The sequence below is a fragment of the Alkaliphilus hydrothermalis genome (genome assembly GCF_016908555.1).
Lineage (GTDB): Bacteria > Bacillota > Clostridia > Peptostreptococcales > Natronincolaceae > Alkaliphilus > Alkaliphilus hydrothermalis.
Map to the genome: position 1 here is coordinate 173,015 of NZ_JAFBEE010000002.1, position 57,671 is coordinate 230,685.

Below are 57,671 nucleotides of genomic sequence, written 5' to 3' on the forward strand. Positions count from 1 at the left end.
TAGGGGATTAATAGCTGTTGATGTGGTGGATTCCATAATTGTGGTGGATGATGGTTCGAAGGATGGTACTGTGGAGGAGGTTAAGAAGTTCAAGGAGGTTAATCTGCTTCAGCATGGAGTAAATCAAGGGAAGGGAACAGCCCTACAAACAGGGGTTAAGGAGGCCATGAAAATAGGAGATATCATTGTTTTTTTAGATGGAGACTTGGGAGAGTCCAGTAAAGAAGTCTATAAGTTGGTTCTACCTCTATTGAACAATGAAGCAGATGTAGTCATTGGGCGATTTCCCCCTGCAAAGAAAAAAGGAGGTTTTGGTCTAGTTAAGGGCTTGGTAAGACTAGGATTAAAACTTCATACGGGAAAGGTTGTGATATCTGCCCTATCAGGACAGAGGGCATTTAAGAAGGAGGTACTCCAGCAGGTGCCAGTAAAGGACCAAGGATATGGCATAGAGATTGGGATGACTATAGATTTACTTAGGAAGAATTTTAAGATCATAGAGGTGGAGGTTGATATGACCCACCATGAGACAGGACGGGATTTGGCTGGGTTTCGTCATCGAGGAAAACAGTTTTATCAAATCATGAAGGTGATTGTAAAGAAAGCCTTTGTAGAACCATAGGAGGGGAGGAAATGATTTTATTATTGTTGATTAGCAGTTTAGTTGTATCATCAATATCCCTCCCATTTGTTCGGGGGATGCTCTTGGAGGGGAAGATAAAGAAGGAAAATTTTAAAGGAGATTTAATACCAGTAGGGATGGGAATGACTCTAATCCCTGTACTTATTATTCATTTTGTGGTTTTGACATATTTCTATCCCCACCAAATGGGTGTACTATTAATTTATTTTGGAGGAATTATGACCATGGCATTTGTTGGTATGGTGGACGATTTAATGGGTAATAGAGATACTTTAGGCTTTAAAGGGCATATTGGTTCTCTTTTGAAAGGCAAACTTACCACTGGTGGGTTTAAGGCGGTAATGGGGGGAATGATTGCTCTGTTAATCAGTTTTTTAATCTCTAGCAATGTGCTTCAACTAATAGCTAACTTTCTAGTGATAGGTTTGATGACGAATCTCTTAAATCTAATGGATTTAAGACCTGGACGGGCGATTAAATCCTTTGGGGTTATTGCTTTAGTATTCTTGTTTGTGGGGCTCACTAGAGAATCAATCGAGATTTTAGCCATAGTCGCTGGATATAGTATTGCATATTTTCCCCAAGATTTAAAGTCACGGGCCATGATGGGGGATGTGGGATCAAATACCCTTGGCATTACATTAGGAATAGCTGTAGCTCTAAGTTTTACCACTACATATAAGGTGATTATTTTAATAGGGTTGATTGCAGTACATATTGTAGCAGAAAAATATTCTATTACGAAAATTATTGGAGGAAATAGAGTGTTAAGTTATTTAGATGAACTTGGAAGGAACTAAATGATGCTAAAGAATGCTTAAAGTAAAGGTATATTGATAATGCAGTATGATTGTAGGTATTAAAGAAGAGGTGATCCATTGATTAGTATAGAAAAAGGGACTGTAAAGGAAATAATTAAGAAACACAGTAAAAGAACGGATATTTTAGTGGAAGTAGATGGTAGGAAAGAGAAGGCCATTAACTATGATGAGATGACGGGAGAAGTACAAGTGGGGAATCCGGTCATTTTAAATACCACAGCAGTAAAACTTGGACTGGGTACTGGTGGTTATCATTTCGTTCTCCACAATCTAGCTCAAGAACAAAAGGAAATGCCAATGGGTGGACATATTATGAAGCTGCGGTATACGCCTCAGCAGATAAAAGTGTTTGCTGCAGAAGAGCAGGAAAGCCAATATCATAGGGCTTTTCTTGATTTTGAGTCTTTAGGGACAATGCCTGTATTGGTAGGGACATTACATAGCATGTTGATGCCCCTGGTGGCTACGTTGAAATACTTAAATCCCCAGATAAAAATAGCCTATATTATGACAGATGGAGCTGCATTGCCCATTGCCCTTAGTAATACGGTGGAATTATTAAAGAAAAATGGTATAATAGATACAACTATCACCATTGGTCATGCCTTTGGGGGTGACTTGGAATGTGTAAATGTGTATAATGGATTGATAGCTGCTAAGGAAATAGCTCTCTGTGATATTGCCATTGTTGTCATGGGACCTGGTATTGTGGGCACTGGAACCCCCTTTGGTTTTACAGGGATTGAACAAGGAATTAACCTCGATGCAGTTGAGGTTTTGGGGGGAATTCCCATCGCAGTACCTAGAATAAGTTTTGCTGATGGTAGAGAACGCCATAAGGGAATCAGTCATCATAGTCTAACTGTTTTAGATAAAATTTGCAGAGGAAAATCCCGAGTGGTACTTCCCCTTCTTGTGGGTCAGGAAAGAGAGCTGGTTCATCATCAAATAAAAAACTTGAAAATAGATGAGAAACACTATATTGTAGAAGAGAATGGTAACATTGTTTTTGATGCATTAGAACACTTTGATTTTACAGTAAGTACTATGGGAAGAGGTGTAAAGGAGGATGCTGCCTTCTTTTTAACCTGTGGAGCAGCCGCCAGCTATGGAATGACATTGATTTAGTTCGATTTTAAGTAATCCTTAAGGGTTATACTTTCTTTGTTTATTTCAGCTAATAGCTTTAGTAATTGATGGGCTTTTCCACAATAAAATAGCTTGTCTTCAGTTTTTTTAACCATAAATATCACCCCATTTTTAAGTAGTTCTATATTATATTGAGAGGGAGGGAGAATTATGACTATAAATGAAAAAACCGTAAAGAGCGAACGGATTTATGAAGGAAAGGTAATCAATCTTCGGGTAGATATGGTGGAACTACCAGACCGTAAATATTCAAAGCGGGAAATCGTAGAGCATGGAGGGGCTGTGGGAGTTGTTGCAGTAACCCCTGATGGGAAGCTTCTTTTTGTAAAACAGTTCCGTAAAGCAGTGGAGGGGGATTTGTTGGAAATTCCAGCTGGAAAAATCGAAAAAGATGAAGACCCAAAGGACTGTGCCCTGAGGGAGTTGGAGGAAGAAACGGGATATACTACATCGAAAATAACTAAAATGCTGGATTTTTATACTAGCCCTGGGTTTTCTAATGAAGTGATACATATTTATTTAGCGGAGGAATTAGAACAAGGAGAGGCTTGTCCAGATGAAGATGAATACATAGAAGTAATCAGCCTGACCCTTGAGGAAATGCTTGAATTGATTAAAAAAGGTGAAGTGAAGGATAGTAAAACCATCGTTGCTATCCTATACTATCAAAATGTTTTGTTGCAGGAACGATAAAAACGTAATAATCTGTAGACCTAATTTTGTCCAATATTATCAAGGACAAGGCATAAAACCTTCTGATCGGGCATATTGTTTTTATTAGTATAAGATTGCCCAACAAGGAGGTTTTTTTTGTGCCGAACAAAATGATGGAAATGTTAAAAAAACATATCAAAGAAAATCTAGCAGTATACTTTATAGTAGTGCTTTGCTTTTTAATCGGCGTTTCTGTAGGGGCCTTTACGGTAAAAGCAGTGGATCCCCATCAAAAGCAAGAATTGGTATCTTACCTAAAGGGATTTTTTCAACTATTTAACGAGGATCAATTAGAACCTATGGGTATTTTTAGGGAGTCAATAAAAAACAATACTCAGTTAATTGTTTTTAATTGGATCTTGGGATTAGTAGTTATAGCGGCTCCTGTGGTTTTAGTAGTAATAGGATTTAAAGGATTTGTAATTGGGTTTACAGTGGGATTGCTATTGGAGGAATTTAAGGTTTTTGGGGTATTATTATTCCTATTAGGGGTACTACCCCATAATATCATTATCATTCCCACCTTTATATTCGGAGCAGTCTTATCCGTAACCTTTGCGATGATGGTGCTGAAGGCAAAGATAAACAAAGTTCGGAATTTCAGCTATGGGAAGCAAATGATGATTTATAGTGGTATCCATATGGGAATATTGATGGTTTTATTAGTGGCATCGACTCTTGAATCCTTTGTTATTCCTTTTTTTATCAAAGTTGTTGTAAGATTTATGGGTTAAGTAAATAATGAAATTTAAACTACAGTAACTAAAAGTCGTATTGTAAAAAATCGATTTTTGGTTTTTTTTTGTTTGGACATGAAAAATTTGTGAGAAAAATATGTAATATATGGGCTAATACTACTAGTTATATTACAGTTTAAATAAAAAATTTATTTTTAGCAGGAATTTAAGAGGTTTCCACGAATTAGAGTATTATAATTGCATAGAGGGAGTTTTTTAAATGTATGAATTAATTATAGGTTTTAGTGATTTCCTAACAACAGAAAAGAAGTTATCCGCCAACACTCTTGAATCCTATAAGAGAGATATTAGGCAATATACTACTTACTTAGAAGAAAATAATATTAGTTGTCTTACTAATACCAATAAAACAACGGTTATTACTTATTTGATTTATTTGCAAAACAAAGGTAAGGCTGCGTCTACAATCTCCAGGAATATAGCTTCTATTCGGTGTTTTTATCAGTTTCTGCTGATAAATAATCTAGTAAATCAAGATCCCACCATCAATCTGGAGTCTCCAAAGGCTGAGAAAAAAGCCCCAAGCATATTGACTCTAAAGGAAATTGATATGCTGTTAAGTCAACCAGAAGTTTCTAACTTAAAAGGGGTAAGGGATAAGGCTATGCTGGAGCTTTTATATGCGACTGGTATTCGAGTGAGTGAATTAATCTCTTTAAATATAGATGATATTAATGTTGAGATGGGTTATATCAAGTGTTCTACAGGCACTAAGGAAAGGGTTATTCCTATTGGTTCTGTTGCCCTTGAGGTTCTACAAATATATATTGAGGAATATCGTAGCTCCTTTATCAGAGTAAAGGAGGAGGCGTCCTTATTTTTAAATTGTCATGGAAATCGCCTTACGAGACAAGGTTTTTGGAAAATCATAAAAGCCTACACAAAAAAGGCAAATATTGATAAGAGTATCACACCCCACACCTTAAGACATTCCTTTGCCACCCATTTGATACAAAATGGTGCAGATTTGAAGTCGGTACAGGAGATGCTGGGACATTCAGATATATCAACAACACAGGTTTATATGAATCTAACTAAGAATAAAATTAAAGATGTATATAAAAAAGCACACCCTAGGGCCTAGTAATAGGTCCTGTTTTTATACTAAATTATAATGGATACATACGATTTAATGCTGCCCCAAAGCAAAAATTATGCTATAATAGAATTTCTTACTAGTAGATGGCTATGAATAGTGTTTTTTACATATTCGCTTCGAAAAACTGTAATGATGGAAGTATAAGTTTAGTCATAAATAAATTAATAGAACTTGAATACACCTATAGTTATGGAGTTATGGGGTATAATAACAAAAAAATAGAGGAGGATTGCATATGGTTAATCGCGTGGTACTTTTTGTAATGGATAGTGTGGGGATTGGTGCATTACCTGATGCAGAGGCTTTTGGTGATGTGGGTGTTAACACACTTGGAAATATTGCATTGGCAACAGGTGGGTTAGACTTACCTAATTTACAAGGTCTAGGTTTGGGAAATATTGATGGAATCAAAGGCGTAACGGCTGTGGATGCTCCAAAGGGTGCCTATGGTCGTTCTGATGAAGTTTCTAATGGAAAGGATACCACAACTGGTCACTGGGAATTAGCTGGACTGCATGTGACGGAGCCCTTTAATACCTACCCCGAGGGATTTCCAGAGGAAATTATCTCTGCCTTTGAGGAAAAAGTCGGTAGAAAAGTATTAGGTAATAAACCAGCATCAGGTACGGTGATTTTAGATGAGCTGGGGGAGGAACATATGAAGACAGGGTATCCAATCGTATATACCTCTGCAGATAGCGTATTCCAAATCGCTGTCCATGAAGAGATTATTCCACTAGAAGAATTATATAAAATGTGTGAAATTGCTAGGGAAATTATGACGGGAGACCATGCAGTTGCTAGGGTGATTGCACGACCCTTCGTTGGAAACGTAGGAGCCTTTACCCGTACTCCAAATAGGAGAGATTATTCTTTAGATCCTTTTGGTGAGACGTTATTGGATATTGCCAAAACAGCTGGATTGGATGTAATTGCTGTAGGGAAAATAGAGGATATATACAACGGACATGGAGTGACTGAAGCGATACATACAAAGGATAATATGGCAGGAATAGATGCTACGATTGATTATTTGAAAAAAAATAATAGAGGAATTATCTTTACCAATCTTGTGGATTTCGACGCTAAATATGGCCATAGAAGGGATGCTGTAGGGTACAAAAAAGCATTAGAGGATATGGACCAAAGAATTCCTGAGATTCTAAATGCAATGGGGCCTAAGGATGTAATCATCTTTACGGCTGACCATGGTAATGACCCAACCTATAAAGGTACAGACCATACTAGAGAATACATCCCAATAGTTGTTTATGGTGATGCCATTAAGGGAAATGTAAACCTAGGAACAAGAAAATCCTTTGCAGATATTGCGGCTACTATATCTGACTTGCTAGAAATCGATAATACTGGTAAGGGTGAGAGTTTTAAGAATATGATTATTAAAGATTAATTAGTGCTAAAAATTACCTATTATATTTCCAATTCAATATCCTCCTTGTTGTATAAGGAACTTTCCACATGGAAAACCTAAACTCATACAAATAAAAAGGAGGATCAGAAGATGAAATTGACAAAAAAATTAATGAGGGCATTCTTGATCATAACTTTAATTATCAGCTTTTCCATGCCACAAGTAGATGCGTCGTCACAGCCCTTTAATATCAACGCAAAATCTGCAATACTGATTGACTCAGCCACAGGAACTGTACTGTACGAAAAAAACATACATGAAGCCCTACCACCAGCCAGCGTAACCAAAATCATGACTATGTTATTGACCATGGAGGCAATTGAAGAAGGAAAGATTACCCTAGAGGATAAGGTAGTTGTCAGTGAATTAGCATCTAGTATGGGGGGGACGCAACTTTACTTAGAACCAGGGGAAGTTAAAACTATTGAAGAGTTGATGAAGGGAATAGCTATCCGTTCTGCCAATGATGCTTGTGTTGCCATAGGGGAACATTTAGCAGGTTCTGAAGACCTATTTGTTCAGAGGATGAATGAAAGAGCAAAAGAATTGGGTATGAAGGATTCAAACTTTGTCAATACAAATGGATTGCCTGAAGATGGACATGTTACCAGTGCCTACGATATTTCTTTAATGTCAAAGGAATTATTAAAGCATAAGGAAATTCATAAATGGCTTACCACTTGGATGGATGAAGTCGTAGTTGGAAAAAGTCAATCGGTACAACAGTTAGTCAATACAAATAGATTAATCCGTTTCTATGATGGCGCCAATGGTATTAAGACAGGTTATACCAGTGCTGCAAAACATTGTTTGTCGGCGTCTGCCACTAGAGGGAACACAACTTTTATTGCAGTCATCATGGGTGCTCCAACTTCACCTATTCGTTTTAGTGAAGCAGCAAAGCTATTAGATTATGGATTTGCCAACTATAGTTCTGTGGATGTTGTCAAAAAGGATACTGCTGCTGGTAGTGTTCCTGTTGAAAAAGGGAAATTGTTACAAGTTGAAGCAATGCCTAAAGAAGATTTAAAGCTATTGGTTAAAAAAGGAGAAGAAGGTACTATAGATCATGATGTGATTTTGCCTCAATATGTTCAAGCACCTATAGCAAAAGGCGAAAAAATCGGCGAGGTCATTGTCACAGTAAATGGCAAGGAAAAGGCTCGGGTTGACCTTGTGGCTGCTGAGGATGTAGGAAAGGCTTCAATTATGGATATATTGAGTAGAATGGTAAGAAAATTTGTAGGGAGATAAAAAATTTTAAATGATGTAAAACCCAGTACAAAAATGCTACTGGGTTTTATTTTGCAATAATACCTTTCTGTCAGATACTTAGAATGCTATAATTAATATACACAATATCCGATAAATGCCGTTAAAAGCAATAGAGTTAGTTAGATTTTAAAGATAAGGGTGAGTTTATGGAAAAAATGATAAAAAACTTCCTAGCTTTATATGAAAGTAAGAATAAAAAAAGGTTTGATATCACCACTCTAGAAAGTTACGTCATAACAGGATGCAGGGGAGTTCAGAATTATGTAGACAAAGGTGGATATAATGAATTCTACAATCAAATCATGGACTTAAAAGAAAAAAAACATATAAAAGAAATAGGTGCTTCAGAGTATAATCGTATGAATCCTCCATTAAAAGCTAGGTGGCAGATTACATCAGAGGAAGTCAAACATAATTGGGATCCTTCAAAAATCCTCAAGTACTCTGACGTTTTGGATTTCGCCTATTATAAGAAAAATCCATCCCTTCAAAGTGATTTGGAATGGGAATATATTGAGAACATATATGGGTTTATAAAAAATAGAGATCAAAAGAAATGGGCAAGCATAGAAGAACGCTCTCTGGAACTTTTTTATGATGAAAAATTTTTAATCCAGAAGAAAGAGACTTTGAAAGGGAAATATGGAATTTTAAGTAGGCTTAAGTTAACCAATGAAGATTTGAAGATGAAACGATATGGGGAGATGTTTATCCATTGGAATAGAGGTGTACAAAATGTAAAAAACATCATAATCCTAGAAAATCATTCTACTTTTTTTACATATAAAAGGTTTGTTGAAAAATATGAAGAGATCTTTGGCTACACACCTGATGCTTTGATCTATGGTGAGGGGAAAAAAATTGAGGGTAGTTTGACATTTCTGGAGGAGATAGCAAATCTGTCAGAGGTTGAGATCTTGTATTTTGGGGATTTTGATTCAGAGGGACTAGGTATATATTACAGGCTTAAAGCCCGATATCCAATGCTCAATATCAAATTGCAATTTAGTGCCTATATTCATCTGCTTTCAGTATGTAACAGGGACTACTCTTTAGGTGGCCAACAGAAAAAACAACTATACCTAGACTTTTTTTTAACGGAAATTACTCAATATTTAGATGATGATATGCTTAATAAATTACTATACATCTGGGAGAATGACTTCAGAATCCCCCAAGAATTAATAAACTATGAATATTTAGTGAAGGTGAGAGAATGACCATAGAAAAAGGTTTTTTTAATCGAATGAAGAAACTGCAGCCTATCCGTATGTTGGGGACAGGAATGGATTTGGGTAATCTAAATGAATATGCTTATGAAATATGTTTTTTACTTATTCAAAATATTTTCCATAGGGAGCTTAGGGAAAATCATAATAGAACTAGAAATGATATGGTTTTCATTACTGAAAAAATCCTTAGGGATATGGATTTGGAAGGCAGTAGAGAAATAGTAGACAGAATTGTAGATGGAACTCTTTGGTATCGTGACCCTAACCGACAAGAAGCCTTTAGTACAGGGGTATTTGATGAGAGCACCAATCGTAAAGTAGACTATACCTTTAGATATTTGAAGGTGGATAGAGAACATAGTCACTGGGAACAAGGGGGCTCTACCGTATATATGTTGACGGAAGAAAGCCAAGAGATGATCTTTATTACGAGGGAAATTTTAGAGGAATTTGGATTTGACCTAGAGCAGTTCTATACCCTTCAATTAATTAAAACAGGTAATTTTTCTAAAGCACAAAATAGCATTGATCATTTAGTTGCAAGAGTAAGGGTACTGATTAATAGGGAGAAGGAATATAGGCGGGACATTATTAGAGATCCCCAAAATATTTTCTTTGATAGAAGTATCCGAGGCAAAAGGACTGAGGATGAAATCAAAGAACAGTTTAATGAAGAACAGCAGGTTTTTCAAAGTATGCTTTCTTGGAAAAATAGGTTCGATACCCTACCAGATGACAAAAAGAGGGAAGCTGAAGTCATGTTTGAAAATCTGGAGAGGGCTAGGAGCCTACACGATAGTTTAGCAAAGCATGTTATGGAAAATTTGGCTTTAGAACTTGAAATAAGAGTAAAGTACCCTGAGACTTTTTGGAATATTTCCAGCTATAGCTTTAAAAAAGACATTTGGCAAAATCATATTGTTAAAAATGGCCTAAATAGCATTGATGATTTGGAAAAGGTCGTTTCACCTCTATTTTCTCCAGAAACAGACTTTGTTTATCCTCTGGAATGGGCTTGGGCTGAGCAAATGGTAAGAACAAGAAGGAGAGAAAGGCAACCATCAGACCCTCAGATAGAAGAGGGATGGAAATTTAGAGAGACGGATTGGGACTTGTTGGTGGAACTCTATGAAGAAGTTTTTTCATCGCTAATAGATACGGGAAAGTTTTCTATTCAACAATTAAATGCAAAGAATGGGGAAGAAAAAGAAAAATGGTTAAGACAAAGGGAAAATATTGATATATTTATGATGTTTGTTATTTCTGAGGTTGTTTTGGACTTAGAGTATGTTGGAGAAGATGAAAGACTTAAATTGTTTAAAGTCTTATGTGAAAAGAATCCGATTTTTAGAGCCCTACAGGGTAAGCGAATTTTAACTGAGATTGAGGATACCGATGAAGGATTTAATTGGAATGAATTGTATATTTCCCCCTATCGGATCTATATTAAGGAGTGAGACAATGGGTTATACCAGTGAGGACATTAAAAAAGCCAGTGAATTATTTTTTCATTTACTTAACAAGAGAATCCTCCCAGCCAATGATCTATTAGCAAATCTATATTATGAAGATAACGGAGTTAAAGAAATTATCGAAAATATGGCAGAGGAAGGTGGGTTGAAGGTTTTAGGTACACGTCAGAACCTTCATTTAGTAGCTAAAGGAGAACATTCCATGTTTGCAACTACCTATAGCCAAATGAAGGAGAAATATAAAAAACTAGATAGGAAAAAACATTTCTATTTAGCCAATATGATAATATGTATATATTTAGCGGAGATAGATCGGGAAAACCGATTTACTTTTCGGATCGAAGATGCAGCGATATCCTACTATAAGTTAGAAGAAGTTATTACCAACACTTTGGATTCATGGAAGAAAAGAAATGAAACAGAGGATAGCTTTTCTGCGGATTTTGCCATTGCCATAGATGATATCCATCTTCTTTGGCATACGGAACTCTCCCATTCAAAAGAAGCAAAGGACGGTATTGGCTTCAGTTTGTCATCCCAGACTAGATTAGGATTTATTTATGAAGCTCTAAAACCTTTAGAACAGGAGAATTTAATTATTAATTTATATAGAGAGAATAGAATTATCCCAAAGGAAGAGCTTTACGAACGACTTGACCATCTTTACCACGGGGGAGATCGTTATGAGGAGATCATGGAATTGATTAAAGAAGAACGGGGGGAGAAAAAGGATGCCGAAATTATCGAAGATTAGATTAACTGGATGTAAATACGAAGGCATGAAAAAGGAACATGAAAATTCTATCTTTGATTTAACAAAGGGAGGACAACCTGACCATACTCTCTTTACCCTATTTAATGGCGGTGGAAAAGGTGTAATGATGCAATTAATTTTTCAGATTCTGCTACCAGAAACCAAATGGGGAAAAAATCACGGAAATAAAGTTATATCAATGTTTTATGATCAAAGAAACAATCTGCATCCCTTTACCTTTCACGTAGTATTAGAGTGGGTGTTAGATGCAGTCCCAGAGAGAAGATTAATCACTGGAATAGCTGTAAAGGCAATCATCAAAAACACCAGTGGAGAAGAAGAGGAAAAAACAGGACTATCCTATTTTCTATATACCCACGAGCATGAAAATAAGGGCTATTTTTCAGTAGAGAATTTACCTCTAGTAGACCAGCAAACTGGGAAGGCTGTGGATATTGAAAAACTAGAGGCATTTATTGATGAGCGTAAAAGAGATTTTATCAAATATAGTCAAGCAAGTGGAAGGAAAACAGATTCCCAATATTATAAATATCTAGCCAATAGAGGGATTTATCGAAGTGAATGGATTAACTTAAAATCCATCAACAAACTAGAAGGTGGAGCGGGGGATTATTTTATTGGAGCCAGTGATAATAAGGCCATTTTTGATAAAAAAATTATTCCTGTCATCAGTGAGAACATTAAAAATTACACCCATGATGAAGGTGACCATTTAATTGAAATGTTTAGGAGTAATTTATCTATTACTAAGGATTTGCCAGTACTAATGAAGCGGGAGGGGGGATATAAAGATCTTTTAGTGGAGATTAGACCCTTGATAGAAAATGCCGATAGCGGTTCGAGGTTTATTGATATGAAGGAAAGGCTCATAGATGAGGGCAATGACATCTATTTTATTTTATCGGAAGAACAGAGTCGGGTACTTCATGAAATCCACAAATGGGATCAATCAGAAAAAAAGGGAAAAGAAGAAGGAATTAATTTGGAGTTCAAAAAGAATAATCTCTATTACAATAAAGAAAAAAGAGACTTAGATGCTGTTGAGAAGGAAGCTCTAGAAGCAGAAGAGCAATTCAATGAAAAATCCCATGAACTTGAAGACAAGGAAAAAGAGCTGCTTCTATATCAGATAAATGAGAAGGTATTTCACAAAAAAGAAACAGAAGAGAAGATTAAAAGCAAGGTTGAAGAAAAAGAAAGACTGGTGGCAGCATTAGATATTACTGATTTGAAACAAAGGGCTGATGAGTTGGACGATGAAATAGAGATGGAATGGGATAAAACAAAAAATGATTGCAGCAATCATGAAAATCAGTATTTGGGTTTTAAAAACTATATCAAACAGCTTGTGGAGGAAAATGCTAGGAAGAAGAAGGTATATCAATCTAAGGTGGAAGAATTACAAAATAAGATTAACAAATTTGTCCTAAAAGAAGAAGCACTAGAAAAATATAAGGAAAAGCTGGGACAATATTATGATTTTATGAGATTAGCTTTTCCCGACAGGATTCTTGATGATTTAAACAAAGAAAACACGGAAATAACTAGTTGTATCAATCGACTATCCGATGGGATAAAGAATCACCAAGAAAAACTAGCCACCTTTAATAATGATTTAGTCAAGTTAAAATACAGCCTTGAGATGAAGGATGGCAGGGTTAAAGAACTGAAGTCAAAAATAGATCTTCAGCAACGACATGAGTTGGAAATCGCTAGAAAAGTTTCTAAACGATTATTTGTGAGCTATGAAGGTGGTTTGTTGAATCATGATTGGTTTGCTAAAAAACAAAGGGACCTAAAGGTACTTGAGTTAAATAAAAAGCAAAGCCTTGAAGAAACCCAAAGGACAATATGGGAGAAAAATATTGACAAATCCTTGAATAAAGAAGACTACTTTATCCCCAATAAAGATGTTATTTTAATTAAAGATGAAATAAAGAAATTAAATATCCATGTGGAAACTGGACCTGAATATTTAAGTGCCCTTAACCAGGAGGAGAAGATGAAGGTAGCCAATGAAACACCTGGTATCCTCTACTCAGTAATTATCGCTAGTCAAAGGGATTGGGAGATTATTGAGAAAAATATTAATAGGAATCTGTTTATGAATAATATGGTTCCTATCTATGTTCGTTCCCAAATGAAATCTAATGAAAATCGGTTGTTTAAGATGGTTGCTGGACTGGCTGATGGATTGGTGGAGGAAAGTAAATATCTAAATTGGAAAAAGTCAATGGAGCAGGAGATGGAGAACTTATCTTCCATAGAGAATAATCTCAAGAAGGACTTAGAGGATATTGGAGAAATCCTACAGGAGTTAAATATTATTGAGAAAAACGATACAGCATGGACTTTGAATCAAAATCTAAAGGAAGAAGAAGCCTCAATAGCTGATCTGGTAAATGTAATTGGATCAAAGGAAGAAGAAAGGACAATTACAGAAGGTAAGTTGAAACAATTAAATGGGGAATATGTTGAAAACGAAAGCAAATTAGAGGGATTAAAAAATTCTATCAAAGAGATTGAAGTATATATTGAAAAAATACAAGAAGTCAATCAGGATAGATTAGAGATTACATCTGTTAAAAGAGAGTTGCTTGATATTAAGCAATTAATCTCGGATATAGATATGGCAAACGAAGAGATTAAGGAGAAACTTGATACGATTACAGGGAGATATAATGAATGGAATGTGAGTATTAAAAATCTTTTCAACAGAGTAAAATCGGTTTATCCAGAAGCAACTTATAATACTTTAATTGATCAGACTTATTCAAATCACAGGCCGCCTAGCTTTTTTTTGGAGGAGGATAAATTATTAGCTCTGGTAACCGAGAGAAAAATCGTGGATGAAGATATCGCCCATAAAGATAGTCAGATTGCCACTATAGACGTGGATTTAAAATATCTTAACAAAGATCTTGGAAGATTTATTGATGAATTAGAGAAATTAGATAGTAACTGGGCTAACTTTCCCTACTTAAATCTGCCGTTAATAGAGATTGAAATGATTATAAAAATAATTGATAAGAAAATCAAGCAACTTGAAAACGAAAAGACCACACTAAAATCAATAGTAGATACTGCAAAAGGAAGTATTAAGAGTAGTAGAAAAACATTAGAAAATAAAGAAGAGCAAATAATGAAAAATCATAATAAAGCACCTATACTACTAGAAATAGAAATTGAGGATATTAAAAGTGAGATTAATAACGTAGAACGAGATATTGAGTCAAACAAAAAATATTTAAAACTATGTGATGATGAGTTACTAAAGCACAATCAAATGAAAACAAAGATAGTAATCAATCTTTCTAGAATAAAAACTGGATATCCATTGGAACCAAACAAAGGAAAAAGAGAACAGTTTTTAGCAGCTAAAGTCAAAGAATCTCCAGATACAGTTGTTGAGGAGTGGCTAAGGAAATGTGACAGTAATAAAAGGAAAATGGAGGCAACAATACTAGAGGGGGAACGATATAAATCTAAGTTTATTAAGGTAATCACTTCAAAACTAGAAGAGGATAAACTAAAGGAAAAGATTGTTAACACAATTAAGGAAGCAAATATTGATAAATTTAAAAGCAATCTCACATCTTTTAATAGTATGGAGAAACATTTTCAAGAGGAGCTTTTGAGGCTATCAAAAGATAAGAAAAAAGCAGAAGACGTGATGAAACAATGGACCCATAGAGCATCACTTCATATCATTAGAATGATAGAAGCCCTAAAGAGTATGGTTGCCAGTATGAATTATGTTAATGAACAGGGTTATGCATTCCCATTAGTCAAATTGAAGGGGGCGGAAGGGTTACCAAAGGAAGTATCTGAAATTGAATATCTATTAGAAGAATATTTTATTGAATCTATATCTAAGGTGCTTGAGAAAAATGAGGAAATTTCCAGCATTGATGATCGTACTCTGAGGGATATCATGGGGGATAAAACGATTTTCTCAAAAGGCCTCAAAGGTAGGTATCCAACCTTAATGGTATATAAGATGTCTGAGAAAAATGAATTTAGATATGCTAGGGCAAGGGAAGAGTATTATACCACTTGGGAGGCGATTAATAAGGGAGAGGGGGATTTGCCAGAAGGATCTGGTGGACAAACTCTTTCTGTAAATACATTTGTAATCATGATGCTTATGAGTTTTAAGAAGAAAACCGTTGGAAATGAAAATCCTTCCACAGTACTAATATTAGATAATCCTTTTGGCAAAGCCTCAGCTAAGCATGTTTTAGATCCAATATTTGAGATAGCAAGAAAGCTGAACTTTCAATTGATTTGCTTTGCAGCTCCTGAAATTATTAAAGTAGAGATTAGTGAAAGATTCCCAGTGTTTTGGGAGTTAAAGGTTCAGGACGGAAAGATTGTCCATGGAGGAAGGGTAATAAAATGAGTATGATATAATATAAAGTAGTTGTTTAAATGATTGTTAAAAAAAATATATATAAATGTTTGTGCATAAAACGCTTAAGTAAAGGGTGAAAAAATTGAAGGTTATTGTTAGTCACCAAAATACAGATTTTGATGCTTTAGCCAGTATGGTTGCCTGTTTAAAACTACATACGGATGCAACAATGTTTTTTACAGGAAAACTAAAGGAGGAAGTAAGGGAGTTTATTACTCTATACAAAAACGTATTACCTATTTCTCAAGCTGGAAAACTGAACCTCTCAGAGGTGGAAGAACTTTTTATAGTGGATGTCAATTCAGCTAAAAGGATTGGAAAATTTAAAGACCTATTGGAGTCGGATATTCCAATAACCGTTTATGATCATCATATGGTGGGGGACTATAGTATTCAAAAAGGACATCAGATTATTAAGAAATATGGAGCTTGTGTTACTATCCTGTTGGAGGAGATTATCCAAAGGGGTATTCCAATCACCTCCTTTGAAGCCACTTTATTTGCATTAGGAATCTATACGGATACAAACTGCCTTACATTTAGTCATACCACCCATCATGATGCTGAGGTGGTGGCTTTTTTATTAAAAAATGGGGCGAATTTAGGTGTAGTCAGTGAAGTCATGAGGAATACATTGGCGCCAGAACAGGACCAATTATTTTCTTCTATTATTAATAGCCTTGAAACTGTAGATATAAATGGGTATCAAATTATTCTTTCTACCTTGATAGTAGAGGACTTCATAGGTGATTTAGGAAGTATGGCAGAAAAACTGCTGGACATAAAAAAATGTGATGGAATATTCTTAGTAGTAAAAATGGAGGATCGATGCTATATCGTAGGTCGTTGTATTGTAGAGGATATTGACATTCCGTTGGTATTAAGCAAATTTGGAGGCGGTGGTCATCGAAAGGCGGCTTCAGCTTCAATAAAAGATGGAGACCCTCAAGGTATTAAAGAGTTGTTGTTACAATCCTTAAGGGTGAACACGAAGCCAAAAGTCACAGCAAAGGAAATCATGAGCTATCCTGTCAAGACGGTTTTTGAAGATATGTCGGTAAGGGAAGTTAATCGAGTCATGCTGAGATATGGACATACTGGGATGCCAGTGGTCAAAGAAGACCAGCTGATTGGAATTATCTCGAGAACCGATATAGACAAAGCCATCATTCATGGATTAGGACACGCTCCAGTAAAAGGCTTTATGACAAGGAATATCCTTTCTATTCCTAAGGATACCTCAATAACTGAAATCAATGAATTAATGCTCAAGCATAACATAGGTAGGCTTCCTGTAATTGATGAGGGTAGACTCATAGGAATTGTTACTAGAACTGATTTATTGAAGGTGTTGTATGGTAACAATCATCCAAATTGGTACAAGAAGATGTTCCATCAGGATGATGCCCTTGAGGAATTAGATTGCTATGCTTTAATAGAGAAACTACCAACAGATGTACGTCATATTCTTGATGTAGCTGGAAGGGTAGGGGATGAACTTAATAAGAATGTATATGTGGTGGGGGGATTTGTGCGGGACCTTGTACTACAGCAGCATAACTTTGATATTGATATTGTCATAGAAGGAGATGGTATTGCCTTTGCACAGGCAGTAAATGAAAAGCTGAGGGGTGAAATAACCCTCTACCATCAGTTTGGAACAGCTCTAATCTCATTAGATAATGGACAAGAGCTTGATATCGTATCTGCTAGAAGGGAGTATTATGAATATCCTGCCGCCCTACCAAAAGTAGAAAAGAGCACCATTTGGAGTGACTTATTTAGAAGGGACTTTACCATCAATTGTCTTGCTCTACAATTAAATAAGAAAAACAAAGGTCTATTGTTAGATTATTTTGCGGGGCTTGAAGATATAAAAGAAAAAAAGATTCGAGTTTTATACAATCTTAGCTTTGTAGAGGATCCTACTCGAATTTTCAGAGCTATACGATTTGCTTCTCGTCTTGGGTTTGAAATAGAAGGAGAAACCCATGGCTTTATCCAACAGGCGATTAAGGATCATATGATTGAGAAGCTCAGTGATGACCGCGTTCGGGAGGAGTTAAAACTGATATTGCAGGAGAAAAGTGTCTGCCGTAGCCTTTTACTTTTGGAGAATTACAAGGTGTTTCAGGTTCTTCATAAGGATTTACGGATAGATAATGATACATTAGAGAAAATCAGATGTTTAGATGATACTATTGAAAGATTTAATGAAATTTTTTATCAGCCAGTAAATCGCCTACAAATTGTACTGATGCAGCTTCTCACCAACTTTCCTACAGAAGGCTTGGAGGGGGTAATTAATAAATTTGCCACCCAATCCCTAGTGAAGCTGGTACAACCTTCGTTGACAAACAAGGGCAGTCTCTATAAACTTTTACAAGAAGAGGATTTGGATAAATTTGCATTGTATCAGGCATTAAAGCCTCTAAAATTAGAGGAAATGATCTTCTACTACAATGACTGTAATGACCCATATATTCAGCACTACCTAATGTTTTATACTTTGAAATTAAGAGATGTTAATTGTGAAATCTGTGGAGAAGACCTAAAGGCCATCGGGATAAAACCAGGACCCATATATAAAAAAATTCTAGATGAAGTATTGAGGGCGAAGGTGAAGGGGCTTGTCTATAGTCGAGATGATGAACTAAATTATGCTATGAAAGCATTGGAAAAATTAAGGGGGGAATAGGGTGAATCTGTTTAGTGGAGATTTTTTAGATTTGAGAACAATCATGTTGACGCTACCAGGTATTTTACTAGGGCTTACACTTCATGAGCTTGCCCACGGTTATTCGGCATATCTAATGGGGGATCCGACGGCTAAAAATGCGGGGCGTTTAACCTTAAACCCGATTGCTCATCTTGACCCCTTTGGATTCATTATGTTGTTGGTGGCAGGATTTGGATGGGCAAAGCCTGTCCCCTTCAACCCAAGGTATTTTAAAAAATATAAGCTGGGGACATTTGTTGTTTCAATTGCAGGAGTAGTCATGAATCTTTTTCTGGCTGTTCTTTTGACTATTGGTTTAGGTTTTTATATGAGGAATGGAGAGAATCAGTACATTGCTGATATACTATTAAATGGAATTGTTATTAATTTAGCTTTAGCGGTATTTAATCTTTTACCCATTCCACCTTTGGACGGCTCTAAAATTATACTAAGCTTTTTACCATTACACTGGGAGGAATACTATTATCGATACCAGAAATATTCCTATGTGATTCTGTTGGGGTTATTATATTTTGACGTGACAGATTATGTCCTTTTTCCTGCTGTAGAGTATTTGTTTAATCTACTGTTTAATAATATACTAATTTTCTTTGTCTAGGGGGTAACTATGGCCTATAATATTAAACTACAAGCTTTTGAAGGACCCTTTGATTTATTGTTTCATTTAATTGAAAAAAATGAGATTGACATTTACGACATACCCATCAATGAAGTAGCTGACCAATACATGGAGTATATTCGAGCTATGGAGACGCTGGATTTGGAAATCACCAGTGAATTTCTGGTAATGGCAGCGACTCTGTTGGAAATTAAATCTAAAATGCTCCTACCCGTTGAAGTAGTAGACCATGTACAGTTGGAATTTGAAGAATTAGATCCAAGACACGAGCTGGTAAGAAGATTACTGGAATATAAGAAATACAAGATGGCGGCGGAGGTCTTCAGGGAGAAGGAAGATGTGTCTAAAAAGTTATACTTTAAGCCCCGTGAAGAAATTATTTTCGAGGTGGAGGAAAATCACTGCAAGCTGTTGGAGAATCTTGAAATGTCAGATTTAATGACAGCTTTGGAGAAGATGTTGTCGGGAAAGCATATCAGAGATAAACGGGAAAATACTTTCCATCAGATGCAGAGGGATGCCTTTACCATCGATGAAAAAATTAATGAAATACTAGATTTACTTTCTCTAACTTCGACTTTGAAATTTAATAGCTTATTTGCAGAATTAGAAAGTAGGAATGAAATGATAACTACCTTTCTAGCCCTTTTGGAATTAATTAAATTAAAGAAAATCAGTGTGCGACAGGAAATGTCATTTACTGAAATTGAAGTCAATCTAAAAAATATATCATAAATAAATCTAGAGGTGTTGTATTGATGAACAGTGAGCAAATGAAGTCAATTATAGAATCCCTACTTTTTGCTTGGTCTGACCCCTTGCCCCTAAGGGAAATGGCGAAAGTACTAGAGGTGGAGGACAAAGTAGTAGCAGAAACCCTAAAGGAAATGATGGATGATTATTGTTATAATCGTAGGGGAATACAGATTATTAAAATGAATGAACATTATCAGATGGCAACTAAACCAGAGCATTATGAATATATTCAGAAGCTATTGGAGCCAAAGCAAAATAAAGGGCTTACCCAAGCCGCCCTTGAAACTTTAGCCATTATTGCCTACAAACAGCCCATACCTAAAGGTGAAATAGAGGGGATTCGGGGGGTGAAATGTGATAAGGCCATCTCAACCCTATTAGAAAAAGAAATGATAGAGGAAAAGGGGAGACTAGAAAAGACAGGTAGACCCATATTATATGGTACCAGCCTTAATTTCTTAAAGGCATTTGGACTAAACTCTTTAAAGGATTTACCACCCATCGGTGAATTTCAACTTCTGACTGAAGATGTGGAGGAGGAAGTACAGGATATTCTCTTTAAGAAGTAATACACCAATGTAAAGGAGACTTATAAATTTAAATATCTCAAAACACTTTTGATGTATTATAAAATGTTTTAAATATTTCAACAATTATATTTACAAAATTTTCATAATCAATTATAATAGATATTGTGGGTTAGTAAAATATAAATTTGAAGGAGGTTGGTACAATATGAAAACGACTGTTTTAGTGAGAGAAAAACAACTAGATAAATTGCACTGGACTTATCCTTCGGAGGCTGTTGAATAAAGTTAGTCTAAATTTTTTCATGTTTAGAGTCTAAAGATTAACTATGTATATTTAAACCGTAGGAGATATTGCTCCTATGGTTTTTTAATTCTATTTTGCTAATTCTGTTTAAATAGTAGAAAAGGACCATCTCATTAATAGATGGTCTTATTTTTTTAGAAGGGGGAGATGGCTAAGGTGATGACAATCTGAAGTGGCCTATATATGTTTAGAAAGAGTTTGGTCATAGCAAAAAAAGAAACAAGTTCCTAAAGAGGAGGAAAGATCATGACAGTGAAAGAAGTTAGAATTATAGAATATAACCCCGAGCTAGCGGCGGCAGTTGCAGATATGTGGAATAAAAGTGCTGACGGTTGGGGAGGAAGTGCCACCAATGTCACAGCAGAACATGTGGCTCAACAGGAGGCAAACTCAGATAATATAAACCTTTATTTAGCAATGATGGGGGATGAAGTTGTTGGATATTGTGGATTAAGCGAATATAGAGAGGATGAAGGTTCTTTATATATACCCTTACTAAATGTAAGGGGGGATTACCATGGAAAGAAACTAGGTAAAAAATTATTATTAAAAGCCTTAGAACGTAGCATTGAATTAGGTTGGCCCAGGTTAGACCTATACACATGGCCTGGGAATACAAAGGCAGTTCCGCTATATAAGAAGTGTGGCTTTTTCTGGGAAGAAAGGGATGAAACTACCCATCTGATGAATTTTATACCCAGTGTAATAAACAATGAAGTAGTAAAGGATTACTTTGAAGAAATAGATTGGTATCAAGACTCCCAACGTATTATTGAGCTAAAGCCCGATGGTAGAAAAGAAAATGGGTTTGACTATTATGAATACCAGTGGGAAAAAAATAATCGAAAACTTAGGATGGAATTTGAACGTAGGGGTAGAGGATTAAGATTAGTTGAGACTGATGATTATCTTATTGCTGCCACGGTTGAGGATTCAGAATTGGTATTTGGTAAGGATTACGAAATCTTCTATGACATCATCAACAAGTCAGGAAAGCCATTGGAGGTCATCTTGACAGGTGAAAACAATAAAAATATAGATTTTAATTTCAATGAAAAGATTTTACTAGACCAAGTAAGGGAAATGAGGATCGAAGCAAAATTTAAGGTGGGGGAAATAGAAGAAGAACAGAGTATCTGGAGGACACATCCAGCTGTCATCACCAATCTTTCAATCAATGGAAAAGAAACATCCTTTAGAGTAGGGATATTGCCTAAATTCCCTGTTAAAGTTTCAACTAAGGCCCATGGGAAAGTTAGTACCATAGGGGATGAGGGCTATTTCTATTTAAATATAGAAAACAATTTTGATGAAGAGGTTGAAGTGACCCTAGACTTTCCAAAGATTGACTTTGTTGAAGTACAGCAAAGGGTCAATTCTAAATTGGAGGGTAGAGGAAAAAAATCCATAACTATTCCTTATGTGTTAAAGGATTTTGGTTTCTATGGGGCGACTCTAGACGTTAACGTCAAGCCTAGGCAAGGAAGCCCAGTCTGTTTTAAGAAAAAGATCGGATTTGGACTTAAAGGTTTTGGAGAAAAATTTGCGGGAGAAGGAGAGGACTTCTGGCATATTTATAATGGTGCGTATGAGGCAGGACTCAGCAAATTTAATAACTCTCTATGGTTAGGAAAAGAAATTTTAGCCCTAGAGCCAACGAGGACAATGGCTCCAAAACTTGGTAAGCCCTATTCCAGTGAATTTAATAAAAAACGTCCTACTTTTGTAGAATCCTATGAGGAAAAAGGAGCTATTGTCTTAAAGGCAACCTATGACTCAACCTCCTTTGAAGAATTACAGCTTATTACATATATCAAGCTATTTGCGGAGGGATTATTAGAACAAACTTGGGAGGTAAAGAACGTATCAGATAGAGTCACACCCTTTGATATTTGGTTAAATCATCCCATATTTCAAAAGCTATATCGGTCTGTTCTGCCCTATGATGATGAAATCATTGAATTAGAGGATTCTATTGGTTCAGGCCTTTCTGAGTGGGACAGCAATCGAGTAACAGAAAACTGGCTTTTCTCAAGGGCTGACGATGAGCCTCGTGGAATCTGTTGGTCCACTAAATACAAGGTGAACTTTTCCAACTGGTTTATGTATTTTGAATATCCCCTCGGAAGAATAGAGGCTGGTGACTCTGTAAAGACTGACCCTTTGTATATCTCCCTAGGAGCATACCCAAAGTGGGATGATTTCAGGAAGTTTGCCCTAAAAAAATTAGAACCTAAACCAAAGACGATAAAGGCCCATTTAGAGTTTACGGTAAATAACCATAATCCGATAGTGAAGGATTGTTGTACTGCCACTGTTAAGAGTTATCGTTCAGAATATTTTAATGGGAGTCTGGAGATTGACCTACTGTCAGAAGAAACTCCACAGTTGAAAAGAATATTGAAGCAAGAGGATGAAATTAAAGAACTACAAATGGAGATTCGTCCTAATATTAATAAAAAAATTGATGTTGTAGGACTTCAGAGCAACGTATTCACTCAGGAGAGACGACTTCATACTTTACTGTTGAAGGAAGATGCTGTAGAAATCAATTGTGAAAAGACTATAGAAGAAGGGGTAGAAGTCTACTCTGTAGACAATGGTACAGTACGAGTAAAAGCAGCCCCAAATTATTTTCCTTCTATATTTTCTATGAATTACAATGGAGAAGAGTGGTTGGATCATTCTTTCCCAATGACAAAACCAAAATCTTGGTGGAATCCTTGGGGCGGAGGTAGTGGCCACTATTTTATGGGAATTAGTAACAATTCGTATTTAAAAGAAAATTCTAAGGCTGAATTTATCACCATGAAGGATCAACACCAAAATGAGTGGAGGGGTATCAAACTCCATACAAAAGTGGAGGAAAATAAGGAATATAAGGGGCTTAAATGGAATCAATATTTCTTAATGATCCCAGGTGTACCTGTAGTTTGTTCTGTAGTGGAGATTTTACAAGAGACAGGGAGCTATTTACCTCAGTTAAACTGGGAATATGCTGGATTCATGAAGTTAACTGATGGTGAAAAGACGGGGTGGGTCAAGTCCTTTGATCAAGGAGTCCCAACAAATTATGTTACTGGTAAAGGGGCTATAGAAATTAAAGCATCCTCTAGCTTAGTATGTGGAATGGAGGGACGGAGAGGAATGCTTCAAATTGTCAATGACCTACGTTCTTCTTCTTTGGAGTTGTACATGAATAAGGAAGTATCTTTAGTGGCATGTCTTAATAAACTAAACATGGAATCTGGAAAGAGCGTATTCGCTACTCCAGTTTTCTATGTTTTCACAGATGAGGTCATCCCTGAGGATGCACTAAGGGATTTAAGGAATATAAGATTTGAATAATTACTACTTTTCGTGCTTAGGATTCGGAAACAAAAATTAGTGGAAGAGGAGTTGTAGCGTTGAAGATTATTGATGCCCATATGCATTTTTCCAATATTGAAGAGTTTAAGAAGACATCAGATGAAATATCAGGGGTGGATTATTCAAGTGCTGGATTAGCTAAAGAATATGAGGATGCCAGTGTGGTATTAGGGATTGGAATGGGTTTGACAGAGGAATTAAAGGCAGGGTTCCCAGACCCTGCCACTTCCACTCCAATGGACTTAGACCTAGAGGATCAACAGCTTCCCTCGCTTGTCTATTGTGCTGGTGTTAATCCCTATCACTTGAACAAAGAGGATTTAGTTGCTCTAGAGTTAACCCTTCAACGTCCAGAGGTGGTGGGAATTAAAATATACTTGGGTTACTATCCTTTTTATGCCTACGATGAAGTTTATACTCCTGTATATCAGTTGGCAATGAAACACGGACTTCCAGTTGTGTTTCATACTGGGGACACCTATTCTGAGAGGGGATTGCTGAAATATTCCCATCCCCTAACTTTAGATGAGGTGGCTGTGAAATATCGAGATATCACTTTTGTGATGGCCCACTTTGGAGATCCATGGTGCCTTGATGGGGCAGAGGTGGTATATAAAAACAGAAATATGTATGCAGATTTATCTGGCTTGATTGCAGGGGATGAAGCAAAATGTAGACGGCTCACAGCCTGTAATATCTATTTTTCTCACCTAAGACACGCTTTGATTTATTGTGATACCTATGAGCGTTTTTTATTTGGTACTGATTGGCCATTGGCGCCTGTTGCTCCATATATTGATTTTGTTAAGGATTTGATACCAGAGGAATACCATGGGGATGTATTTTATAAGACGGCTTTAAAGGTGTTTCCCAAGATTAAAGGGTTTTTGTAGGGTAATTAGCCAATCATTAATCTTGTCTTGAGTAGGCAAATAAAATCTTGAATCTACTAATAGTAATAGCCACCCAGATGGGTGGCTATTACTATCTGTACATATCTATTATAAGATTAACATTACTTCTCGAAGAACTTTAGATGCAACAGCTGTGGATACTCCTGTTGGGTCGTAATCTGGAGCAAGCTCCACAACGTCTGCTCCTACGATATTTAAGTTAGATAGCTTCTTAAGAATTTCCATTAAGTCCTTGAAGGTAATTCCACCAGGCTCAGGTGTTCCTGTTCCCGGAAAAATTGATGGGTCAAGCACATCTAAATCTATTGTTAGATAGATTGGCTTATCTTTGATGATTTCTAAAGCTTCATTTAATCTGTCATAGCCAAATTTATTTAAGAAGGTATGTCCCTCATCTGCCCATTGGAATTCTTCCTTTAATCCAGAACGAATACCAAATTGGAAGATCCGTCCGTCACCTAGAAAGTCCCAACAATTTTTAATAACTGTCGCATGGGAGTATTTTTCACCCATATAGTCATTTCTCAAGTCTGTGTGGGCATCTAAATGTACAATTACCACATCAGGATACTTTTCATGGATTGCCTCTACAGTAGGCAAAGTAACTAAATGTTCTCCACCAATCATTAGAGGTTTTTTACCCTGTTGAACAATTTCTTGACTGTATTCCTTGATGGTATTTAAAACAAGATCACGATTACCAAAAGCGAAACTTAAATCTCCAGCATCATGAATCTTTTTATCTTCAAGATCTCTATCCAAGTAGGGACTGTAGGTTTCGATTCCATAGGAATCTATTCTAATACGACTAGACGCAAATCTAGAACCGGGTCTAAAGGAGCTAGTTCCATCATAGGGAGCTCCGAACAATACAATATCAGACTCTTCTAAACTAGCTTCACATCCGATAAACAAATATTGATTAAACAGTTCCATTGGCAATATACTCCTTTACGTAGCTTGGTAGAGCAAAGGCTCCTTTATGTAACTCAGTGTTGTAGTATTTAGTTTTAATCCCAAAGCTGTTCCAGGTGTCTGCTTGTAGATCATTAATTGGGTGCAGCTTCTTAGAGGCAAATCCAAATAGCCAGAATCCAGATGGATAAGTTGGAATGGCAGCAGAATAAACTTCAACGATTGGGAAAATTTTTCTTAATTTTGCATTAGCTCTGATGGCTTCTTTTGCAAATTGCTCATATACTGGGCTTTCGTTTTGATTTACTAAAATCCCGTTTTCTGTAAGGGCATTAAAGCAATCAGTATAAAATTCAGTCGTGAATAACCCTTCTCCAGGACCTACTGGGTCAGTAGAATCAATGATGATTAGGTCATACATATTTTCCTTACCCTTCATATAGGCAACACCATCTTCATAGGATAGATTTACTCTAGGGTTGTCCAAGTCTCCAGAAATAGTTGGGAAGTAATCTCTAGCAACATCACAAACCATTTGGTCGATTTCCACCATGTCTGCTCTTTCGATATGCTTATATCTCATGAGTTCACGAACAGTACCACCATCTCCACCACCGATTACTAATACATTTTTTATGGCTGGGTTTACAGCCATTGCAGTGTGGACAATCATGTCATGGTAGATGAACTCATCCTTTTCAGTGACCATGACAAGACCATCTAGCGTCATTAATCTTCCGTATTCAAAAGTTTCAAACACATCAACCTTTTGAAAATCACTTTGATCAGAAAATAAGTGGTTCTTAACCTTTAAAGATAATCGTACATTGTCTGTTTGTTCTTCAGTATACCATAGTTCCATTTGTAAAAACCTCCTATAATTATAATTTAAAATAACTATATATTAGTAATTCCATAAAAACCAGCAATTTAAACAGTAAAAAATCAAGAAGGATGAAACCCTCTTGATTAAATTGTAAGATTTCAAAAACTGAGGATGGTCCTAGAAGGATGGTGGACTGGACACCCAAAGGACAACCGCTTCTTTATTACTTGTGTTTTCTATGTAGTGGACTCGACTAGACTTGAAATAGAAGCTTTCCCCTTTTTTCACCTTTACTTTTTTCTTGCCTAGATAAAGGGTAATCATTCCTTTAAGAACATAACCAAACTCTTCTCCCTTGTGGGGTTCTTCGATGTTGCTGGTTCCATTAGGTTCTAGTTGAATCAAAATTGGTTCCATTGCATTTTTTTGAGCGTTGGGAATCAACCATGAAACAATATGGGAAAGTTCTTCATTGGAAGATTGGTAAATATCTTCACTAGTAAATACGATTTTATCTTGAGTATCTTCATTGAAAAACTTTGTGATATCAGTTCCTAATGCCTCTAGAATATCCATTAAGGTAGCGATGGAGGGTGAGGTGATATTACGTTCTATTTTAGAAATAAAGCCTTTTGTCAAATCACATCGTTGGGCTAATTCATCCTGAGTAAGCTCATTTAGGATTCGTAATCGTTTTATTTTTTCACCTATATCCAAGCTCTCAACTCCCTTAAATCATTGGTCTTTATCAGAATTTTTAACTAATGTTGTAAATTATAAATTTCCTTAGAGGAAACTTTATGTTTACATATATTAAATATAATGTTTTTTTAAAAAAAGTCAATAGAATTCTATAAAAATTTCAAGAGAAAATTCATCACCATTTATTAGCCTGTCCGAAAAATAGGTAAATCATTAATCATATGATATAATTATTGGGAAAATAATATTGCGTTACATGAAGTATATGTAATTAAAATTTATAATAAGGATGAGGATTATGAGGAATCATATACGTTTAGAAATTATAACAGAGGATCGTATGGGGATTACTCTTGAAGTATTGGAAAAAGTTTATTTGGAGAAAATAAACCTTATTTCTGTTGAGGTTTTTCCAGGAAGAATCAATCTCAAAATAAAAAATATTAATGATAAAAGGAAAGAAGAGTTGGTTAATAAGTTTTTTGCCATCAGAGGAGTATTAGCAATAAATAGTATAGAATTATTGGACTTTGAAAAGGAAAAACGAAAATTACTCACCATTATAGACTCAGTGGATGATGGCATAGTTGCTGTTAACAAAAACCAAGATATTGAAATGATTAATAGTAGCGGAGAAAAGATTCTTGGTTTAGGCAGGAAAGATGTGAAGGATACAAATATATTAAGTTACTTTTCAACTGAAGGAGCATTTTATGATTTTATGCAAAAAGGAGAAGAGTTTGACAACGTAGAGGTAAGTATAATTAACCATTCTTTAAAAAATCATTATCTTGCAACTGGTAGACCTGTTACCAATGACAATCATAAAACGATTGGAATGGTAGTGTCCTTTAGTAATTTTCAAAAAGCAGTTGAAATTGCCAATATCGTCACCAATACTACAGAAGGGGCCTTTTCTGAAATAGTAGGAAATAGCCCTAAAATAGAGAAAATAAAAAAAATCGTGGATACGATGGCAAAGAATGACTCAACAGCCCTTTTAAGAGGGGAAAGTGGAACGGGTAAGGATCTTTTTGCTAAAGCAATCCACAATCTTAGTGGACGAAGAGACAATAAATTTATTGCAGTAAACTGTGCAGCTCTTCCAAGTAGCCTGATGGAGAGTGAGCTTTTTGGTTATGAAAAAGGTAGTTTTACCGGTGCAATCAATAGTGGTAAAAGCGGACTTTTTCTAGAGGCAGATGGAGGTACAATATTTCTAGATGAGATAGCAGAGTTACCATTGGCACTACAGGCCAAACTTTTGAGGGTACTACAGGAGGGTGTGGTTAGAAAAATTGGTAGTAGTAAAGAAGAGAAGATTAATGTGAGAATCATCGCCGCAACTAATAAAAACTTGGAAGAAATGATCAAACAGGGGACCTTCAGAGAGGATTTATATTATCGACTAAATGTTATTCCTATTTTTCTACCACCTTTAAGGGAGCGATTGGAGGATTTACCAATATTGGTAAAGTTTATTATGGGAAAGCTCAATCGGAAGCTAAATCTCAATATTACAGGAGCAGATGCTGATTTTATCAATAGTCTGCTGCAATACCATTGGCCAGGAAATATCAGGGAGCTTCAAAATGTTATAGAAAGGGCTATGATTCTTTGTAGTGGAAATACTTTATCAACGAAGGAACTATATTTTGATTTACCTATCAGTAATCAAATGAAGCTGGGAACAACGGAATCATTTAAAGAAATGAAACTGAAGGATATTGTTGCTAGCTGTGAAAGAGAAGTAATTTTAAGGGAATTAGATAAAAATAAGAGTCTGAGAAGAACTGCAAAGGCGCTGGGAATCTCCCATACTGCACTTATAAACAAAGTCAAGAAATATGAAATAAAATGGCAGTAAAAGTTTCCATTTGGAATGTTTTGTTACCGCATAAAAGCAATTAATGTAAAGAAATATTTACAAACTGATTTAATATTCCAAATAGTACCCATGAGTCCCATTAGGGCTGTGGCACTAATTGTTAGTTTCTTAGCTTTTTAATAAACTTGTAAACCATTATGTTTGAATTAATATTAGATGATAGGAGTGATAAAAAGAAGAGCCTAAAAATCATAGAGAAAAATTTAATGAAAAATGGCATACTAATTGCAGGTAATAATAGAAAAATATTAGGGAGGTTGTTTCATGAATAAGGATAAATTAAGCAAAAAAGGATTCGGTACAATTGCAATTCATGGCGGACACCACAATGATGAGTTTGGTGCTTTAGCTACTCCAATTCACCAAACGGCGACATTTATTTTTGATTCTGCTGAGCAGGGAGGAAATAGATTTGCATTAGAAGAAGCTGGATATATCTACTCCAGATTAGGAAATCCAACTTGTACGCAATTAGAGGAAAAAATCGCTATGCTTGAGGGTGGAGAGGCGGCAATGGCTACAGCTTCTGGTATGGGAGCAGTATCTTCAGCCCTATGGACAGCGTTAAAGCAGGGAGATCATATCGTTGCATCTGAGACTCTTTATGGATGTACTTATGCTTATTTAAGCCATGGTCTAACTAGATTTGGGGTTGAGGTTACTTTTGTTGATGTAAGTAACCCTGAAAATGTAAGAAAGGCCATGAAGGAAAATACAAGAGTCGTATTTTTAGAAACACCTGCTAACCCAACTTTAAAATTAACTGATATAGAAGCAGTTGCAAAAATTGCCCATGAGAAGGAAAATTGTATCGTAATGGTGGACAATACCTTCTGTACGCCATATCTTCAAAAGCCATTAGAGCTAGGAGCAGATGTTATTATCCACTCAGCTACCAAGTTCTTAAATGGTCATGGTGACGTCATCGCAGGAATCGTTGTAGGTAGTCAAAAATTCATCAATGATGTTAGGTTATTTGGAGTTAAGGATATGACAGGAGCTTCTTTAAGCCCATTTGATGCCTTCCTGATTATCAGAGGTTTGAAGACTCTAGAAATAAGAATGGAAAGGCATTGTAAGAATGCTATGGAGGTTGCTAAGTTCTTAGAAACTCATCCTGCAGTTGATAAGGTGTACTACCCAGGGCTAGAGAATTTCCCGCAATTTGAATTGGCTCAGAAGCAAATGAAGCTTCCGGGTGCTGTAGTTGCTTTCGAGCTAAAGGGTGGCGTTGAAGAAGGTAAGAAGGTAATGAACAATATAGAATTAATGAAGTTGGCGGTAAGCTTAGGGGATGCTGAAACATTAATTCAACATCCAGCCTCTATGACTCACTCTCCATATAATCCTGAGGAAAGAAAAGCTGCTGGGATTGAAGACGGATTAGTAAGATTAGCTGTTGGTCTAGAAAATCCAGAAGATATCATTGCTGATTTAAAGCAAGCATTAGATTTAATCGTTTAGTAAGATAAATAACAATAAGATAACTTAATTAAATGCTTTTAAGGGGTCCCTTCTAATTAGATTTAGTTTCTAATTAGTGGGGATTTTTTTACTAAAAATTAATAAATAATAAAATAATGTCTATATAAATAAATTTTGGAAAAAATACAGATGTTAGAGGCTAAAGAAAAGTTAGGTGATTTATTTGATATTATTTTTTTACTATTTGTTTGCAGCACTTTTTCTTTTGTTCGTTCTATTACTTTTTTCTGAAATAAGTATAGGTATACTTGTATTAAAAAATAATCAGAGGGAAGAAATTGTCATTAATACAAGGGCTTTTTATGGATTATTAAAGTATAGGATGGAGCTACCTTTCCTTCAAATATTTAAAAAAGGCAATGCCCTTAATGACCTGCAGGTTAACTCCGATATTGAAGTAAGCAATCAAGAAATGATTAAAGATCAGAAAGAAAAGAATTTTAGTCTTGATGAGATTCAAAAAATATATAGGCGAGTTAGAATTATTTATAAAAGGTATAGAAGTATAATCATATACGTTCACCGAAGAACTGTTTTTGATGAAATAAAGTGGGAAACTGAAATTGGAACAGGTGATGCTGCAGCCACTGCCGTTACGACAGGTTTTTTCTGGATGTTAAAATCTAATGTAATTACTTTTATGGGACGTAAAGTTGAACTAAAAGAGGTGGCAGTAAATGTCGTTCCTTGTTATCAAGGAGAAAAATTCAATACCTCTTTTAACTGTATATTTACGTTAAAATTCGGCTATATTATTATTGCGGCTTTAAAAATGTTGTATAGGAAAATAAAAGGATGGTGATAACGTGAGTGAGCATCCAATAGAATCACTGATGAAGACCACAATGGAGAGTATTAAAGAAATGGTGGATGTTAATACAATCGTAGGAGATCCAGTAGAGACCCCCGACGGAACTGTCATAATCCCCATTTCAAAAGTTTCTTTTGGCTTTGCTTCAGGTGGTGGTGACTACACTGTAGAAAAAGAGAAGGGAAAAGAAGAAAAGGGTGAAGACAAGGGGGATGTAAAAAAGATTACTCCTTCTGGAAAATTCCCATTTGCAGGTGGTGCTGGAGCTGGGGTTTCAGTTCAGCCAGTGGCATTTATGATTGTAGGTAATGGGCAAATGAAGTTAATGCCTGTTGACCAAAGGGCAAATACCCTTGACAACATCATTAGTATGGCTCCAAAGGTTCTACAGGACATTCAATCGATGGTGAAGAAAAATAAACACCATGGTAGAGGTCATAGGGACGCAATTGATTATGAGGATGAAGAGTAGAGGACGGTTAAGGTCCTCTTTTTTATGGGATAAATTAATATATAAAATATTGTACATAAATTTGTAAGTATTGGGTATAAAGAGGTATAATTTAAAGGTAAGCAACAGTGAACAATGTATTATTAAATCTTAGATAATCTGCTATGGAGGTTTTAATATGGACTTTACTAAGGCTATTGAAATGATCTGGGATAACAGAAAATACGTTACTAATGATCCTAAAACTGCCATTAGTCATTTAAATGAAGAAGTGGCTGAATCATTAAAAGCTTTGATGAGGGGAGATATGGATGAAGCGAAAAAGGAGCTACAGGATGCCATGTCTTGCTTATTTATTGCAATGAAGGTCTTGGGGGTAAACCCAGAGGAAGCGGTGCAGAATCAGGTGAAAGAAATGACCAAAAAGAATAATAAAATTATGGTGGTAAAAAAAGATAAAGTGGAAATTTTTGTAGATGGTAGTGTAAAAGCCAGTTGGTCTGTTTGGAGCGAAGAAGACGTTAAAGAAGCAGAAAAGCTAGCGAAAGAGTTTGGGTGTGAATTAAAGTTTGAAGAAGAATAGCAGATGAAGTTGAGGATGATGAAAAATGACTAATAAATTCATTAATGACAAGCTTTTATTAGCGGTGAAGGTGGCAAGAATGTATTATGAATGCAATGATACCCAGCAGGAAATATCAAAAAAACTTCAAATATCACGGCCACAGGTGTCAAGATTATTGCAGTTGGCTAGAGATGAGGGAATCGTTGAAATTAGAATCAATAGCTCCTTGAACCTGCCTTTAAAGCTGGAAAACCTATTGCAGCAGAAATTTGGCCTTAAAAAAGCCATTGTAGTACCCATGACAACAGATGATTTAAACAAAGTAAAAGAGAACTTAGCAAGGGTTACATCAAATTACCTGGATGAAATATTAGAGGATGGGCAAGTTATCGGAATTCCTTGGGGATCTACATTGAGTTATGTAGCCGAATTTCTGAGAGAAAGAAGGTTAAAGAATTTAACTATTGTGCAGCTAAAAGGGGGGGTAGGGCGAGTGTCGGGCAATGTTAATACCTATAATCCCGTGATTACTTTTGCCCTTAAACTCAATGCCACACCATATTTTTTACCAGTTCCTAGTATAGTGGAAAATTTACAAATAAAAGAGATACTGTTGTCGGATGGCAAAATAAAAGAAATCATCGATCTGGCGGTAAAGGCTGATGTTGCAATCTATCCCATTGGAAGGCCTGCCCCAGCCTCTGCATTGGTTCAAGCTGGTTATTTTACAGCTGAACAAATGGTGGATCTTCAAAATAGAGGAGCTGTTGGGGATATATATGCAAGATATTTTAATATTGAAGGAAAAGTTTTTGATCAGGAGTTAAATAACCGTACAATAGCCATTGAACTGGAAAAAATAAAGGAAAAAAAATATGCAATCGCCATTGCAGGGGGCAAAGAATATGCAAATGGCATATTGGGGGCTCTGCGGGGTGGATACCTAAACGTTCTTATTACAGATGAAGTGGCTGCAAAAGAGGTTTTGCGGAAAGCCGGTATAGACTACAATGATTAAAGAATAGATAATCCACAGAGGTTAGACCAGTATAAATAGGTGTGACTAAACTTTGTGGTTTTTTTCTGTATATAATATAGGGAGATTTAACATCATAAATAATATAATTGAGGGGTTTGAATTAACTTAAAATTCAAAATAAAACTTCTTTTATAAACCTAATGAAATTTAATGTTCTTTAGCAGGAATTCTTTGTCGGATAAAGAATATATACTGTGTGAACAATTATTCGTAGACAAGAACAATTTTTCATAGGTTAGGAATAGGTTGAAAATTCATAGAATATAATTTTATAATTATCTGTGATTTTAGGTTAAATTTCAAAATAGTAGGTGAAAAGATGAGAGCTTATGATTTGATTTTAAAGAAAAGAAATGGTCATGAATTGAGCAAAGAGGAAATCGATTTCTTAATCAGTAATTACGTTGAAAACAAGATTCCAGACTACCAAATGGCAGCTTTAAGTATGGCTATTTTCTTTAGAGGCTTGAATAAAGAAGAAACCTTGAACCTGACTTTGGCTATGATGGAATCCGGGGATACTGTATCTTTAAAGGAGATACCAGGCGTCAAGGTGGATAAACACAGTACAGGCGGCGTAGGTGATACAACAACCTTAGTCTTGGCCCCTTTAGTGGCGGCAGCAGGTGTTCCTGTAGCAAAAATGTCTGGTAGAGGATTGGGACATACTGGAGGTACACTGGATAAATTCGAGTCAATTCCTGACTTTTCTACAGATTTGACCATTGATGAAATGATTTCAGCAGTAAAGAATACAGGGGTTGCAGTTGTAGGACAAACAGGAAATCTAGTTCCTGCCGACAAGAAGCTTTATGCCCTTAGGGATGTTACTGCTACAGTAGATAGTCTACCTTTAATCGCCAGCAGTATTATGAGTAAAAAGCTAGCTGCAGGTGCTGATGCTTTGGTCTTAGATGTAAAAACAGGAGATGGGGCCTTTCTAAAGGATTTAGACATGGCGATTGAATTAGCTAAAAACATGGTGGAAATCGGCGAAGGGGCGGGTAGAGAAACTGTAGCTGTGATTACAGATATGGACCAACCCCTAGGAAAAGCGGTAGGAAATGCGCTAGAAATAGAAGAGGCAATCCTTACCTTAAGGGGAGAAGGGCCTGCTGACCTAGAGGAACTATGTCTTGAATTAGGAGGACAGATGCTATATTTAGCAGATGCAGTAGAAACTGTAGAGGCAGGAAAAGAGACATTGAAACGACTAATTAAAGACGGTGCTGGACTAGAAAAGTTCAAAGAGCTCATTGTTGTACAAAAGGGTAATCCTAGCGTAGTGGATGACTTATCCCTATTACCAAAGGCATCAAATTTAATTTCTGTAAAAACCACGAAAAGGGGATATATCCACAAAATTCAAGCAGAGGCCATAGGATTAGCTGCTACAAAGCTTGGGGCAGGAAGGGAAACAAAGGAGTCAATCATTGATATGGCGGTAGGAATTATGTTGGAGAAAAAGGTTGGCGATTTAGTAAATGTTGGTGATGAAGTAGCAATTATTCATACTAATGAAGTTGCTGATTCTTCAAAGGTGAAGGAGGCAATCGATTTCATCTTGGAGGCTTATGAAATCAAAGAAGATGCAATCATTCAACCGAAACTAATTAAGGGCATTGTAGATAAAACAGGTGTAAAAATTTATTAGAATTAAGAGCAATAAATAAAGGAGATGGAATTAATGAATACTAATTTAGCGGCTTACATCGATCACACTTTATTAAAGCCAGAAGCTTCAAGGGAGCAAGTGGTTAAACTTTGTGAAGAGGCAAAGGAATATAAGTTTGCTTCTGTTTGTATCAATCCTGGTCATGTTAGGGAGGCAGCAGAACTTTTAAGGGGTTGCGAAGTAAAGGTTTGTACAGTAGTTGGATTTCCTTTAGGGGCAACAACTAGTGAAGTAAAAGCCTTAGAAACAAAGCAAGCTATTGAAAATGGTGCTGATGAAATTGATATGGTTTTAAATATTGGAGCTTTAAAGGATGGCAATGAGGAATTAGTATATAACGATGTTGTAGCTGTTGTAAAGGCTGCCGATGGGAAATTGGTTAAGGTAATCTTAGAGACAGGTTTGTTAAGTGATGAAGAAAAAGTAGTTGCTTGCAAATTAGTAAAAAAGGCTGGGGCAGATTTTGTTAAGACTTCAACTGGATTTGGACCTGGTGGTGCCACGGCTGAAGATATTAAACGAATGAGGGAAGCAGTAGGTAAAGAGATGGGAGTCAAGGCATCTGGTGGTGTTCGTGATTACGAAACTGCAATGCTGATGATTGATTCTGGTGCGACTAGAATTGGAACTAGCTCTGGTGTAATCATTATGGCTGGTAAAAAAGACGATATATCTACTTATTAAGGTAATTTAAAAAAACATTTGTAACTAATCACTAGATATTGTAAAATAGTATTCTACAGGTGCTCATCCAATTACATAATTAGTAGAGTACCTGGGATTTATACTTAAATTGATTAAATGGGAGGAAGGTAAAGATGTTTAAATCAAAGAAACTAGTTTTATTCCTATGCTTATTATTAATAGGCACAATGTTTCTAACTGCTTGTGGTGGTGGAGCTGAGGACCAAGATCAAACACAACAACCAGCACAAGACAACCAAGAGCCGGCAAAGGACGAAAAGCCATTACAAGTTGGTATTGTTTTATCAACTGGAGGTAAGGGTGACAAATCCTTTAACGACGCTGCTATTGCAGGTTTAGAAAAGGCTAAAGAAGAGCTTGGTATTGAGTACAAGGATATCGAACCAAGAGAAATGGCCCAAGATGAAGAGTCTTTAAGATTCTTGGCAGAGCAAGGTATGGATTTAGTAATCGGTGTAGGTTTCTTAATGGAAGAACCATTAAGAACAGTAGCTCAGGAGTTCCCAGACACTAAGTTTGCTATTATTGATGCTGTTGTGGATGAAAAAAATGTAGCTTCTCTAACATTTAAAGAGCACGAAGGTTCTTTCTTAGCCGGAGCTTTAGCTGCTTTAATGACTGAATCAAATACTGTCGGTTTTGTTGGGGGTATGAAGATTCCATTAATCGAAAAATTTGAAGCTGGATATAAGCATGGGGTTGAGTACATTAATGAAACTGAAGGTAAAAATGTAAATGTTGTTTCGGCTTATGCTGGTACAACAGGAGCTGCTTTCAATGACCCTGCTACAGGAAAAGAATTAACACTTTCTCATATTTCTCAAGGAGCTGACATTGTTTATCATGCTTCTGGCGGAACTGGTCAAGGTGTATTCGAAGCTGCTTCTGAAAAAGGTAAGTTTGCAATTGGTGTAGACTCAAACCAAAACTGGATGTATCCAGGTACAATTATAGCAAGTATGTTAAAGCGTGTAGACGTAGCTGTATTTGACACTGTTAAAGCTGTTAAAGAAGATACTTACAAAGCTGGATTAACTGTATTTGGTATTGACAATGAAGGTGTTGGCTTAACTGATTTAGCTAATGTTACTGAGTTAGAAAAATCAGGCGTTGAAAATGACGAAGCTAAGATTGCTACAATGCAAGAATTAAAAGATAAGATCACTGATGAAGTTAAAGCTAAAATCAAAGAAATTGAAGATAAGATTAATAGTGGAGAAATTGTTGTAAGGGAAGAGTAATTTATTGGCTGCTGTAGCGCTTGTTACAGCAGCTTTACCTTACTTAAACCTTTTGGGAGGAATAAAAAATGCAGCCTATATTATCGATGGAAGGTATAACGAAAAGATTTCCAGGTGTAATCGCAAATGATGGTGTCAATTTTGACCTAAGGGCAGGAGAAATCCATGCACTAGTGGGAGAAAATGGTGCTGGGAAATCCACCTTAATGAATATTTTATTTGGGCTTTATCAGCCGGATGAAGGTAGAATCGTTTACAAGGGCGAGGAGTTAACGATCGATGAACCTAATCAAGCCATCAAGCTAGGTATTGGTATGGTACATCAGCACTTTAAATTAGTTCCTCCATTAACAGTTACTGAAAATATTGTTTTAGGTAGCGAACCAAAATCAGGATTAAAGTTTGATAGAAAAAAAGCCTTAAAGGATGTAGAAGCGCTTTCTGAAAAGTATGGACTACTTGTAGATCCAAATGCAAAAATTGAAAATATTTCTGTTGGTATGCAGCAGAGGGTAGAAATCCTTAAAACATTGTATAGGGGTGCTGATATTATTATCTTAGATGAACCAACTGCTGTTCTAACACCTCAAGAAGTAAAGGAATTATTTGATATTTTAAAGGGATTAACAAAACAAGGTAAATCAATTATTTTCATTACCCATAAATTAGGGGAAGTTATGGAAATTACCAATAGAGCGACAGTTATGCGTAGAGGAAAGACCATTGGAACTGTTGAGACATCAGAAACTTCACCAACTCATTTAGCTGAAATGATGGTGGGAAGACAGGTTCTTTTAAGAGTTGAAAAAGAGGAAGCAAAGCCAGGAAAACCAGTATTGAGAGTTGATGGGTTATCTGCAAATGATGACCGTGGATTGTTATCAGTAAATCATGTTTCTTTTGAGATAAGAGAAGGAGAAATTCTTGGAATAGCAGGGGTAGAAGGTAATGGACAAAGCGAACTACTGGAAGTCCTTACTGGTCTTAGAAAGCCAGTCTCTGGTGAAGTATATTTAAATGAGAAAAAAATCACAGGATTAACTGCTAAAGAGATTAAAAATCATCAGGTTGGTTACGTCCCTGAAGATCGACATAAAAGAGGTTTGGTGCTTGATTTTTCGGTTAGTGAAAATACGATTTTAGGAATTCATAGTAGAAAGCCCTTTGCAAAGGGAGTAAACCTTGATTATAAGGCAATAAATAATCATGCAGATCATCTAATTGAAAAGTTTGATGTTCGAACCCCTAATAATCAAGTACATGTTAGAAATCTATCAGGTGGTAATCAACAAAAGATTATTATTGCTCGAGAGCTAGATACTGATCCAGTGTTATTCATTGCATCCCAGCCTACAAGGGGTGTAGATATAGGAGCTATTGAGTTTATTCATCGCCAAATTGTAGATGCTAGGGACAATGGAAAGGCAGTTTTATTAGTCTCTGCTGAGCTACAGGAAGTAATGAGTCTTAGTGATCGAATCGCTGTTATTTATGAAGGTGAAATCGTTGACATTTTAGAAGCTAAGGATGCAACGGAAGACAAGCTTGGGCTACTGATGGCTGGTATTAAGAAATAAAAAGTAAGCAATGCAATTCCTTTAGGAGGGTAGTTTTATGAGGAAAGAAGATATACAGGATAACATAAGAGAACTTCTGATTCCCATTGGAGCCATTATTTTAGGTCTGTTGGTGGGGGCTGTAATAATGCTTGCAATCGGTGCTAATCCGATAGAAGCCTATAAAGCATTATTTATTGGTGCCTTTGGGGATATGAACAAGTTTGCTAATACATTAGCCCGTTCCACTCCATTAATATTTACTGGATTAGCAGTTGCTTTTGCTTTCCGTTGTGGATTATTCAATATAGGAGTAGAGGGACAATTATATGTAGGTGCTTTAGCTGCTGCTTTTGTTGGAGGAAACTTAACTGGACTACCAAAGATTATTCATTTACCTCTGACAATTTTAGCGGGAATGGCAGCAGGAGGACTTTGGGCGGCTATCCCAGGGTTTCTAAAAGCTAAAAGGGGTGTCCATGAGGTAATTAATACAATCATGATGAACTTTATAGCCTACGCATTAATCGGATATTTAGTTGCAGATGTATTGAAGGCACCTGGACAAACTCCCCGTACTGTTCCTATTTTGCCTTCTGCAACTTTAATTCGTTTAGGAGAATTAGTTAATTGGAGTAACTCAAGACTGAGTATAGGATTTTTAATTGGATTAATAGCCTGTGCTATAATCTATTTTGTGCTCTGGAAAACAACGATTGGATATGAAGTAAGATCTGTTGGTCTAAGCCCATTAGCTGCTGAGTATGGTGGAATTAATTCCAACAGAAAAATTATCTTAGCAATGGTGATCAGTGGGGCATTAGGTGGTTTAGCTGGTGCAGAGCGGGTATTAGGTTTTGACAGAGCCTTGATACTGGGCTTTTCACCTGGGTTTGGATTTGAAGGAATTGCCGTAGCCCTTCTTGGACGAAATCATCCTGTGGGAGTTCTTTTGGGAGCATTACTATTTGGTGCTTTATCAAATGGTGGAGCTTGGATGAACTTTACCACCAGTGTCCCAGTGGACTTAATCGTTGTATTACAAGCTGTTATCATTTTCTTCGTAGCTGCTGATCAAATCATTAGAGTCATATTTCCTAAGAAAAGAAAAGATTGGGGGGCGGTTTAGATGAGAGATATTTTTACAATGGCATTAATCTATGCTACCCTTAGATCGGCCACTCCATTGATTATTACAGCTATAGGAGGATTAATATCCGAAAGATCAGGAATCATTAATATTGCTTTGGAAGGTAAAATGCTGATAGGTGCCTTCACTGCAGTCGTGGTGTCCTATTATACTGGTAATCCATGGTTTGGTGTACTAGGCGCTATTGTGGCAGGTGGTTTGATGGCTTTAATTCACGGTATAGTAAGCATTAAATATAAGGCAAATCAAGTAGTTAGTGGTACTGCTATTAATATTTTAGCAGGCGGATTAACGGTGTTTCTTCTACAAATTATATTTGGTGTTGCAGGAACAAGTCCACAGGTTGCAAAATTACCATCTTGGGGCAGGTTCCATCCATTGGTATACTTTGCAATTTTATTGGTGTTTCTCACCCATTATGTAATTTATTATACACCTTGGGGTCTAAGACTAAGGGCAGTTGGAGAACATCCTAGTGCTGCTGACACGGTAGGGATTAATGTAATCCGAATGAGATATATTGCTGTAGTAATCAGTGGTATGCTGGCAGGTTTAGCTGGTGCCGCATTATCTATAGGGGGTCTTAACGTTTTCGTAAAGGGAATGACGACAGGAAGAGGATTCATTGCCCTTGCTGCCATGATCTTCGGTAAGTGGACACCAATCGGAGCTTTAGGAGCATCGTTACTGTTTGGTTTTGCAGATGCCTTACAAATGAGATTACAGGGAATCGGCATTCCCAGTTAGTTAGTTCAAATGCTTCCTTATATCTTTACCATGGTTGCCTTAGCTGGTTTTGTTGGCAAGACAACACCACCAGCAGCTGCTGGACAGCCATATGATAAGGCAAAGAGATAAAAAAACAATAATATAAGAACAATAAATAGAAATAATTGTTAAGGATTAGGCTCTTTGGGGTCTAATCCCTTTTTTAGATGAGGATTAAAGGGATTATAAAAATTATGGAGAATAATCTATTATGATTTATTTATCCATGGTTGGCTGTCCTATATATAAAAGAAAAATATCGTGGAAAAGGAATCGGAATGGAACTTCAGAATTTTCTGCTGGACTGTGCTAAGGAGTTGGGATTAGATGAAATATGCCTTTTCAGTGAGGCAAAGTTTAAAGACGACTATAGTAAAAAGGCTGGAATTTCTTTGAAGAAGGTCTAGCGTGGCCAGCGGAGAGGATTAATACATAAAGATGTGATGTAGGAGGACACCATGAAAAGTACGAATAATAAAATCAATCAAGAAAAAACTTTAGAAACCATTGAAATTTTACATAGGGATGAAATAAGAAACATTAATCTAATTAATTTTATGAAGCAATATCCCATCACTACCATAGGGACGGTAGGTGACTCTATATTGGTAAAGGGTAAAAGTGATGAAAACTGGATTTATATTAGTAGTGAAAATGAGGAAGAGTTTAAGGGACTGTTGAGTTCCCTAAACCCAGATGACCAATACTTTGCCATTATGGAGGATTGGATGCTGGCAATATTAACGAAGGACAGGGATGTTGAATGGACCTTATCCTGCATGAAGCTATATTTCCCAGAGGATAAACCTTTACCAGCCTTAAGACTCAAGGCTGAAGCGCTAAAGCCCCATGAGGCAGAGTACATTTTCAATCATTATGACTATAAGCAGTTTACCTCAGTGGAGTACATAGTAGAGCGGATTAATAAAGGGGTTGCCCTAGGGATCTACGAAGGGGAACAGTTGGTAGCTTGGGTAATCACCCATGATGATGGAGCCATTGGCTTTCTAACTGTACTACCTGAATATAGAAGAAAAGGATATGGGTATGATTTGACCATTGCAGCCATTGAAAAATTAAGACAGCTGGGGGAAGTGGCATTTGTCCATATTGAGGAGGAAAATATAAGGTCCATCAGTTTGGCTGAGAAGACTGGATTTGTAAAGGATCGAATGATTCATTGGACTAAACTAACTGCAAAGTAGAAGGCGAGCTCATTATTTTTTTGATGGAATGCTATAGAATGAATAACAAGTTAATATTATTCAGATTGATGGAAGGGAAATTCTATAGAAAAAACTAGCAAAAGAGTAGAGGGAATGAAGGGGGAGAATATGGAGAAGAAACGAAAAATCGAAGTCTTCAAATATAATGAGAATTGGACTCGGAAGTTCCGTGAGGAAGTCAATAGTCTTAAGGGAATACTTGGGGAAATAGCAGTAAATTTTCACCATATCGGCAGCACTGCCATCCCTGGAATAAAGGCTAAGCCGATTATTGACATTGTTGTTGAAGTCAGGGATTTGGAGGCTGTAGATCAACTTAATAAAGTATTTAGTGAAAAAGGGTATATTCCTCTGGGGGAGAATGGAATTGTAGGTAGAAGATTTTTTATTAAGGGTAGTAGAGTAGAACGCACTCATCATATACACATCTTTTTAGAAGAAAATCAAGAGGTAGAAAGACATATTATTTTTAGAGACTATATGATTGCCCATCCTGATGAGGCAGAGAAGTATTCAAAGCTCAAGGATGAACTTGCTCAGAAGCATACATATGATGTCGAGGAATATATCAATGGTAAAAACCAGTTTATAAGGGATATAGATGAAAAAGCTGAAAAATGGTGGAATGAAAGAATATAAATAAAGATAAAAGATATTAAAATTATGCAAGGGATTTTGCAAAAGGGGGAAGAAAGATGCCTTGGTGTCCAAAATGTAAGAGTGAGTATAGAGAAGGTTTTTCAAAGTGCAATAATTGTGATCTTGATTTAGTAGAAGCGTTAGAAGGAGATAAAAGAGAGAATATAAATGGGGAAAAGGATTATTCTGGTGAAGCTCTGTTAATTACAGTTGGGGATGATAATATTGCCAGTATTATCGAAGCAAAGTTAAAGCACTTTAACATTCCAGTGTTGAAGCGATATAAGGAATCGGGAGGCTACATGAACATCTATATGGGAAATACAGCCTTTGGCATAGACCTTTATGTACCTGCTGCAGCGCTGGAGGAAGCTCTAGGGTTAATAGAGGATGATGTTCAATTATTGGAGGAACATTTTGATGAACCTATCGAAGTAGAGTATGATGAAGATGATGCTGAATTTGTTGCTCTGTTTGAAAAAAAGAAGAGAACTAGGGGATTGTTTATATTATTATTATTAACCCCGGGAATCCTATGGATTTTGGTGTCGATTATATTACGACTAGTCAGGTAAGTTTTACACCTCAGAATGAAATCTCAAAAATTTGATTATAATAAGTAATGACTTCAAATACAGAGATTTCATATAAGAGGTGAAAAAATGAAAAAGATAAGTTTTGTAATGGTTGTCATGATGCTATGCTCTATCATGACTGTTAATGGAATCGAACCCTATACCTCTGCTCCAGGTAAGTCTGCCATCGTGATGGAGGTTGAAACAGGCAGGGTATTGTTTGAGAAAAATTCCCATGAAAAAATGCCAACTGCCAGTACGACAAAAATCATGACTGCCCTATTGGCTATAGAAAATGTTGACCCCGAAAAGGTGGTAAAGATTCCACCAGAAGCTGTAGGAATAGAAGGGTCCTCCATCTATCTACGGGCAAATGAAACGGTGAAAATGGTGGATCTATTGTATGGATTGATGTTGCGTTCTGGTAATGATGCTGCAACCGCCATCGCCATAGAGGTGGCTGGCTCTGTGGAGGAATTTGCATCATTAATGACCCAGAGGGCAAGGGAGCTGGGGGCTGAAAACACCAGCTTTATGAATCCCCATGGGCTCCATCATGACCTACACTATACCACTGCTTATGACTTAGCATTAATCACCCAAGCAGCCATGAAGGAATCTCTCTTTAAGAAAATAGTCGGTACGAAGTTTCATACGGCGGAAAGTAGAGATGCAGAGTTCAAATATTTTGCCAATAAGAATAAAATATTAAAAACAACTGAAGGTGGAGATGGAGTCAAGACAGGATACACGAAAAAGTCAGGTCGATGTCTTGTGGCATCAGCAACCCGTAATGATATGCAGTTGATTGCCATATCCCTTAATGATTATGATTATTTCAATACTACTCGCAAGCTTTTGGATGATAGCTTTGCTATCTTCAAGCCCCATCAAATACTACAGGAGGGGGATGTAATGGCGACTATTAGCGTGACTGAGGGGAAAGTGGATACACTAGACCTATTGGCAAGAGATAAAGTTGTGATTCCTGTCAGTGACGAGGAAGTTGATAAGATTAAAACTGTGGTGGAGGCACCAGATGCAGTGATGGCTCCGGTAGACCAAGGAGCCATTATTGGGAAGGTACACACCTACTTAGATGGAGAATTGATTAATACAACGGAGCTTTTAGCAGCAGTAAGTATCCAGAAGCTGACCTTTAAGGATAAGTTCTTAAGATTTCTTAGAATTAAATAATTTCACACTGCTATGCTATTTTTTGAATAAAAACTGATTTCCTGAAAGGGAAATCAGTTTTTATTAGTGCTGTTATATAATAAAATAATATAAAATATGATGGAATTTGTGAGTGTCTTCTGTACAGCTCTTCTTTCGTAAGATAAAGTTATTGCATAATGACGCAACAGAATCAGCTATAAGCGGACTCTGTGTAGGAAAGAACAACTGGCATATAATCTCAATCAACGCCACTTGACGGTTTTAATTTTGCTATCACGCAATATTGCAGTTTACTTTCTTAAGCACTTCTATCAAACATAGGTCCCTTTGGAGGTGTATTGTCAGTATTATTATCGTCATCATTTCCGCCATCCAATAGACCTAACATACTCATTTTAAAGCCCACCATTTCTAATGCCAATCGAAGCCCTTCATTTATAGAATATCTTTTCTGACCTAGGGTAGGGTTGATCATTGAGATTGTACGGGCGAAATGAGAGTTGATGGGCACTTCTAATCCATTATCGATTTCATTTTGAAGACGGGTTTCCAGTTGTGGGTCTACCTGCTTAACATATTTACACAGGGAGACTACTGGTTTTTCTGCTTTGTTTAAGATGGCTGAAAAACCAAAAAGTCTACACAATAGGGGACGCCACTGATAGGTAGTGCAGCCTCCATCAAGATCTGGTGAAGGGTTGTACAAAACACAAGGAGCGTCTTCATCTAAATCATTTAAAATTTCCAATAGGTTCTCTGCTAATCCTTGTTGCCATAGATAAATACTAAGTGGAATCATTTCAAATACAGTGACTTCAATATTTTGACATGATGTGTTGCAACATTTACTACATTTGTTGATGCAAGCTAAGTTCGTTTTGCTTTTAAAGTTTGAAATCATATCCTCCAGCTGTCCGTAGACTGCTAAAAGGTCACTTAAACCATCAAAGGATGATGTGAGCCCATTGTTGATTTCGATCATCTACTTATTCCCCCTCAGTGCAATATCTTATATTATACAACCTCAAAAGGCAGTTGGGAAGATGGGAAAAATAGAAAAATACTTGAAGAAAATATAAAATCATCTTCCGAAAACCAAAACCTTTAAGAGATAAAAAAAGCCGATGCTTCATAAATAGAACATCGGCTAAAAACAATCTTTTTATTACTTCACCTATACTCTTTAAATATCTATTCTTCCCCTCTTTCAGCAGGAATACAGATTACCTGACCGATTCTTAAATTATTAGGATCTACGTCTGGATTAAGGGCTTGAATCGCATCTACAGTCGTGTTGTATCTTCTTGCTAGACTAAAGAAGGTATCCCCTGCTTCTATGGTGTAAGCCGCTGAACCAACTGGACAGCTAGGCGTTAAGGAACCAGGCATACAGATGATTTGACCGACTCTTAGGGCGTCAGGGTCTACTCCAGGGTTTGCTCTTCTAATCGCTTCTACACTTGTGTTATATCTGATGGATAAGTTGTAGAAGGTATCTCCAGATTTTATAGTATAAGGAGTTGTGCCAGTTGGGCATGTTGGTGGTGTAGTCCTTGGAATACAAATCACTTGACCAATTCGTAGATTATTAGGATCTACAGTAGGATTAGCCACTTGGATTGCTTCTATAGTCGTATTATATCTAATGGATAATGAGTAGAAGGTGTCTCCTGCCTTAATGGTATAAGCTGTGGTTCCTTCTGGACAAGTTGCTGGTGGTGGTGGAGGTGGGGGCGGAGGTGTACCCGTTGGAATACAAATCACCTGGCCAACTTGTAGGTTGTTAGGATCTACAGTAGGATTAGCGGCTTGAATGGCTTCTATTGTTGTGTTGTTTCTAATAGCTAAGCTATAGAAAGTATCTCCAGATTTAATTGTGTATGGAGCAGTACCAGTTGGGCAAGTTGATGGTGGCGGTGGTGGCGGTGGAACTGCTGGACCAGGAATACAAATTACTTGGCCGATTAAAAGAGCATCTGGATTGATGGTAGGATTAGCTCTTCTTATGGCATCCACAGTTGTGTTAAATTTGACAGCTAAACTAAAGAAGGTATCTCCTCTTACAACTGTATAAGGAGTTGTACCCGCTGGGCAAGTAACTGGTGGAGTTGCCAATGGGATGCAAATGATTTGTCCTGGGAACAATCTGTTAAGGTCTACACCAGGGTTCGCTTCAGCTAAATCGTCGACTGAAACATTAAAGAACCTAGCAATGCTAAAGTAGGTATCACCAGGGCGAATTGTATAATAGTTCCCTTCTGGACATGGTGGGTACATAGGCTGTCTTGGGATACAGATTTGCTGACCCACAAAAAGATAGTTGGGATTTACAGTGGGGTTAGCTGACACAAGAGCCGCCACTGTTGTATTAAACTGCATAGCTATACGGTAAAAGGTATCACCAGGTCTGATCATATATGGGACTGTCCCTGGTGGGCAAGGTCTGAATGAATACATTTTATAATCACCTCTCTATTTTAGTCTACTTCATCATATTAATAAAATCTTTAGTTGGTGCTTGATATTTGGATATTTTTTCAATAAAACTTATTGAAAAAAATGAATTGTATAGCAATTTTTAGCAGAGGTTTATGGTATAACCTTTGTGAGGGTTACTATGTAAAATGTACCGATTACTTAATCGTTAGAAAGCACCCCCTAAAAAACTATGTAATAGCATTTAGTCGGTTCTATGGGTTTTGATCTGAAACGTGTTGTAAAACCAAATATCATGTGTTAAACTGATAATACTTATTTTAGTAATAGGAATGATTTCATACATAAAGATTAAAAAAGAAGATAAAGCTAGATACAAATTCTGATATCTGCCAGCACTATTACTAAATTGACTGAACCTAGGATAGTATTGTTCTAGGATTTAGGGATTAAATCGTAAGGAGGAAACAACATGTTACCAACACCACATATTGAAACGACGAATAAGGAAGAAATTGCAAAAACTGTCCTAATGCCTGGAGATCCTTTAAGGGCAAAATTTATCGCCGATACATTCTTAGAGGATGTAAAACAGTTCAACAGTGTTCGAAATGTCTTAGGCTATACAGGAACTTACAAAGGCAAAAGAATTTCTGTTATGGCAAGTGGTATGGGTATGCCAAGTATCGGAATTTATTCCTATGAGCTATTCAAGTTCTACGATGTAGAAAATATCATCCGTATCGGTTCTTGTGGAGGGTATACTCCTGATGTAAAGCTGTACGATGTAATCTTAGCTAAGGATGTTTGGAGTGAATCGAGCTTTGCTAAAGTACAGGGTGGTTACGAAAGCGATATCATCGAAGGTACTGAGGCGCTGAATCAAAGGCTGAAAAAATATGCAGACGAGTTGGGTATTCCGATGCATGTAGAAAGAATCCACTCTTCTGATGTTTTTTATAGAGAAAACTACGAAGAATACAAGGAAATCTATGCTAAGCATGGCTGCGTAGCAGTAGAAATGGAAGCCTTTGCTCTTTTCCATAATGCGAAGGTACTTGAAAAAAATGCAGCTTGTTTACTGACTGTGTCCGACAACTTAGCAACCCATGAAGCGACCACCTCTGAGGAAAGACAAAATGCATTTACGAATATGATGAAGATTGCTTTAGAGATGGCTGAATAGGGTAATAAATTTTGATTAACTGGCAACCTTTATAAAAGTACTTAAAATAAAATAATCTTATAACTAAGGCAGGTATTTATCGTAATACTTGTCTTTTTTATTTGTTGGTGATTTGGAAATGTTTTGTTGTGATGACTCTTTACATAAGTTATAATTATATTGCTTGATGCAATAAAATAAATGGAAAACTTTTATCATTAGGAAAAAAATGTGAATAATAGATGAGAACCTAGCTGTGAAGCAATTAAAGAGATTTAATGATTTCTCAAAGGGGGTACTGATTTTGCTGTTAAAGAATTTAATTTCTAATGCTACAATTATTGTTTCTTTTATGTTCCTTGGGGGAAAGGTTTTTAAGGATAATAGACTAACTCCAAAGGCAACATTAAAAACAAAGATATTTGCAGGGGTCATTGGGGGGTTAATGGGCTGCACCTTGATGCATTTTAGTGTAAATATCTATCCAAATACTGTTCTAGACTTAAGGCATTTTGCCATTATCGTATTGGCTTTTCATGGAGGGTTAATAGCTTCAGTAATTACAGGTATAATAATGGCAGTCTTTAGAATAACCTTCTTTGGAGTCAATAGTGTATCGATAATAGCGTCTCTATCGATTTTGATGTTAAGTATTACTTGTGGTATTATTGGAAGTTCAAAAATAAACGGGAAAAATAAGTGGATTTTAATGAATTTAGCTGGAGTGATAACCGTTAATTTTGTACTCTATAACACAATAGTTGATGGGTATATTTTACAAAGAACAACGATATATTTTACGCTAATAGCTACTGCCGTTGCTTTGCTGATATACTATTTATCAAATCATATTGTTCTTTCTAACGTTGTACTCACTAAATATAGAGCTGAAGCTAAAATAGCGGATAATTTAACTGATTTAGTTACGATTCATAAGGCCGATGGAACCTATGAGTATTTGTCACCCTCCTGCGAAAAAATACTAGGATATAAACCAGAAGAGCTAATGGGGACTAACGCTTATGATTTATTTTATGAAGCAGATTTGGAAGCAATATCAAAATCCCATGGTACTATAACTAATACAGATTTATCATATTCAGTTATCTATCGTATTAAGCGAAAAGATGGCAAGATGATTTGGTTTGAAACCACATCAAAAGGGATAAAGGATAAGGATGGTAAAACAGAACAGTTAGTTTGTGTATCGCGGGATATATCAGAGCGGAAAATGGATGAGATCAAGTTGCAGAAATCCCATGAAAAAATTAATCGTATATTGGAGAGTATACAGGATGCTTTTTTCGCTTTGGATAAAGATTTTTGCTTCAAATATTTGAATAAGCAGTCAGAACTTTTATTAAAGAGAAATAGGGATGACTTGATAGGAAAGAGCATTTGGGATGTTTTTGCTGATACTGTTGATACTAACTTTTATAAAAACTTTAATCAAGCTCTTAATGAGCAAACACAAATAAACTTTGAAGAATTTTATGCTCCACTAAACAAATTTTTCAGTGTAAGGGTATATCCAACGGAAAATGGGATATCAGTATTCTACCATGATATTACTGAAAAAAAACTGATGGAATATGAAGTTAAGAAGAGTAATAAAAAATTTAGAGCCATATTTGAACATGCAGGAATAGGCATTGCAGTTCGAGATGTAATGGGTAAGCCAATAGATATCAATGCAACCTATAAAGAAATGCTTGGCTATCAGGATGACGAACTTCAGGAAGTCCATGCCTATGTTCATCCTGAAGATGCAGCTAAGGACGAAGAAAATTTCAAAAAATTACTGAGGGGTAATATCGATTCCTATCGGATAGAAAAAAGATACTATAAAAAGAATGGAGGTATATTATACGGAGATGTTGTTATAACCATGATTCCAGAAACAGATAATGAACAACCATATGTGATCGGAATGGTTAATGATATTACCAGTATGAAAATTGCAGAACAGAGGCTTATCAGAAGTGAAAATAGATTCCGTTCTCTAGTTAATTCCATGAATGATATTGTTTATACATTAGATAAAGATCAGAAACATACTGCAATATATGGAAAATGGTTAGATGATGACAACTTAGGTATGCAGAATTTTATAGGAAAAACAAGTAGAGATATTTTTGGTGAAGAAGCCTCAAAGATTCATGAAGAAGCAAATATAAAAGCTTTAAATGGAGAGTATGTTGTTTATGACTGGTCCTTAGAAAATAATGGTGGTAAGAAGCATTATCAAACGTCTTTATCTCCTATTAGAAATTCTAAAGATAATATCATTGGTGTTGTGGGAGTAGGTAGAGATATTACAAAACAAAAAAAACTTGAGAAAGAGTTAATGGAAGCTAACGCTAATTTAAAAAGTATGTCTTTAATAGATGGTTTAACCAATATACCTAATAGAAGAGCATTTGATGAAGGTTTTGAAAAAGAGTGGAATCGTTCGATAAGAAACTCAACTAACTTAGCTTTACTCTTACTCGATATCGATTACTTTAAATTCTTCAATGATACGTATGGACACCTACAGGGGGATGAATGTTTAAAGCTAATAGCCAGTACATTAAGAGAGAGTATTAGCAGGTCCGGTGATATTGTTGCCAGATACGGTGGTGAAGAATTTGCTATCATACTTCCAGAGACCAGTACTAAAGGGGCTATGTTTGTGGCTGAGCAGATAAGGATTAGAGTTGAAGATCTAAAAATACCCAACACCGCTTCAAAGGTGAAGCCATATGTTACAGTTAGTATAGGTGTTGCAAGTACAATAGCTTCTGCCTTGATAAAGTCTGAGAATTTAATTAAAAATGCTGATAAAGCTTTATATAATGCAAAGGAAAGTGGTAGAAATAAAGTAGAGTTATATAGTAAAAATAAGATTTAGACGAAGATTCATTGAAACGCTGATTGTAGTTGATTTTAAACGATTATCGATTATAATAAAGCATTGATCGTAAGCTGTTAAATGATTTGGAGATTGAATGATAATTAAATGACCTACAAGTAGGCCAGTTGGGGGAGGGGTTCCTTAACTGGCCCGTTTTGTTGCTCGTATTACCGAGGCTATTTAAGATAAATCTTATTGAGGAGAAAGATGAGTTAGTAATTCTAGAAAAACTATTGACAAAAAGCTAATTAGTTAGTACACTAATAATTATTAAACTAACTAATTAATAGGTAGATTATTTTATCAAGAAGGTAATTAATTCTATTTTTATAACTGTTAAAAATGAATATTAAAGTATTGTGGAAGGAGAGATAATAATGAAGGTGTTGGTAACAGGAGCATCGGGGAATGTAGGAGGCTACGTAGTAAAAGAGCTACTGAATATGGGAGAGGAAGTGGTTGCGGCAGGTACAAATACTCAAAAGTTAAAGGAGCTATTTGGGGAGGATGTAAAACCAGTACATTTCGATTTTACAGATAAGAACACCTTTTCAAAAGCCCTTGAAAATGTAGACAGAGTATTTTTGATGAGACCTCCACATCTTGGAAAACCAGAGGATTTGTATCCCTTTATTGACGCAATGAAGGATCACCATATAAAACTAGTCTCGTTCTTATCTTTAATGGGGGTAGAAAACAACACAATACCACCCCATCACAAAATAGAGAAGTATATTGAGAAGGTGGGTATTCCCTATGCCCACATTAGACCTGGTTTTTTTATGCAGAATTTATCAGGCGTTCATTCTCTTGAAATTAGAGAAAAGAATGAAATTTTCATACCAGCAGGAAAAAGTAAGACTAGTTTTATTGATGCTGCAGATATAGGACTTGCAACAGCAGTCTTGCTTCATGAGACTCAAAAGTATAAAAATACTGCCCACACAATTACAGGTCCTGAGGCATTAGATTATTATCAAGTGGCGGAAATACTAAGTAAAATTACTGGAAGGAAAATAACCTATGCTAAACCAGGATTTTTAAAGTATAGAAGTTATTATATTAAGAAAAGAGGTCTTGATAAAGGGTATGTCAATGTGACAGTGGCGCTATATTTTATGACGAGGATGGGAACAGCTAAAGAGGTTACAAATGGATTTTACCAACTAACAGGTAGAAAACCCCGCACATTAGAAGATTTTGCAAAGGATAATATAGAAGCATTTATCAAATAAAGTGCTTAAAATGTTAAAACGATAAAGAAACTAACTCAAGGTGAAGTAGTGCTATTCAATTAGCTATTGTATAAGGGAGGAACCTATGGAAAATTTATCTTATCTACTGATTAAGGCATCACGGCATCTTAAAAATAGCTTAGATAAAAAATTAAGCAAATTTAATGTTACAGCAGCACAATTTTCCGTCCTGAATCAAATTGCAAATAAAAATGGGTTAATTACTTCAGCAGAAGTTGCCAGCAATTTGGACTCCGATAGACCAACCATATCAGTGATCATTAATAGACTTGAAGAAAAAAAGTTAATTGAAAAGGTAAGCAATCCTGAGGATAAACGTTCTGTATATTTAAGATTAAGTAAGGACGTGTTTGAATTGATGAAGGAGTTGAGAATGGCTTCTGATCAATTAAATTGCGATATTTTTAGTGATTTCGATAAGAATGAAATAGATAATATTAAAGGTTATTTGTTTAAAATAATAGATAAAGTAGAGAAAATATAGCTGAAACCATTGGGAATGCAGGACATACAGACCATCCCACGGTGACAGGTGTGATGTCGAGGCTGCTAAAAAACTCTTATAAGCTGAATAATATATATAATGGAGAACCCTTCACTGGGGCGGTTAAAATCGCTTTAGTAGAGGGTTTTTTGATGTTTAAAAGAAGGTTGCAACTACAAAAACGCTGTAACAATATTCGACCTAAGCAATATCCTAATATTAAGGTAGATTTTTACTAGCGAAAGGAGTGATCGTATGGCGATTCAAGGAGATTACTGTATAGATGCAGGAAGTGAATATTGTCCTTGTTATTTAGCGGAAATGAACTGTTGTATCATGTGTACTCGATTGATGGATAGAGATTGCTGTGATTGTAACTGGCGTGGTGTCTGCATATACCAGGATTACCATTTCTTAAATTACCAGAAGAAAGCAACAAGAGGTTATCAAAAGGTAGAAATTATTGAAAGGGAAGAGATCGATAAAAAGGTATTAGTCTTTACACTAAAAACTCCCCACACCTTGGCTCGACAATTAAAGCAGCCAGGCTCTTACATTTTCATAAGAAATCAAAGTCTAGCTCAATATTTTGATATACCGATCTCCATCATGGAAGTGGATGAAGAGGAAAATCATGTAAAGATAGCAGTAGAGATTCACGGAGTAAAGACAAAAACCATTAAAGATGTAAATGATACCCTCCTAATAAAAGGACCCTATTGGAATGGATTGTTTGGGCTGGAGCATTTGAAAAAGGCAAAGGACATGAAATGCTTATTCATCACAAGAGGGGTAGCACAGGCACCAGCTGTATTGGCTATTAATTATCTGATGAGAAATAACAATCAGGTAGATGTGGTAATTGACCCAGGCAAAGCATATATTAATTTAATCAGAGAATACACCAAGGCTAATATTATTGAAGAAGGTTGGAATCTCTATACTCCAGAAGCTAAGAGGATGCTTCATAATCTTTTAACTAATGGCGATTACAAGATGATTTTTGTTGGTGGTTCTGATTATCTACAACAAAATCTATTTACTGTTTTTGGAGACTACAAAAATTTACCACTGGTTCTAACCAACAACAAAGAGATTTGTTGTGGTGAAGGGGTATGTGGAGCTTGTATAGTCTATGATGCTGACGGAATACCAATTCGTTCCTGCAAAACACAAATCGTACACAAAAAGTAAGGAGGAGGGTTACTATGGCTAAGATTGTAATTATAGGAGGAGGCTGGGCAGGTTGTGCAGCTGCCATTACAGCTAAGAAAGCAGGTGGAGATGTACATCTTTACGAAAGAACAGATATGCTTTTAGGACTCGGAAATGTCGGCGGAATCATGAGGAACAATGGTAGATATACAGCCGCAGAAGAATGTGGTCTATTAGGAGCAGGAGAATTAATTCAGATCACCGACGGATGTTCTAGACATAAGGATTTAGAGTTTCCGGGACATAAGCATGCTAGTCTATATGACGTAACAATCATTGAACCAAGGGTTAGGAAGCTATTGAAAGATATGGGAATAAAGGTTTACTTACAACATCGTGTTACAGATATTGAGAAGGAAGGCGGAAAAATTACAACCATTAAAGTCCATCCTGATCAAGTAATTGAGGGGGATGTATTCATAGAGGCTACAGGGTCAACCGGACCAATGGGTAATTGCTTAAAGTATGGTAATGGTTGTGCAATGTGCGTGCTTAGATGCCCATCCTTTGGACCAAGGGTAAGTATTACCCAAAAAGCAGGAGTAGAGGATATCCTTGGGAAAAGAGCCAGTGGTTCCTATGGGGCCTTCAGTGGTTCTTGTAAGCTCAACAAAGAATCTCTATCAGAAGAAATTGTTAAAGAGTTAAATGAAAAAGGACTCTATATCATCCCAATCCCCAAAGAAGAAATTTCCCATGAGAAATTAGATATGAAGGTCTGCCAACAGTATGCACTAGATGCCTATGCCGAGAACTTAATTCTACTTGATACAGGCCATGCTAAGTTAATGGCCCCCTTCTATCCGTTAGATAAGTTAAGAAAATTTCCTGGCTTAGAAAATGCAAAATATGAAGATCCATATGCAGGTGGAATCGGGAACTCAATCCGATATTTATCAACAGCCCCTAGAAATAATGCAATGAAGGTTGATCAATTGGAAAACCTTTTATGTGCAGGTGAGAAGGCTGGATTTTTCGTAGGGCATACAGAGGCCATCGTTACAGGAAGTCTTGCGGGGCATAATAGTATTAGATTATATATGGGAATGCCATTACTTGAGCTACCAAGAAGTTTGGCTTCTGGGGATTTAATTGCTTGTGCTAAGAATGCAATGCAAGAGGAAGAAGGTTTGAAAAAGCGTTTCACTTTTGCTGGTTCAGACTATTTCAAGCGGATGGTGGAGTTAGGATTATATACTACCGACACAGAAGTATTGAAAAATAAGATAGAAAGACTAAAACTATTAAAAATTTATGATGATAAATTGATTTAATAGTATATAAAATAGAATAGAATTACAAAGATTTTAAAACAGATGATGAGGTGAATCATTATGGAAATAGAAACACTTTAAAAATAGCCTAATTTTATAGGCTATTTTTTTTGTAAAATTGTAACCTAATGTTGATCCTACAGTCGCCAGATTTCTCCTAGCGGGCCTACGCAGAATCTCTGTATCGTTAACACCTCCCTATCATATTCTACATAATGTATAAAGGGAAAAAGGGTTCTTCATGTCTATTAATATTTAGCTTTTTCCAGTATAATGATATAAAGGAATACACTAAAGATAGGCGGGAATGATATGAATTTAATAACTGTTGAGAATATTAAGAAGACATATGGTGACAAAATACTATTTGATGATATAACCTTTGGAATTCAAAGGCATGAGCGTATTGGTTTAATTGGTGTAAATGGTACAGGCAAGTCTACTTTTTTAAAGATTATCGCAGGTCTTGTAGAGCCAGATGAGGGAAGACGGATAGTCAACAACCAAGCAAGAATTGAGTTTCTATCACAGAATCCAGAATTTGACCATGATTCAACAGTAATCCAACAGGTATTCAAAAGCAATGACCCAGTGCTACAATTGGTCTATCAATTTCATCAAACCACAAATGATCTGATGGAAAATAATAGTGATGCTGATTTACAAAAACAATTGGCAGACCTATCCCACCAAATGGATCTAAAAGGGGGCTGGGAAATAGAAGCCAATGCCAAAGGCGTACTTACAAAGCTAGGCGTGACAAATTTCGATACCCCCATAGATAAGCTTTCGGGAGGGCAAAGGAAAAGGGTGGCAATGGCTAGGGCATTGATTCAATCGGTGGACCTTCTTATTCTGGATGAGCCAACTAACCACATTGATAATGAAACCATCGAGTGGCTGGAGGAATATCTACGGAAGTTTAAAGGAGCATTGCTACTGATTACCCACGACCGTTACTTCTTAAATCGTGTAGTAAATAGGATTATAGAGCTGGATAACAGTAAGCTGTTTACCTATGAAGGGAATTATGAGTATTTCCTAGAGAAGAAGGCTGAGCGGGAAGAAGCAGAAGCAACCCAGCAGCGAAAACATTCTATTCTGATGAAGGGGGAATTAGCTTGGCTACGGAAAGGAGCTAAAGCCAGAACCACAAAGCAAAAATTTAGGGTACAACGGGCGGAAGAATTAAAGGACGTGAAATTTAAGCAGGAAGAGGGGAAACTGGATATTGCCATTGGCTCCCAAAGATTAGGTAAAAAGGTAATGGAGGTAAACCATATTAGTAAGACCTATGGGGATTTAACTCTTGTAAAGGATTTTGAGTATTCCTTTACACCTGGAGATCGAATTGGGATTGTTGGACAAAATGGGGCTGGGAAATCTACTTTATTGAATATGTTAGCAGGAAAAGTAACCCCAGATGAAGGGACTATCGAAGTAGGACAAACGGTAAAACTCTCATATTATGATCAAGAAAATATGGAGATGGATAATAGTCTAAAGGTGATTGACTATATTAAAGAAGTTGCGGAGTACGTCAAGACGGCAGATGATAGCCGCATCAGTGCTTCTCAAATGTTGGAGAGATTTTTGTTTCCTCCAAGTGTTCAGTGGACACCTGTTGGCCTTTTATCAGGAGGAGAGAAGCGTCGACTCTATTTATTAAGAAAACTAATGGAGGAGCCAAATGTTCTATTGTTGGATGAGCCTACAAATGACCTTGATATCCATACGCTAACGATTTTAGAGGATTATCTCGATCACTTCCCTGGGGCTGTGATGATTGTCTCCCATGATAGATACTTCCTAGACAGAACTGTAGAGCATCTTTTTGTCTTTGAGGGGAATGGTAAAATAATAGATTACTATGGCAACTACTCCGATTATGTTGAATGGAGACAGGAGAATCTTCAAATAACTGAAAAGCAAGAAATTGCTACTGAAAAGCCAAAGGAAGAGCCCCAAAAGCCAGCTGCTAAAAAACTGACAAAGTTATCCTATAAAGATCAAAGGGAATTTGATGAGATTGATAATGTCATCGCTGATTTGGAGGAAAAGCTGGAGGAGGTACAGGGAATCATAGATAAGGGGGGCAGTGACTTCCAGTTTCTACAGGAAAAAATAGAGGAACAGGAAAAGCTACAGATAAAGTTAGATAAAACTATGGAGCGTTGGATGGAGTTGCAGGAAATGGTTGAGGAAATCGAAAGAAATAGAGGGTGAGAATAAATGGAGGGGAATAAATTACTCCCATTTAAATGTATTGGAAGGTATATTAAAATAGAATTTATGCATAATGACTATATTTTATGATGGGACTGAGGATATGGATGTTAAAATGTTTTATGTAGTAAATGCGTTTTCAAATAAGCCCTTTCAAGGGAATCCTGCAGGTGTGGTGCTTGACGCCAATAAGTTAGAAGAAAACAAGATGCAAGATATGGCTAGACAGCTCAACCTTGTGGAGACGGTTTTTGTATATAATCCTACTGTTACTGATAAATATGATTTTGAGTTGAGATATTTTACT

The 57,671-nt window shown here is 36.4% G+C and carries 48 protein-coding genes (2 of these 48 running past the window's edge); 43 read left to right on the plus strand and 5 right to left on the minus strand.

The genetic code is table 11. The features are described from left to right. The 18 genes from JOC73_RS02640 to JOC73_RS02725 all read left to right on the plus strand — a co-directional run. Positions 1-622 carry the 3' portion of a glycosyltransferase family 2 protein gene (locus tag JOC73_RS02640; RefSeq protein WP_204400298.1) on the plus strand. 65 nt of this gene lie to the left of the window's left edge, so the window shows 622 of its 687 coding nt (coding positions 66-687); its start codon lies beyond the left edge, outside the window; the stop codon is at positions 620-622. An 11-nt stretch (positions 623-633) separates the two neighbouring features. Then, positions 634-1,443 (plus strand): MraY family glycosyltransferase, encoded by an 810-nt coding sequence (locus JOC73_RS02645; RefSeq protein ID WP_204400299.1) that lies wholly within the window; start codon positions 634-636, stop codon positions 1,441-1,443. Positions 1,444-1,521: 78 nt separating this feature from the next. Beyond that, complete coding sequence (locus JOC73_RS02650; RefSeq protein ID WP_204400300.1) at positions 1,522-2,592, plus strand: DUF3866 family protein; 1,071 nt, start codon at positions 1,522-1,524, stop codon at positions 2,590-2,592. Positions 2,593-2,763: 171 nt separating this feature from the next. Then, entirely contained in the window at positions 2,764-3,306 is a 543-nt protein-coding gene (locus JOC73_RS02655; RefSeq protein ID WP_207755039.1) for an NUDIX hydrolase, read from the plus strand. A gap of 119 nt (positions 3,307-3,425) precedes the next feature. Continuing rightward, positions 3,426-4,061 (plus strand): stage II sporulation protein M, encoded by a 636-nt coding sequence (gene spoIIM / locus JOC73_RS02660; protein ID WP_330613066.1) that lies wholly within the window; start codon positions 3,426-3,428, stop codon positions 4,059-4,061. A 223-nt stretch (positions 4,062-4,284) separates the two neighbouring features. Then, on the plus strand, positions 4,285-5,169 hold the full coding sequence (gene xerD, locus JOC73_RS02665) for a site-specific tyrosine recombinase XerD (protein WP_204400301.1): 885 nt from the start codon (positions 4,285-4,287) through the stop codon (positions 5,167-5,169). A gap of 250 nt (positions 5,170-5,419) precedes the next feature. Next, positions 5,420-6,595: a phosphopentomutase gene (locus JOC73_RS02670; RefSeq protein WP_204400302.1), complete on the plus strand. Its 1,176-nt coding sequence runs from the start codon at positions 5,420-5,422 to the stop codon at positions 6,593-6,595. Positions 6,596-6,706: 111 nt separating this feature from the next. Continuing rightward, complete coding sequence (locus tag JOC73_RS02675) at positions 6,707-7,870, plus strand: D-alanyl-D-alanine carboxypeptidase family protein (RefSeq protein WP_204400303.1); 1,164 nt, start codon at positions 6,707-6,709, stop codon at positions 7,868-7,870. A gap of 167 nt (positions 7,871-8,037) precedes the next feature. After that, positions 8,038-9,111, plus strand: coding sequence for a Wadjet anti-phage system protein JetD domain-containing protein (locus tag JOC73_RS02680; protein ID WP_204400304.1), 1,074 nt, complete (start codon positions 8,038-8,040; stop codon positions 9,109-9,111). Continuing rightward, positions 9,108-10,580 (plus strand): hypothetical protein, encoded by a 1,473-nt coding sequence (locus JOC73_RS02685; protein WP_204400305.1) that lies wholly within the window; start codon positions 9,108-9,110, stop codon positions 10,578-10,580. Before JOC73_RS02680 ends, JOC73_RS02685 begins: the two co-directional genes overlap by 4 nt. Before the next feature lie 4 nt (positions 10,581-10,584). After that, positions 10,585-11,349, plus strand: coding sequence for a DUF6063 family protein (locus tag JOC73_RS02690; RefSeq protein WP_204400306.1), 765 nt, complete (start codon positions 10,585-10,587; stop codon positions 11,347-11,349). Further along, positions 11,327-15,772, plus strand: a complete 4,446-nt coding sequence (locus JOC73_RS02695) for a coiled-coil domain-containing protein (protein ID WP_204400307.1) — start codon at positions 11,327-11,329, stop codon at positions 15,770-15,772. Before JOC73_RS02690 ends, JOC73_RS02695 begins: the two co-directional genes overlap by 23 nt. A gap of 94 nt (positions 15,773-15,866) precedes the next feature. Further along, on the plus strand, positions 15,867-18,482 hold the full coding sequence (locus JOC73_RS02700; protein ID WP_204400308.1) for a CBS domain-containing protein: 2,616 nt from the start codon (positions 15,867-15,869) through the stop codon (positions 18,480-18,482). Position 18,483: 1 nt separating this feature from the next. Further along, entirely contained in the window at positions 18,484-19,122 is a 639-nt protein-coding gene (locus JOC73_RS02705) for a site-2 protease family protein (protein ID WP_330613068.1), read from the plus strand. Positions 19,123-19,131: 9 nt separating this feature from the next. Then, positions 19,132-19,878, plus strand: coding sequence for a segregation and condensation protein A (locus JOC73_RS02710; protein ID WP_204400309.1), 747 nt, complete (start codon positions 19,132-19,134; stop codon positions 19,876-19,878). Between the two features lie 23 nt (positions 19,879-19,901). Continuing rightward, positions 19,902-20,468: an SMC-Scp complex subunit ScpB gene (scpB, locus tag JOC73_RS02715; RefSeq protein ID WP_204400310.1), complete on the plus strand. Its 567-nt coding sequence runs from the start codon at positions 19,902-19,904 to the stop codon at positions 20,466-20,468. A gap of 511 nt (positions 20,469-20,979) precedes the next feature. After that, positions 20,980-24,081 (plus strand): GNAT family N-acetyltransferase, encoded by a 3,102-nt coding sequence (locus tag JOC73_RS02720; RefSeq protein ID WP_204400311.1) that lies wholly within the window; start codon positions 20,980-20,982, stop codon positions 24,079-24,081. Between the two features lie 59 nt (positions 24,082-24,140). After that, the gene (locus JOC73_RS02725) at positions 24,141-24,995 is read left to right on the plus strand and encodes an amidohydrolase family protein (RefSeq protein ID WP_204400312.1); all 855 of its coding nucleotides are present in this window, start codon (positions 24,141-24,143) and stop codon (positions 24,993-24,995) included. Between the two features lie 108 nt (positions 24,996-25,103). Here the strand turns inward: JOC73_RS02725 and speB are convergent, their stop codons facing one another. The 3 genes from speB to JOC73_RS02740 all read right to left on the minus strand — a co-directional run bounded on the left by speB (position 25,104) and on the right by JOC73_RS02740 (position 27,474). Next, on the minus strand, positions 25,104-25,952 hold the full coding sequence (gene speB / locus JOC73_RS02730; RefSeq protein WP_204400313.1) for an agmatinase: 849 nt from the start codon (positions 25,950-25,952) through the stop codon (positions 25,104-25,106). Continuing rightward, the gene (speE, locus tag JOC73_RS02735) at positions 25,939-26,793 is read right to left on the minus strand and encodes a polyamine aminopropyltransferase (protein WP_204400314.1); all 855 of its coding nucleotides are present in this window, start codon (positions 26,791-26,793) and stop codon (positions 25,939-25,941) included. Before speE ends, speB begins: the two co-directional genes overlap by 14 nt. Positions 26,794-26,934: 141 nt before the next feature. Beyond that, positions 26,935-27,474, minus strand: coding sequence for a helix-turn-helix domain-containing protein (locus JOC73_RS02740; RefSeq protein WP_204400315.1), 540 nt, complete (start codon positions 27,472-27,474; stop codon positions 26,935-26,937). A gap of 283 nt (positions 27,475-27,757) precedes the next feature. Here JOC73_RS02740 and JOC73_RS02745 point away from each other — a divergent pair, with 283 nt between their 5' ends. From JOC73_RS02745 to JOC73_RS02825, 17 genes are all read left to right on the plus strand, one after another. Then, positions 27,758-29,326 carry a sigma 54-interacting transcriptional regulator gene (locus JOC73_RS02745; protein ID WP_204400316.1) on the plus strand — a complete coding sequence of 523 codons (1,569 nt, stop codon included), beginning with the start codon at positions 27,758-27,760 and terminating at the stop codon, positions 29,324-29,326. Between the two features lie 285 nt (positions 29,327-29,611). Continuing rightward, positions 29,612-30,811, plus strand: a complete 1,200-nt coding sequence (gene megL / locus JOC73_RS02750) for a methionine gamma-lyase (protein WP_204400317.1) — start codon at positions 29,612-29,614, stop codon at positions 30,809-30,811. 226 nt (positions 30,812-31,037) lie between these two features. Then, the gene (locus JOC73_RS02755) at positions 31,038-31,634 is read left to right on the plus strand and encodes a DUF2953 domain-containing protein (RefSeq protein WP_204400318.1); all 597 of its coding nucleotides are present in this window, start codon (positions 31,038-31,040) and stop codon (positions 31,632-31,634) included. A 4-nt stretch (positions 31,635-31,638) separates the two neighbouring features. After that, positions 31,639-32,115: a GerW family sporulation protein gene (gene ytfJ / locus JOC73_RS02760; RefSeq protein ID WP_204400319.1), complete on the plus strand. Its 477-nt coding sequence runs from the start codon at positions 31,639-31,641 to the stop codon at positions 32,113-32,115. 157 nt (positions 32,116-32,272) lie between these two features. Further along, the gene (locus JOC73_RS02765) at positions 32,273-32,677 is read left to right on the plus strand and encodes a MazG nucleotide pyrophosphohydrolase domain-containing protein (protein WP_204400320.1); all 405 of its coding nucleotides are present in this window, start codon (positions 32,273-32,275) and stop codon (positions 32,675-32,677) included. 25 nt (positions 32,678-32,702) lie between these two features. Beyond that, positions 32,703-33,677: a sugar-binding transcriptional regulator gene (locus tag JOC73_RS02770; protein WP_204400321.1), complete on the plus strand. Its 975-nt coding sequence runs from the start codon at positions 32,703-32,705 to the stop codon at positions 33,675-33,677. Between the two features lie 340 nt (positions 33,678-34,017). Beyond that, positions 34,018-35,352: a pyrimidine-nucleoside phosphorylase gene (locus JOC73_RS02775; RefSeq protein ID WP_204400322.1), complete on the plus strand. Its 1,335-nt coding sequence runs from the start codon at positions 34,018-34,020 to the stop codon at positions 35,350-35,352. A 33-nt stretch (positions 35,353-35,385) separates the two neighbouring features. After that, the gene (deoC, locus tag JOC73_RS02780) at positions 35,386-36,057 is read left to right on the plus strand and encodes a deoxyribose-phosphate aldolase (RefSeq protein ID WP_204400323.1); all 672 of its coding nucleotides are present in this window, start codon (positions 35,386-35,388) and stop codon (positions 36,055-36,057) included. Between the two features lie 134 nt (positions 36,058-36,191). Beyond that, positions 36,192-37,319, plus strand: a complete 1,128-nt coding sequence (locus JOC73_RS02785) for a BMP family lipoprotein (RefSeq protein ID WP_204400324.1) — start codon at positions 36,192-36,194, stop codon at positions 37,317-37,319. Positions 37,320-37,387: 68 nt separating this feature from the next. Next, on the plus strand, positions 37,388-38,896 hold the full coding sequence (locus tag JOC73_RS02790) for an ABC transporter ATP-binding protein (RefSeq protein ID WP_204400325.1): 1,509 nt from the start codon (positions 37,388-37,390) through the stop codon (positions 38,894-38,896). Positions 38,897-38,933: 37 nt separating this feature from the next. After that, the gene (locus JOC73_RS02795; RefSeq protein WP_204400326.1) at positions 38,934-40,004 is read left to right on the plus strand and encodes an ABC transporter permease; all 1,071 of its coding nucleotides are present in this window, start codon (positions 38,934-38,936) and stop codon (positions 40,002-40,004) included. Then, positions 40,005-40,772 (plus strand): ABC transporter permease, encoded by a 768-nt coding sequence (locus tag JOC73_RS02800; protein WP_330613069.1) that lies wholly within the window; start codon positions 40,005-40,007, stop codon positions 40,770-40,772. A gap of 251 nt (positions 40,773-41,023) precedes the next feature. Beyond that, positions 41,024-41,200, plus strand: coding sequence for a GNAT family N-acetyltransferase (locus tag JOC73_RS02805; protein ID WP_204400327.1), 177 nt, complete (start codon positions 41,024-41,026; stop codon positions 41,198-41,200). 51 nt (positions 41,201-41,251) lie between these two features. Beyond that, a complete protein-coding gene (locus tag JOC73_RS02810) occupies positions 41,252-41,998 on the plus strand; it encodes a GNAT family N-acetyltransferase (RefSeq protein ID WP_204400328.1) in 747 nt (248 codons plus the stop codon). 129 nt (positions 41,999-42,127) lie between these two features. Next, complete coding sequence (locus JOC73_RS02815; RefSeq protein WP_243427836.1) at positions 42,128-42,658, plus strand: GrpB family protein; 531 nt, start codon at positions 42,128-42,130, stop codon at positions 42,656-42,658. Between the two features lie 56 nt (positions 42,659-42,714). Beyond that, positions 42,715-43,233, plus strand: coding sequence for a hypothetical protein (locus tag JOC73_RS02820; RefSeq protein WP_204400330.1), 519 nt, complete (start codon positions 42,715-42,717; stop codon positions 43,231-43,233). Between the two features lie 87 nt (positions 43,234-43,320). After that, positions 43,321-44,430: a D-alanyl-D-alanine carboxypeptidase family protein gene (locus JOC73_RS02825; RefSeq protein WP_204400331.1), complete on the plus strand. Its 1,110-nt coding sequence runs from the start codon at positions 43,321-43,323 to the stop codon at positions 44,428-44,430. A gap of 280 nt (positions 44,431-44,710) precedes the next feature. On the opposite strand, the gene JOC73_RS02830 is transcribed toward JOC73_RS02825, so the two are convergent. Together JOC73_RS02830 and JOC73_RS02835 are read right to left on the minus strand one after the other, a co-directional pair. After that, complete coding sequence (locus tag JOC73_RS02830) at positions 44,711-45,394, minus strand: YkgJ family cysteine cluster protein (protein ID WP_204400332.1); 684 nt, start codon at positions 45,392-45,394, stop codon at positions 44,711-44,713. A 209-nt stretch (positions 45,395-45,603) separates the two neighbouring features. Then, positions 45,604-46,869, minus strand: a complete 1,266-nt coding sequence (locus JOC73_RS02835; RefSeq protein ID WP_204400333.1) for a LysM peptidoglycan-binding domain-containing protein — start codon at positions 46,867-46,869, stop codon at positions 45,604-45,606. A 451-nt stretch (positions 46,870-47,320) separates the two neighbouring features. Here JOC73_RS02835 and deoD point away from each other — a divergent pair, with 451 nt between their 5' ends. The 8 genes from deoD to JOC73_RS02875 form a co-directional block, all read left to right on the plus strand. Then, complete coding sequence (deoD, locus tag JOC73_RS02840) at positions 47,321-48,034, plus strand: purine-nucleoside phosphorylase (RefSeq protein ID WP_204400334.1); 714 nt, start codon at positions 47,321-47,323, stop codon at positions 48,032-48,034. Positions 48,035-48,317: 283 nt separating this feature from the next. Further along, positions 48,318-50,906: a PAS domain S-box protein gene (locus tag JOC73_RS02845; RefSeq protein ID WP_204400335.1), complete on the plus strand. Its 2,589-nt coding sequence runs from the start codon at positions 48,318-48,320 to the stop codon at positions 50,904-50,906. 380 nt (positions 50,907-51,286) lie between these two features. Then, on the plus strand, positions 51,287-52,144 hold the full coding sequence (locus JOC73_RS02850; protein ID WP_204400336.1) for an SDR family oxidoreductase: 858 nt from the start codon (positions 51,287-51,289) through the stop codon (positions 52,142-52,144). 85 nt (positions 52,145-52,229) lie between these two features. Then, entirely contained in the window at positions 52,230-52,649 is a 420-nt protein-coding gene (locus JOC73_RS02855; protein WP_204400337.1) for a MarR family winged helix-turn-helix transcriptional regulator, read from the plus strand. A 255-nt stretch (positions 52,650-52,904) separates the two neighbouring features. Next, a complete protein-coding gene (locus JOC73_RS02860; RefSeq protein WP_204400338.1) occupies positions 52,905-53,843 on the plus strand; it encodes a sulfide/dihydroorotate dehydrogenase-like FAD/NAD-binding protein in 939 nt (312 codons plus the stop codon). Between the two features lie 14 nt (positions 53,844-53,857). Continuing rightward, a complete protein-coding gene (locus JOC73_RS02865; protein WP_204400339.1) occupies positions 53,858-55,138 on the plus strand; it encodes an FAD-dependent oxidoreductase in 1,281 nt (426 codons plus the stop codon). A 312-nt stretch (positions 55,139-55,450) separates the two neighbouring features. Next, entirely contained in the window at positions 55,451-57,364 is a 1,914-nt protein-coding gene (locus JOC73_RS02870) for an ABC-F family ATP-binding cassette domain-containing protein (RefSeq protein ID WP_204400340.1), read from the plus strand. A gap of 73 nt (positions 57,365-57,437) precedes the next feature. Further along, positions 57,438-57,671 carry the start of a PhzF family phenazine biosynthesis protein gene (locus JOC73_RS02875; protein ID WP_204400341.1) on the plus strand. Its footprint extends 693 nt past the window's final position, so the window shows 234 of its 927 coding nt (coding positions 1-234); it begins with the start codon at positions 57,438-57,440; its stop codon lies beyond the right edge, outside the window.

Excerpts from the sequence above, each read along its gene's own strand:
- JOC73_RS02860 (WP_204400338.1), top strand. The coding sequence starts at position 52,905 with ATGGCGATTCAAGGAGATTACTGTATAGATGCAGGAAGTGAATATTGT.
- speE (WP_204400314.1), bottom strand. The coding sequence starts at position 26,793 with ATGGAACTATGGTATACTGAAGAACAAACAGACAATGTACGATTATCT.
- JOC73_RS02835 (WP_204400333.1), bottom strand. The coding sequence starts at position 46,869 with ATGTATTCATTCAGACCTTGCCCACCAGGGACAGTCCCATATATGATC.
- speB (WP_204400313.1), bottom strand. The coding sequence starts at position 25,952 with ATGGAACTGTTTAATCAATATTTGTTTATCGGATGTGAAGCTAGTTTA.
- JOC73_RS02855 (WP_204400337.1), top strand. The coding sequence starts at position 52,230 with ATGGAAAATTTATCTTATCTACTGATTAAGGCATCACGGCATCTTAAA.
- JOC73_RS02810 (WP_204400328.1), top strand. The coding sequence starts at position 41,252 with ATGAAAAGTACGAATAATAAAATCAATCAAGAAAAAACTTTAGAAACC.
- JOC73_RS02695 (WP_204400307.1), top strand. The coding sequence starts at position 11,327 with ATGCCGAAATTATCGAAGATTAGATTAACTGGATGTAAATACGAAGGC.
- JOC73_RS02815 (WP_243427836.1), top strand. The coding sequence starts at position 42,128 with ATGGAGAAGAAACGAAAAATCGAAGTCTTCAAATATAATGAGAATTGG.
- JOC73_RS02765 (WP_204400320.1), top strand. The coding sequence starts at position 32,273 with ATGGACTTTACTAAGGCTATTGAAATGATCTGGGATAACAGAAAATAC.
- JOC73_RS02770 (WP_204400321.1), top strand. The coding sequence starts at position 32,703 with ATGACTAATAAATTCATTAATGACAAGCTTTTATTAGCGGTGAAGGTG.
- JOC73_RS02800 (WP_330613069.1), top strand. The coding sequence starts at position 40,005 with ATGAGAGATATTTTTACAATGGCATTAATCTATGCTACCCTTAGATCG.
- JOC73_RS02655 (WP_207755039.1), top strand. The coding sequence starts at position 2,764 with ATGACTATAAATGAAAAAACCGTAAAGAGCGAACGGATTTATGAAGGA.
- JOC73_RS02720 (WP_204400311.1), top strand. The coding sequence starts at position 20,980 with ATGACAGTGAAAGAAGTTAGAATTATAGAATATAACCCCGAGCTAGCG.
- JOC73_RS02710 (WP_204400309.1), top strand. The coding sequence starts at position 19,132 with ATGGCCTATAATATTAAACTACAAGCTTTTGAAGGACCCTTTGATTTA.
- JOC73_RS02820 (WP_204400330.1), top strand. The coding sequence starts at position 42,715 with ATGCCTTGGTGTCCAAAATGTAAGAGTGAGTATAGAGAAGGTTTTTCA.
- JOC73_RS02690 (WP_204400306.1), top strand. The coding sequence starts at position 10,585 with ATGGGTTATACCAGTGAGGACATTAAAAAAGCCAGTGAATTATTTTTT.
- deoD (WP_204400334.1), top strand. The coding sequence starts at position 47,321 with ATGTTACCAACACCACATATTGAAACGACGAATAAGGAAGAAATTGCA.
- megL (WP_204400317.1), top strand. The coding sequence starts at position 29,612 with ATGAATAAGGATAAATTAAGCAAAAAAGGATTCGGTACAATTGCAATT.
- JOC73_RS02825 (WP_204400331.1), top strand. The coding sequence starts at position 43,321 with ATGAAAAAGATAAGTTTTGTAATGGTTGTCATGATGCTATGCTCTATC.
- JOC73_RS02865 (WP_204400339.1), top strand. The coding sequence starts at position 53,858 with ATGGCTAAGATTGTAATTATAGGAGGAGGCTGGGCAGGTTGTGCAGCT.
- JOC73_RS02645 (WP_204400299.1), top strand. The coding sequence starts at position 634 with ATGATTTTATTATTGTTGATTAGCAGTTTAGTTGTATCATCAATATCC.
- JOC73_RS02790 (WP_204400325.1), top strand. The coding sequence starts at position 37,388 with ATGCAGCCTATATTATCGATGGAAGGTATAACGAAAAGATTTCCAGGT.
- JOC73_RS02675 (WP_204400303.1), top strand. The coding sequence starts at position 6,707 with ATGAAATTGACAAAAAAATTAATGAGGGCATTCTTGATCATAACTTTA.
- scpB (WP_204400310.1), top strand. The coding sequence starts at position 19,902 with ATGAACAGTGAGCAAATGAAGTCAATTATAGAATCCCTACTTTTTGCT.
- JOC73_RS02785 (WP_204400324.1), top strand. The coding sequence starts at position 36,192 with ATGTTTAAATCAAAGAAACTAGTTTTATTCCTATGCTTATTATTAATA.
- JOC73_RS02850 (WP_204400336.1), top strand. The coding sequence starts at position 51,287 with ATGAAGGTGTTGGTAACAGGAGCATCGGGGAATGTAGGAGGCTACGTA.
- JOC73_RS02680 (WP_204400304.1), top strand. The coding sequence starts at position 8,038 with ATGGAAAAAATGATAAAAAACTTCCTAGCTTTATATGAAAGTAAGAAT.
- JOC73_RS02745 (WP_204400316.1), top strand. The coding sequence starts at position 27,758 with ATGAGGAATCATATACGTTTAGAAATTATAACAGAGGATCGTATGGGG.
- JOC73_RS02685 (WP_204400305.1), top strand. The coding sequence starts at position 9,108 with ATGACCATAGAAAAAGGTTTTTTTAATCGAATGAAGAAACTGCAGCCT.
- JOC73_RS02775 (WP_204400322.1), top strand. The coding sequence starts at position 34,018 with ATGAGAGCTTATGATTTGATTTTAAAGAAAAGAAATGGTCATGAATTG.
- JOC73_RS02670 (WP_204400302.1), top strand. The coding sequence starts at position 5,420 with ATGGTTAATCGCGTGGTACTTTTTGTAATGGATAGTGTGGGGATTGGT.
- JOC73_RS02870 (WP_204400340.1), top strand. The coding sequence starts at position 55,451 with ATGAATTTAATAACTGTTGAGAATATTAAGAAGACATATGGTGACAAA.
- JOC73_RS02830 (WP_204400332.1), bottom strand. The coding sequence starts at position 45,394 with ATGATCGAAATCAACAATGGGCTCACATCATCCTTTGATGGTTTAAGT.
- deoC (WP_204400323.1), top strand. The coding sequence starts at position 35,386 with ATGAATACTAATTTAGCGGCTTACATCGATCACACTTTATTAAAGCCA.
- xerD (WP_204400301.1), top strand. The coding sequence starts at position 4,285 with ATGTATGAATTAATTATAGGTTTTAGTGATTTCCTAACAACAGAAAAG.
- JOC73_RS02795 (WP_204400326.1), top strand. The coding sequence starts at position 38,934 with ATGAGGAAAGAAGATATACAGGATAACATAAGAGAACTTCTGATTCCC.